This window comes from Ralstonia sp. TCR112 (assembly GCF_007997035.1).
GTDB classification, from domain to species: domain Bacteria; phylum Pseudomonadota; class Gammaproteobacteria; order Burkholderiales; family Burkholderiaceae; genus Ralstonia; species Ralstonia edaphi.
This window is the reverse complement of sequence record NZ_VOSS01000017.1, coordinates 1-45488: the sequence shown is the minus strand read 5'-3', so window position 1 is coordinate 45488 and position 45488 is coordinate 1. Positions and strand designations below refer to the sequence as shown.

35 protein-coding genes and 3 pseudogenes are annotated in these 45488 nt (G+C 65.5%); 15 read left to right on the top strand and 23 right to left on the bottom strand.

The annotated features are described in order from the left end of the window. Window positions 1-28 precede the first annotated feature (28 nt). Window positions 29-853: a pyrroline-5-carboxylate reductase gene (gene proC, locus FUT88_RS06395; RefSeq protein WP_147214285.1), complete on the bottom strand. Its 825-nt coding sequence runs from the start codon at window positions 851-853 to the stop codon at window positions 29-31. A gap of 30 nt (window positions 854-883) precedes the next feature. After that, a complete protein-coding gene (locus FUT88_RS06390; RefSeq protein ID WP_147214284.1) occupies window positions 884-1600 on the bottom strand; it encodes a YggS family pyridoxal phosphate-dependent enzyme in 717 nt (238 codons plus the stop codon). Window positions 1601-1722: 122 nt separating this feature from the next. Between FUT88_RS06390 and FUT88_RS06385 the strand changes: the two genes are divergently transcribed. The 9 genes and pseudogenes from FUT88_RS06385 to FUT88_RS06345 all read left to right on the top strand — a co-directional run bounded on the left by FUT88_RS06385 (window position 1723) and on the right by FUT88_RS06345 (window position 11192). After that, entirely contained in the window at window positions 1723-2766 is a 1044-nt protein-coding gene (locus FUT88_RS06385) for a type IV pilus twitching motility protein PilT (RefSeq protein ID WP_004631600.1), read from the top strand. A gap of 66 nt (window positions 2767-2832) precedes the next feature. Then, window positions 2833-3972, top strand: coding sequence for a PilT/PilU family type 4a pilus ATPase (locus FUT88_RS06380; RefSeq protein ID WP_012762832.1), 1140 nt, complete (start codon window positions 2833-2835; stop codon window positions 3970-3972). A gap of 196 nt (window positions 3973-4168) precedes the next feature. Further along, a complete protein-coding gene (locus tag FUT88_RS06375; protein ID WP_147214283.1) occupies window positions 4169-4606 on the top strand; it encodes a type IV pilin protein in 438 nt (145 codons plus the stop codon). A gap of 8 nt (window positions 4607-4614) precedes the next feature. Beyond that, on the top strand, window positions 4615-5088 hold the full coding sequence (locus FUT88_RS06370) for a GspH/FimT family pseudopilin (protein WP_147214282.1): 474 nt from the start codon (window positions 4615-4617) through the stop codon (window positions 5086-5088). Further along, window positions 5085-5687, top strand: coding sequence for a type IV pilus modification protein PilV (gene pilV / locus FUT88_RS06365; protein WP_147214281.1), 603 nt, complete (start codon window positions 5085-5087; stop codon window positions 5685-5687). Before FUT88_RS06370 ends, pilV begins: the two co-directional genes overlap by 4 nt. Then, on the top strand, window positions 5684-6727 hold the full coding sequence (locus FUT88_RS06360) for a PilW family protein (RefSeq protein ID WP_147214280.1): 1044 nt from the start codon (window positions 5684-5686) through the stop codon (window positions 6725-6727). Before pilV ends, FUT88_RS06360 begins: the two co-directional genes overlap by 4 nt. A gap of 2 nt (window positions 6728-6729) precedes the next feature. After that, window positions 6730-7299, top strand: a complete 570-nt coding sequence (locus FUT88_RS06355) for a PilX N-terminal domain-containing pilus assembly protein (protein WP_102066764.1) — start codon at window positions 6730-6732, stop codon at window positions 7297-7299. A gap of 28 nt (window positions 7300-7327) precedes the next feature. Then, window positions 7328-10602 (top strand): annotated as a pseudogene (locus FUT88_RS06350) (pilus assembly protein). Between the two features lie 92 nt (window positions 10603-10694). Beyond that, window positions 10695-11192 carry a glutathione peroxidase gene (locus FUT88_RS06345; protein WP_147214279.1) on the top strand — a complete coding sequence of 166 codons (498 nt, stop codon included), beginning with the start codon at window positions 10695-10697 and terminating at the stop codon, window positions 11190-11192. 24 nt (window positions 11193-11216) lie between these two features. Here the strand turns inward: FUT88_RS06345 and FUT88_RS06340 are convergent, their stop codons facing one another. The 11 genes from FUT88_RS06340 to FUT88_RS06290 form a co-directional block, all read right to left on the bottom strand. Further along, window positions 11217-11915: a helix-turn-helix transcriptional regulator gene (locus FUT88_RS06340; RefSeq protein ID WP_027680592.1), complete on the bottom strand. Its 699-nt coding sequence runs from the start codon at window positions 11913-11915 to the stop codon at window positions 11217-11219. Between the two features lie 43 nt (window positions 11916-11958). Next, complete coding sequence (locus FUT88_RS06335; protein ID WP_147214278.1) at window positions 11959-12438, bottom strand: cupin domain-containing protein; 480 nt, start codon at window positions 12436-12438, stop codon at window positions 11959-11961. 62 nt (window positions 12439-12500) lie between these two features. Beyond that, on the bottom strand, window positions 12501-12896 hold the full coding sequence (locus FUT88_RS06330) for a VOC family protein (RefSeq protein WP_147214277.1): 396 nt from the start codon (window positions 12894-12896) through the stop codon (window positions 12501-12503). A gap of 169 nt (window positions 12897-13065) precedes the next feature. After that, on the bottom strand, window positions 13066-13797 hold the full coding sequence (locus FUT88_RS06325; RefSeq protein WP_147214276.1) for an LrgB family protein: 732 nt from the start codon (window positions 13795-13797) through the stop codon (window positions 13066-13068). Next, window positions 13794-14171, bottom strand: a complete 378-nt coding sequence (locus tag FUT88_RS06320; RefSeq protein ID WP_147214275.1) for a CidA/LrgA family protein — start codon at window positions 14169-14171, stop codon at window positions 13794-13796. The genes FUT88_RS06325 and FUT88_RS06320 overlap by 4 nt, the downstream gene beginning before the upstream one ends. Window positions 14172-14222: 51 nt before the next feature. After that, window positions 14223-15467, bottom strand: coding sequence for a glycolate oxidase subunit GlcF (gene glcF, locus FUT88_RS06315; RefSeq protein WP_147214274.1), 1245 nt, complete (start codon window positions 15465-15467; stop codon window positions 14223-14225). Between the two features lie 26 nt (window positions 15468-15493). Then, window positions 15494-16627, bottom strand: coding sequence for a glycolate oxidase subunit GlcE (gene glcE / locus FUT88_RS06310; RefSeq protein WP_147214273.1), 1134 nt, complete (start codon window positions 16625-16627; stop codon window positions 15494-15496). A gap of 22 nt (window positions 16628-16649) precedes the next feature. Then, the gene (locus FUT88_RS06305) at window positions 16650-17588 is read right to left on the bottom strand and encodes an ion transporter (RefSeq protein ID WP_147214272.1); all 939 of its coding nucleotides are present in this window, start codon (window positions 17586-17588) and stop codon (window positions 16650-16652) included. A gap of 11 nt (window positions 17589-17599) precedes the next feature. After that, the gene (locus tag FUT88_RS06300) at window positions 17600-19093 is read right to left on the bottom strand and encodes an FAD-linked oxidase C-terminal domain-containing protein (protein ID WP_147214271.1); all 1494 of its coding nucleotides are present in this window, start codon (window positions 19091-19093) and stop codon (window positions 17600-17602) included. A gap of 494 nt (window positions 19094-19587) precedes the next feature. Then, window positions 19588-20478, bottom strand: coding sequence for a LysR substrate-binding domain-containing protein (locus FUT88_RS06295; protein WP_147214270.1), 891 nt, complete (start codon window positions 20476-20478; stop codon window positions 19588-19590). Further along, complete coding sequence (locus FUT88_RS06290) at window positions 20478-21896, bottom strand: FAD-binding oxidoreductase (protein WP_147214269.1); 1419 nt, start codon at window positions 21894-21896, stop codon at window positions 20478-20480. Before FUT88_RS06290 ends, FUT88_RS06295 begins: the two co-directional genes overlap by 1 nt. 118 nt (window positions 21897-22014) lie before the next feature. Between FUT88_RS06290 and FUT88_RS06285 the strand changes: the two genes are divergently transcribed. Beyond that, a complete protein-coding gene (locus FUT88_RS06285; RefSeq protein ID WP_147214268.1) occupies window positions 22015-22572 on the top strand; it encodes a cob(I)yrinic acid a,c-diamide adenosyltransferase in 558 nt (185 codons plus the stop codon). 78 nt (window positions 22573-22650) lie between these two features. Here the strand turns inward: FUT88_RS06285 and FUT88_RS06280 are convergent, their stop codons facing one another. The 5 genes from FUT88_RS06280 to FUT88_RS06260 form a co-directional block, all read right to left on the bottom strand. Beyond that, window positions 22651-23553: a mechanosensitive ion channel family protein gene (locus FUT88_RS06280; RefSeq protein ID WP_147214267.1), complete on the bottom strand. Its 903-nt coding sequence runs from the start codon at window positions 23551-23553 to the stop codon at window positions 22651-22653. 170 nt (window positions 23554-23723) lie between these two features. Next, window positions 23724-24803: a 3-deoxy-7-phosphoheptulonate synthase AroG gene (gene aroG, locus FUT88_RS06275; RefSeq protein ID WP_004631640.1), complete on the bottom strand. Its 1080-nt coding sequence runs from the start codon at window positions 24801-24803 to the stop codon at window positions 23724-23726. Window positions 24804-25192: 389 nt separating this feature from the next. After that, the gene (gene tldD, locus FUT88_RS06270; RefSeq protein ID WP_147214266.1) at window positions 25193-26656 is read right to left on the bottom strand and encodes a metalloprotease TldD; all 1464 of its coding nucleotides are present in this window, start codon (window positions 26654-26656) and stop codon (window positions 25193-25195) included. Between the two features lie 30 nt (window positions 26657-26686). Then, window positions 26687-27556: a carbon-nitrogen hydrolase family protein gene (locus tag FUT88_RS06265; RefSeq protein ID WP_147214265.1), complete on the bottom strand. Its 870-nt coding sequence runs from the start codon at window positions 27554-27556 to the stop codon at window positions 26687-26689. A 5-nt stretch (window positions 27557-27561) separates the two neighbouring features. Beyond that, the gene (locus FUT88_RS06260; protein WP_147214264.1) at window positions 27562-31842 is read right to left on the bottom strand and encodes a YhdP family protein; all 4281 of its coding nucleotides are present in this window, start codon (window positions 31840-31842) and stop codon (window positions 27562-27564) included. Window positions 31843-32017: 175 nt separating this feature from the next. Here FUT88_RS06260 and glnE point away from each other — a divergent pair, with 175 nt between their 5' ends. Together glnE and rrtA are read left to right on the top strand one after the other, a co-directional pair. After that, on the top strand, window positions 32018-34861 hold the full coding sequence (glnE, locus tag FUT88_RS06255; RefSeq protein WP_147214263.1) for a bifunctional [glutamate--ammonia ligase]-adenylyl-L-tyrosine phosphorylase/[glutamate--ammonia-ligase] adenylyltransferase: 2844 nt from the start codon (window positions 32018-32020) through the stop codon (window positions 34859-34861). Continuing rightward, window positions 34858-35478: a rhombosortase gene (gene rrtA / locus FUT88_RS06250; RefSeq protein WP_147214262.1), complete on the top strand. Its 621-nt coding sequence runs from the start codon at window positions 34858-34860 to the stop codon at window positions 35476-35478. Before glnE ends, rrtA begins: the two co-directional genes overlap by 4 nt. A gap of 91 nt (window positions 35479-35569) precedes the next feature. Here the strand turns inward: rrtA and FUT88_RS06245 are convergent, their stop codons facing one another. From FUT88_RS06245 to FUT88_RS06225, 5 genes and pseudogenes are all read right to left on the bottom strand, one after another. Beyond that, window positions 35570-37543: a S8 family serine peptidase gene (locus FUT88_RS06245; RefSeq protein WP_147214261.1), complete on the bottom strand. Its 1974-nt coding sequence runs from the start codon at window positions 37541-37543 to the stop codon at window positions 35570-35572. A 191-nt stretch (window positions 37544-37734) separates the two neighbouring features. Next, on the bottom strand, window positions 37735-39378 hold the full coding sequence (gene mprA / locus FUT88_RS06240; protein WP_147214260.1) for an MprA protease, GlyGly-CTERM protein-sorting domain-containing form: 1644 nt from the start codon (window positions 39376-39378) through the stop codon (window positions 37735-37737). A 264-nt stretch (window positions 39379-39642) separates the two neighbouring features. After that, entirely contained in the window at window positions 39643-40101 is a 459-nt protein-coding gene (locus FUT88_RS06235; RefSeq protein ID WP_147214259.1) for a hypothetical protein, read from the bottom strand. A gap of 107 nt (window positions 40102-40208) precedes the next feature. After that, window positions 40209-41900, bottom strand: a pseudogene (gene recN / locus FUT88_RS06230) (DNA repair protein RecN); the annotation flags it as partial. Window positions 41901-42045: 145 nt separating this feature from the next. After that, window positions 42046-42984 (bottom strand): NAD kinase, encoded by a 939-nt coding sequence (locus FUT88_RS06225; protein ID WP_147214258.1) that lies wholly within the window; start codon window positions 42982-42984, stop codon window positions 42046-42048. Window positions 42985-43095: 111 nt separating this feature from the next. Here FUT88_RS06225 and hrcA point away from each other — a divergent pair, with 111 nt between their 5' ends. From hrcA to FUT88_RS26575, 3 genes and pseudogenes are all read left to right on the top strand, one after another. Beyond that, the gene (gene hrcA, locus FUT88_RS06220; RefSeq protein WP_147214257.1) at window positions 43096-44154 is read left to right on the top strand and encodes a heat-inducible transcriptional repressor HrcA; all 1059 of its coding nucleotides are present in this window, start codon (window positions 43096-43098) and stop codon (window positions 44152-44154) included. Window positions 44155-44279: 125 nt separating this feature from the next. Next, on the top strand, window positions 44280-45344 hold the full coding sequence (gene tauA, locus FUT88_RS06215) for a taurine ABC transporter substrate-binding protein (protein WP_147214256.1): 1065 nt from the start codon (window positions 44280-44282) through the stop codon (window positions 45342-45344). Continuing rightward, a pseudogene (locus tag FUT88_RS26575) lies at window positions 45341-45488 on the top strand (nitrate ABC transporter ATP-binding protein); the annotation flags it as partial. The gene tauA and the pseudogene FUT88_RS26575, both read left to right, overlap by 4 nt.

Here is a 45488-nt window from a genome sequence, read left to right as displayed (position 1 = left end):
GATGAAACAAGGGATGCACCGACAACCCTCAATCCCTCCCAAACTCCTCCCCCATCTCCTTCCCCCGAGCCGCCGCAGCATGCATCGCCCGCACAAAAGCAGCCTTGATATCGGCCCCTTCCATTGAAGTCAGCGCTGCATAGGTCGTCCCGCCCTTGGACGTCACACGCTCGCGCAGCACCTCAACCGGCTCGGTCGATTGGCCCGCCAGCGTGGCCGCGCCAATAAACGTCTCGACCGCCAACGTGCGCCCATCCTCCGCCGAAAGACCCAGCTCCTGCGCCGCCTGCTGCATCGCTTCGATGAAATAGAACACGTAGGCAGGGCCGCTGCCCGAGATGGCGGTCACCGCATCAATCTGCGCTTCGGCGGGCACCCAAACGCTCTTGCCGACGGCATTGGCGATGGCGCTGGCGGTCGCTCGGTCGGCGTCGGACAAGCCAGCGTTGGCGGCCAGGCCGGTCATACCCAGACCGGAGAGCGCAGGCGTATTCGGCATCGCCCGAACCACACGCGCGTGGCCATTCAGCCAGCGCGACAGATCCTGGATCCGGATGCCCGCCGCCACCGACAGCACCAGGCTGTCGCGCAGATGCGGTGCCAGTTGCGCACAGACCTCGCGCATCTGCTGCGGCTTGACCGCCAGGACGATCACGTCGCGGTCGGCCAGTTCTGCGCCCGGAGCAGCGGCTGTGCGGGCGCCCCAGGTCTGCTCGGCGCGGCTGCGGGCGGGTTCGGTCGGGTCTACCACCACGATGTTGCCGCCGTGCGCGCCCTTGGCGATCAGGCCGCCGATGAGGGCCGCCGCCATGTTGCCGCCGCCGATGAAGCCGAGTTTCAGAGTGTCGAGCATGAGAGTGGTGGTGTGAAAGAAAACAGGAATTCAGGCGTTGGCGTAATGCCGCGCGCCGAAGATGGCGCTGCCGACGCGCACAATCGTGGCGCCTTCGGCAATCGCATCTTCCAGGTCGGCGGACATGCCCATCGACAAGGTATCAAGCGGGATGCCGGCCTCGCGCAGTTGAGCGGCCAGGGCACGCAGATCAGCAAACGGCTTGCGCTGCGCCACGGGGTCATCGCTCGGTTCGGGCACGGCCATCAGGCCGCGCAGCTGCAGGCGGGGCAGGGACGAGACGGCTTGTGCCACGGCAAGCACGTCATCGAAATCGGGCAACAGGCCATGTTTGCTGGCCTGGCGGCTGATGTTGACCTCGAGACAGACCTGCAGCGGCGGCAAGGTGTCCGGACGCTGGGCCGACAGGCGCTCGGCGATCTTCAGGCGATCGACGCTGTGCACCCAGTCGAATTGTTCGGCCACGGCGCGCGTCTTGTTGCTCTGCAGGGGGCCGATGAAGTGCCAATGGATGGGATCGGGGCCCGTGCGCAGGTCGGCCAGCGCGTCGATCTTGGCGATGCCTTCCTGCACGTAGTTTTCGCCGAAGAGGCGTTGCCCGGCGGCATGCGCGGCGCGCACCGCATCGGCGTCGAACGTCTTGGAAACTGCCAGCAATGTGACACCCGCAGCATCGCGCGAAGCCAGTGTGCAGGCCGTTGTGATCCGTTGACGCACGGCTTGCAAGTTGGCGGCGATTACAGACATAATCCGGCGACGTTTGTTACAAATAAACAAGGTTCCGGCACGTCAAAACAACGGCTCGGAGCGCGTCTGGAGGCGCCTTTGCGACGCCCGGGCGACATAAAAAAGTCGGGGGTCATTATAAGATGGACATCGCGCAGCTTTTGGCGTTTTCCGCCAAGAACAAGGCGTCGGACTTGCACCTGTCGGCCGGACTGCCGCCGATGATCCGGATCCACGGCGACATGCGCCGGATCAACGTGCCTCCGCTCACGCATCAGGACGTGCACTCCATGGTGTACGACATCATGAGCGACGGGCAGCGCAAGGTCTACGAAGAAAACCTGGAAGTCGACTTCTCGTTTGAGATCCCCGGCCTCTCGCGTTTCCGGGTCAACGCGTTCAACCAGAACCGCGGCGCTTCGGCGGTGTTCCGGACGATTCCTTCGAAGGTGCTCTCGCTGGATGACCTCAAGGCGCCGGCCGTGTTTGCCGACCTGGCGATGAAACCGCGCGGCCTGGTGCTCGTCACGGGCCCGACCGGCTCGGGCAAGTCGACCACCCTGGCCGCGATGGTCAACCACCGCAACGAAAACGACATGGGCCACATCCTCACGGTGGAGGACCCGATCGAATTCGTGCACGAATCGAAGAAGAGCCTGATCAACCAGCGTGAACTCGGGCCCCATACCCATTCGTTCGCCAATGCGCTGAAATCTGCGCTGCGTGAAGATCCCGACGTGGTGCTCGTCGGCGAATTGCGTGACCTTGAAACCATTCGCCTGGCGCTGACCGCTGCAGAAACCGGCCACTTGGTGTTCGGCACGCTGCACACCAGCTCCGCAGCCAAGACCATCGACCGGGTCGTCGACGTGTTTCCGTCCGACGAAAAGGAGATGGTCCGGACCATGCTTTCCGAATCGCTGGAGGCGGTGATCTCGCAGACGCTGCTCAAGACGCGCGACGGTTCGGGCCGGATTGCGGCGCACGAAATCATGATTGCCACGCCGGCCATCCGTCACTTGATCCGCGAGAACAAGATCTCGCAGATGTACTCGATGATGCAGACCAGCAGCGGCATGGGCATGCAGACGCTCGACCAGTGCCTGTCGGAGCTGATCAAGCGCTCGGCGATCAACTACGCAGACGCGCGCGCCATCGCCAAGAACCCCGACGCGTTCGTCAGCTGATGCGCCAACTGATGCGCTGACCGATACGTCAGCGCGCTTTCCAATTCTTTCCAGGAGGGGCACGCCATGCTGGACCGCGAAGCCGCCACCAAATACATCCACGAACTCTTGCAGTTGATGGTGAACAGCCGTGGCTCGGACTTGTTCATCACGGCAGAATTTCCGCCCGCGATCAAGGTGGACGGCAAGGTCACGCCGATTTCGCAGCAGCCGCTGAATGCCCAGCAGGCCCTCGGTCTGGTCAAGTCGATCATGAACGAGAAGCAGCTGCGCGAGTACGAAGACAGCTCGGAATGCAACTTCGCCATCACGGCGCCGGGTGCCGGGCGTTTCCGCGTGTCGGCGTTCATGCAGCAGGGCCGTGCCGGCATGGTGCTGCGGACCATCAATACGAAGATCCCGACGCTGGGCGAGCTGGACCTGCCGCCGATCCTCAACGAGATCGTGATGAGCAAGCGCGGCCTGGTGATCGTCGTGGGCGCCACGGGCTCGGGCAAGTCGACCTCGCTGGCGGCGATGGTGGGCTATCGCAATGCGAATTCGTACGGTCACATCATCACCATTGAAGACCCGGTGGAATACGTGCATGCGCACCAGAACTGCGTGGTGACGCAGCGCGAGGTGGGCGTCGATACCGAGTCGTGGCACGTGGCGCTGAAGAACACCCTGCGCCAGGCGCCGGACGTGATCCTGATCGGCGAAATCCGGGATCGCGACACGATGGAATACGCGATCCAGTACGCGGAAACGGGCCACCTGTGCCTCGCCACGCTGCACGCCAACAGCTCGAACCAGGCCATCGACCGGATCATCAACTTCTTCCCGGAAGAGAAGCGTCAGCAACTGCTGATCGACCTGTCGCTGAACCTGCGCGCAATGATCGCGCAGCGCCTGCTGCCGCGTCAGGGCAAGAAGGGGCGCGTGCCGGCCGTCGAAATCATGCTGGCGACCCCGCTGGTGCAAGACCTCATCTTCAAGGGCGAGGTGCACGAACTGAAGGAGGTCATGAAGAAATCCCGCGAGCAGGGGATGATCTCGTTCGACCAGGCGCTGTTCGAGTTGTACGAACAAAACAAGATCACGTACGAAGATGCGCTGCGCAACGCGGACTCGCTCAACGATCTGCGCCTGCAGATCAAGCTGCACAGCAAGCGCGGCGGGCAAACCGATCTGTCTGCCGGCACTGAGCATCTGAACGTCGTTTGATGTGGCTTCGGAGCTACATCATTTGAGGTAATTTGCGGCGCATAACGTTTGCGCCGCCCCGAAGTCCACCCGGTCCTCATGATCTTTCCTTAATATTTGCTGAGAATTGCCGTTTAAGCGGTGAGCGGGGCTGCCAGTCATCGGCGGGCACGCATCAAAACGATAAAAGCAACAGCAAATCCGGGTGGGTGAAAACGTGGCAAGCAAGCCGAGGTGTCAGCGCGCGCGGGCGGCGCGGGGTTTTACGCTGATTGAGCTCATGATCACAGTGGCCATTGTCGGCATCCTGGCGATCATTGCGTATCCCAGCTACGTCCAGTACATCGTCCGCTCCAATCGGGCAGCGGCGGAATCCTTCATGCAGGAAGTGGCGGCCGCGCAGGAGCGCTTCCTGCTCGACAACCGTGCCTATGCGCCGAATCTGGCCGCGTTGCAATACGCCAGCAACGTGCCGGCCAACGTTTCGCCAAACTACACCTTCACGTTGAGCGCCAGCAGCGTGCCGCCGTCTTACCAACTGGCGGCGACTCCACAAGGCTCGCAGCAGGTGAACGACAGCGCGTGCGGCACGCTGACGCTGACGAACACTGGCGCCAAGACGGCGTCCACGGGCGCCTCGAACTGCTGGAAGTGAGGCGAGCCATGAATATCCTGCGCAAGCCCACCCAAGGTTTCACGCTGACCGAGCTGATGGTCACGCTGGCCGTGCTCGCCATCCTCGTCACGATTGCGGTGCCGTCGTTCTCGGGCATGATCGCGACCCAGGCCACACGCAATGCATCGTTCGACCTGTCGTCCGCCGTGTCGTTGGCGCGTGCGGAGGCGGTCAAGCAGAACGCCATCGCGACCGTTTCGACCACGAGCACCTGGGCGAGCGGCTGGACGCTGACGGTGGGCACACCTGCCACGGTGATCCGCACGTTCGGGCCGTACAGCGGCGTCACCATTGCGGCGAGCAGCGGCAACACGCTGTCGTTCGGCAACGATGGACGGCCCACTGCAGGTGGCGTCACGTTCCAGGTATCGCCGACGAGCGCGTCGCAATCGGTCTCGCCCAGCTGCGTGCAGGTGGGCGGCAGCGGCCGTGTCGCCGTGGTCTCGGGGACGTGCTCATGAGCGCCATCGCACGTTTGTCACATCGCCGGCTCGGCAAGCGCACACAGCGTGGCACGACGCTCATCGAGATTCTGATTTCGGTCGTGATTTTGCTCGTCGCGCTGCTGGGCGCGGCCGGAATGATGGTCCGCTCGAACCAGTCCGAGATGGAGTCTTACCAGCGCGTGCAGGCCCTGACGCTGTTGCAGGACATGGCCGCGCGGCTCAATGCCAATCGCCAGGTGGCGTCCTGCTACGCGGTGGCCGGTGCCATCACCACGGTAGGCACGGGCGGTGTCTCGGCGCCCAGTTGCACGACCGGCACGGCCGCACAGCAAGCCACCGTCACAACCGATCTCGCGGCTTGGAACAATGCGCTGCTTGGCAATACGGAGACTGCCGCCAGCGGCACCGTTGCCCTGGGCGCCATGATCGGTGCGCGCGGCTGTATCGAAGCCATCGACACGGTCAACCAGATCTATCGCGTAACCGTCGCATGGCAAGGCCTGGTGCAGACCGTGGCGCCGGCGTTGCCCTGTGGCAGCGGCAGCGGCAATTACGGTAACGACGCCTATCGGCGCGCCATCAGCGTGCAGGTGCGCATGGGGGTGCTGTCATGACGATGCCTCGCACACATCGCACGCGGCGTCTGCAGCGCGGGATGTCGCTGATCGAACTGATGGTCGGCATGGCGCTGGGGTTGCTGCTGCTGACCGCGCTGGCGAGCTTGTATGCATCGACGTCGCAATCGCGCGTGCAGCTGGGCAACAGCGCCACGCAGATCGAGAACGGCCGTTATGCGCTCGACATCATCAGCCAGGAAGTCGGACTGGGCGGCTTTCTCGGTGATCTGAATCTGCTGGGCACCTCTGCCATCGCCACGCCCGATGTCTGCGCCGCCGCCACGAATGCGCTCGGCTTCAGCAACAGCCCGGCGACCGTGCCGGTGGCCATCTACGGTTACGTGCCCGGTGCAAATGCGGCGCCATGCCTGCCGAACCTGTCGCCCAACTCCGAGATCCTGGTGGTGCGGCGCGTGTCCAGCACCGTCACCTCGGCGAGTGCCGTCGCGGCAGGGCAGGCCTATCTGCAGGACTCGTTCTGCAGCACTGACACGTCGCCCTTTGTGTTCAGCGCCACCGCAACGGACTTCACCCTCAAGGACAAGACCTGCACCAATTTCGCCGACCTTCGCCAGGTCAGCGTGCGAGCGTTCTACCTCGCCACGTGCGACCGCTGCGGCACGGGCGGCGACAGCATTCCCACGCTCAAGATGGTCGAGTTTTCGAGCGGTGCAATGCAACCGCCCAACTCGATCGCCCAGGGCATCGACGACGTGCATTTCGTCTATGGCGTCGATATGGACGGCAACGGTTCGCCCGATTGCTACGTCGCCAATCCAGGCATCGATAACAGCGCCGCGTGTACCACCGTGAGCGGCTACAACTGGCTCGCATCCGCCGCGACCAACTGGAGCAACGTGACCGCCGTGCGCATCAACGTGCTTGCGCGCACGCTGGGCGTGTCACCCGGCTGGATCGATACGCGGTCTTACGACATGGGCCGCAGCACGCTCACCGCCCCTTTCAACGATGGCTACAAACGGCACGTCTACGCAGAGCTCGCGCGCGTCGCCAATGTGGCCGGCCCTCGGGAGTAGCCATGCGGCGCTTTTCGGTTCGCCAATCGGCACGTCAGTCGGGCGTGACGCTTGTCGTCACGCTGATCTTCCTGGCGATCTTCATGGGCATCGTCGTGATGATGATGAATTCGGGCGTGATCAACACCAAGATCGCTGCCAACCAGCAGTACGGGCTGGAGGCGCGCAGTGCTGCGCAGCAGGGCATCGAACAGGTCATCAGCGCGGATTTCACCTCCAACCCGGTCGCCACCAGCGTGCCGGTGGACGTCAACGGCGATGGCAAGGCCGACTACACCGCGCAGGTTGCCGCGCCTGCCTGCGTGGCCACCAAGCCGATTGCCAACACGCAGCTGACCACCGATACGACCAGCCCCAACTTTGCTGCTGACTCGTCCTGCTTCAGCGGCGTGAACAACAACTCCGACACCGGCATCCTGACCGCTGCCGGCACGCCGGGCGGCATGTCGAACTGCAGTGCGACGCAGTGGGATGTCGCTGCCACCGTCAACGATGCCAATGGCACGGCCGTGAACACCACGCTGCATCAGGGCGTGGCCGTTCGCGTGCTGACCGGCGCCGCGTGTCCGTAAGCCAACGCGCAAGCAAGGAACAACTCATATGCGCTCATTTGCTCAACGATTTGCGTTTGCCGCGACGGCCACCGCCGCGCTCGCGCTGGCGTGTGTCCAGCCTGCCGGGGCCGAGGATATTGATCTGTACACCGGGCTGCAACCGCAGGCAGGCAAGCCCAACGTGCTGATCATCATGGACAACGCGTCCACATGGAATGCATCCGCAACGTTCACCTGCGATACGACCGGCGTCGTATCCAACAACAATGCGAACACCGACGTAGGCGCCGAGCAGTGCGCGCTCTATGACGCGGTGAATGCGTTCAAGAATTCACCGTCGCTACTGGGCAACCTGAACCTTGGCCTGATGATGTTCGGCAACGGCAACAACGTCGGCGCGCAGTTCCAGTTTCCGTCGACGCCGCCGGCGCAGTTGCCGTTGATGGATGGCAGCGGCATCGACAGTTTCCTCAAGTACGTGTTGACCATCGACCGCCAGGCGAACAACTCGAACAACTCGCAGGTCGGCGGCGGCATGGAGGAGGCATGGGCCTACTTCAACAGCGGGACGGGTCCGTCGGGCACGAGCTATTCATCGGTCCGCCCGATCAACAACCCATGTCAGCGGAATTACGTCATCTACATCGGCAACGCCGTCAATAACGGCAAGCCGCAGGACACCGGGAAGAACATCCAGAGCGATCTGGCGACCGCCCTCGGCCTGCCGGCCAATACGACACCGCCGCAGATTGTCATACCGTCGCCCTACAACAAATACCAGGACAACTGGGGCGACGAATGGGCGCAGTTCATGTACCGGTATGACCTGCAGACGAAGACCATCCCGAAGGACCATCCGCCGCAGAACATCATCACCTATACGATTTCCGTCACGGACGGGAATAACCCCGACTACGTCGCGTTCGACCAGAGCATGGCCACGAACGGCGGGGGCAAGGCGTATGTTGCACAGCTCGGCCAACCGGACCAGCTGAAGAACATCCTGCTGCAGATCTTCAACGAAATTCAGGCTGTGAACAGCGTGTTCGCCTCGGTGAGCTTGCCGGCCGCCGTGAACGCGCAGGGACAGTTCCTGAACCAGGTCTATGTCGGCATGTTCCGCCCGGACGCGACCGCCGCGCCGCGCTGGATGGGCAACCTGAAGCAGTACCAGGTCGGCTATGACACCAACGGCACGCTGCAGTTGCTGGATTCAGTCGGCAATCCGGCGCTGAGCAGCGCGGGCACCGGCTTCATTTCGCCCAATGCCATCAGCTTCTGGACGGCCGATCCTCCGCTCGCCTTTGGCACCAGCGGCTACGGATCCAACCTGACAAACTGGCCCAAGAATGGGTTCTGGATCAACAGCCCTTCTGGCGTTGGAGGCGCGAGTGACTCCCCTGACGGCGAGGTCGTCGAGAAGGGCGGTGCCGGCGAAATGCTGCGGGCGCAGTTCCTGACGGATCAGAGCACGCGCGTGCTGTATACGTGCAACGGCATCGGCACGTGCCCGACCAGCGGTGCCATGCCGACGTTCGACACCAACAACACCTGGCTGACGGGAGGCACCGGCAAGGGCCTGGACGCGATCAACTCGTACAACAGCGTCAACGGCGCCCCGGCGATCACCTCGGCCGAGCAGAACTACTTCATTAACTGGGTGCGCGGCCGCGACGTCTACGCGATGGACGGAAGCACCAAGGCGCCGACGGTTGGGCAGGAAGCCGAGACGGGTCCTGGGTCGCCGGTGACGATTCGCCCCTCGATCCACGGCGACGTGCTGCATTCGCGCCCAGTGGTGATCAACTACGGGACCTCGACCGCGCCGAATGTCGTCGTCTATTACGGCACCAATGACGGCGTGTTCCATGCCGTCAACGGCAACCAGGCAACCGGCATCAAGACCTCGTCAACAAACATCGTGCGTCCTGGCGGTGAGCTGTGGGGCTTCATCCCACCGGAGTTCATCGGCAAGTTGAGCCGGCTCTATGCCAACACGCCGGAGGTGGCTCTCTCCACCACGCCGGGCGGTATCACGCCCAAGCCCACACCGCGCGACGACTTCTTCGACGGCAGCACGACGGTCATGCAGGACCAGCGTGTCGCGGGCAGCCCCCGAACCGTCATTTACCTGACGCGCGTCGGGGCGGCAGCCTCATCTATGCGCTGGACGTGACCGACCCTGTCAACCCGCGCTATCTCTGGTCGCGCAGCAACACCGATATTCCCGAGCTTGGCCAGACCTGGTCGAAGCCCCGCCTGATGCGCGTGGCCGGCTATACCAACCCAGTGCTCATCATGGGTGCCGGCTACGATGCGGCCTCCGAAGACAGCGACCCTGCGCCCGGCACCGACACCATGGGCCGTGGCATTGTCGTGCTCGACGCGTATAGCGGCGTGCCGGTGTGGAGCGCCTTGGCCAACTGCAGTGGCGTTGCTGGCGTGTGTGTAAAGAACACGAGCCTTACGCGCTCGATCGCCTCCGACGTCACCGCGGTGGACCGCACGGGCAGCGGCTACATCCAGATGGCGTACGTCGGCGATGTGGGCGGCAACATCTGGCGCGTGGACTTCCAGAGCGCCGCCGGCAACACCCCCGCATATTGGGCGTTGACGCAATTCGCGGCGCTCGGCGGCGCAGCCAACACCAACAACGCGCGCAAGTTCTTCTATGCGCCGGATGTGGTGCCGACGGCCGGCTTCAATGCTGTCATGGCGGGCACCGGCGACCGCGAGCATCCGCTGTACTCGGCCTCGAATACGCCCGGTACCGCCTACAACGTGGTGAACCGGTTCTACATGCTGAAGGATCCGAACCTGGGTCCTGTGCCTGCGGGCTGGACGCCGCTGACCGAGGCCAACCTCGTCGACGCGACGTCCGTGGCGTACAACGGCACGGGCTCCGGCTTCTTCATCACGTTGCCGAATCCGGGGGAGAAGGTTGTGAATGCGCCGCTGACCGTGGCGGGCTACACGACGTTCGGCACCAACACGCCGGCGGTGCCCAAGGCGGGCATGTGCTATCCGAACCTCGGGGTCGCACGCACCTATTCCCTCAGTTTCCTTACCGGTGCAGGGCAGAATACCGATCGATCCGTCATGCTCGATGGCGGGGGCTTCCCGCCGTCGTCCGTATATGGCGTGGTGCTCGTGAACAATGGCAATGGCGGTACGACGCCGGTGCCGGTGTGCTTCGGTTGCGGCAATCAAACCGGCCCTGGCGGTGGCGGATCGTCGTTGGCGCCGATCAAGGTCACCCCCACCGGCCTCGGCAAACGCAAGCGCACATTCTGGTTCTCCGAAACCGACAAGAAGCCCTAACTTCTGCCCCAACGGCCCCCCCAGCGCGGGCCGTTAAAATTCCGGCCAGATGCCGGAACATTCCCGTTCCCGCAACCATCCGGAGAGTAGCCATGACTGACGTTTATGCATTCGAGGCCGATTCGCTGACCGGCCAGCGCGTGCCGCTGTCGCAGTACAAGGGCAAGGTCCTGCTGATCGTGAACACGGCCAGCAAGTGCGGATTCACGCCGCAATACGCGGGGCTGGAGGCGGTATACAAGCGGCTGCACGACAAGGGGCTGGAAGTGCTCGGCTTTCCGTGCAACCAGTTCGGCAAGCAGGAACCGGGCGGCGAAGACGAAATCGGCGCGTTCTGCGAAAAGAACTACGGCGTCTCCTTCCCGATGTTCGGCAAGATCGACGTGAACGGCTCCAATGCGCATCCGCTCTACAAGTGGCTGACCTCGGAAAAGCCCGGCGTGCTCGGCATCGGAGCCATCAAATGGAACTTCACCAAGTTCCTGCTGCGCCGCGACGGCACGGTGTACAAGCGCTACGCGCCGATGACCAAGCCGGAAGAGATTGCCGGCGATATCGAGCGGCTGCTGGCGGAGCCGGATCCCGCCTGACGTTGCGTTCGTCGGTTACGGTCGTTAATCCGACGAGCCTCGCACCTTGCGCATGAAGTCCGCCAGCGAGCGCTCGGCGGATTCGGCAAAGTGGCGCTCCAGAATGTCCACTTTGACGCAGCGGTCGAGGCGGAAAGTGCGGTAGTCCTGACGGTGCTCGCACCAGGCGGCCACCAGCCAGACTTGTCCCCAGAAGAACAGGCCGAGCGGCTGGATGCAGCGTTCGGTCAACTGGCCCTGCGCGTCGCGGTAAGACAGCCGCGCAACAGCGTGGCGGCCCAGGGCGGCATGCAGCGTATCGAACACCTGCTTGACCTCGCTGCCCATGCCGTAGCCGGGCGCGAAGATGCGTGTGGTCTCGGCCTCGGCGCGGCGTTCGGCGGGCAGGGCGCCCATCAGCTTTTCCAGCGCCGCTTCCACGGAGTCGGCCATGGTGCCGCCGCTCCACGCCTTGATCATCCGCGCGCCGGCCACCAGCGCTTCCACTTCATCGGCGGTGAACATGAGCGGCGCCAGGTCGTAGCCGGCACGCATGCGGTAGCCGATGCCGGCTTCTCCTTCGATCGGCACGCCCGAGACAGACAGATCGCGGATATCGCGATACACCGTGCGCTCCGACACGCCGAGGCGGTCGGCCAGCATCGCCGCCGTGGTCAAACGGCGGCCTCGCAGGATCTGGGCAATCTGGAACAGGCGGTCGGCGCGGCGGGTCATGCGCGGCATTGTAGTGGGCTTCTTGCCGCGCGCAATCCGCACAATCTTTCCCCTACGCGCCGAAGGGCGTCAGTTCACGTTGCGGGTGGATATCCACCACGTCGACCTGCTCGCCACGGCGCAGCATGCGCTTGCCCAGTCGCGGGAAATCGGCAATCTCGATGTTGAGATGTTCGCCGCCGCACAGGTAGACGAGATCTTCCTTGCCGCAGTTGCGCAGGTGGTGCGCGACGCCTGTGGGGAAGGCCATGAAATCGCCGCTGCGCACGGTGAAGATGTTGTCGTCGATCTCGGCCTGCGCTTCGCCGGAAAGGATGTAGATCCATTCCTCTTCGCGCTGGTGCGCGTGATAGACGAACGACTCCTTGCCCGGCGGCACGCGCGCGAAGTTCACGCCGGTGCGCTTGAGCCCGAGCAGCCGGCCCATCATCGTGCCGTGAATTTCCGAGAGGCTGTTCCAGGGGTGCGAAAACGACTGCGTGCGTGAGGCGATATCCGCGGCACGCATGAGATACGGGGATTGGCTCGGCATGATGTTCTTCTTCTCTGTCTCGTAGTGAAGGCCGGCGCCCGCGCACCGGCCTCGTGGGGGCGTTACTGCTGTAGCAGATAGGCCTGCGTCCTGGCGTCCGGCTCGTGCAGGCCGACGCGGTTGCCTTCGGTGTCGACGATGTGGGCGATGCGGCCCATGTGGTCGGGCAGCGTCATGGGGCCGAAGACACATTGGCCGCCGCTGCCGTTCACGCGTTCGAGCACGGCATCCAGGTTGGGCGCGTTCAGGTAGACCACACTGCCCTTGTCGGACGGCGCAAAGCCCTCGCCCTTGACCAGCGCGCCGTGGATGGTCGTCTCACCCGCCGGAAACACGCCCATGGTCATGTCGCCCATGTCTTCCTGCTTGAGCTGCGTGTCGAAGACGTTCTCGTAAAACTTCACCGCGCGCGGGAAATCGTTGGCGGGGATTTCAAACCAGTTGATGACGCTTGCCATGGTGTTCGCTCCGGTAGGTGGCTCAGGCGGTTGGGAGTGCCGTTGCCGGTTGAGGTGGAGCGATTCTGGCGGGGGGCTCCTGACAGCGTTCTGTCAGGAGCATTCAGGAGGATGGCCGAGCGTGTTGCAGGTTGCCCAGGCAGTGAATGCCGGGCGGAGGGAAAGCAGTTCAGTGTGGAATCCAGCCCGCCAGCAGCGGCACCAGCACCGCTGTCAGCACGCCGTTCAGGCCCATGCCCAGCGCCGAGAACGCGCCGGCTTCCGGATTGACCTGAAACGCGCGCGCGGTGCCAATGCCGTGCGCCGCAATGCCGGTGGCAAAGCCACGCACGCTGTACTCGCGCACGCGCAGCAGATTCAGCAGCCGCGTCGTGGTGGTGGCCCCGACAATGCCGGTAATGAGCACCAGCACCGCCGTGATGGTCGGCGCGCCGCCGATCTTCTCCGAGATGCCCATGGCGATCGGAATCGTCACCGATTTCGGCGCCATCGAGCGCAGCGTTTCCGGCGATGCGCCCAACAGCCAGGCGATGCCCACGGCTGACACCACCGCCACGACCGACCCCGCAAGCAGCCCGGCCATGAGTGGCAACGCGTGGCGGCGCAGCTTCGCCCATTGCTGAAACAGCGGTACCGCCAGCGCCACCGTGGCCGGCCCCAGCAGGAAGTGCACGAACTGCGCGCCGTCAAAGTAGGTCTTGTACGGCGTGCCCGTGAGCGTCAGCAGCGTGCCGAGGATGACGACCGCAATCAGCAGCGGATTGACCATCGGGTTGAAGCGGCTGCGCTCATGCAGGCGCACGCCGATCAGGTAGGCGATGAGCGTGGCGGTCAGGCCCAGCAACGGGCTGGCGGCCAGGTAGACCCAGAGTTGATGCAGGTTCGGAGCCATCGCGTTCATGGGGCCAGCTCCTCGTGGGCTTCGCCGTGGTCACCCATGCAGCGCATCAGCGCGCGGGTGACAAGTGCACCGGCGGCAATCGACAGCCACGTCGATACGACAGTCGCCACCACGATCGGCAGCCATTCCTGCCCGATGCGGTTCAGTTGCGTCATGACACCCACGCCGGCCGGCACGAACAGAATGGTCAGGTGCCGCAGCAATTCGCTGACGGTGCCCTGCATGACTTCGAGCACGCGGCCCTTGTCCACCAGCAGGTAGATGACCAGCAGCACCATGCCGATCACCGGGCCGGGCACCGGCAGGTGCATCGAATACGTCAACAGCTCTCCCACTGACTGGAACGTCAACAGGATCGCGAAGGTTTGCAGCATGGGGCCTCCGGAACAAACGAAGCGGCCAGTATAGAACCGGGCGCGCTCGTTTCAGACGAGCATGCGGTCGACCAGCTCGATCCAGTGTTCGACCGGCGTGTCGGTGCCGCTTTGCAGATGCGTGACGCAGCCGATGTTGGCGGTGACGATGCGCTCGGGCTGCGTTGCCTGCAGCTTGGCGAGCTTGTCGTCGCGCAGCCGATAGGCGAGTTCCGGTTGCAGCACCGAATACGTCCCCGCCGAGCCGCAGCACAGATGGCTGTCGGCGCAGAGCTTGACGTCCACACCCAGCGAGCCGAGCAGTGTTTCCACCGCGCCGCGGATCTGCTGACCGTGTTGCAGCGTGCAGGGCGGGTGCCACGCCACGCGCGGGCGTTGCGCTTCGGGTTTGGCCTTCTGCAGAAGCTGCTGCGAAAACGCAGGCAGCACCTCGCACAGATCGCGCGTCATGGCGGACACGCGCGCCGCACGCTCGGCATAGGCCGGGTCATCGCGCAGCAGGTGGCCGTATTCCTTGACCATCGCGCCACAGCCGGACGCCGTCATGACGATAGCCTCGGCGCCGGCCTCGATATGCGGCCACCATGCGTCGATGTTGGCGCGCATGTTGCCGAGGCCGCCGGCATGGTCGTTCATGTGATAGCGGATGGCCCCGCAGCAGCCCGCGCGGTCTGCGCTGATGAGTTGCACGCCCAGCTTGTCGAAGACACGCGCCGTGGCCGCGTTGATGTTGGGCGACATGGCGGGTTGCACGCAGCCTTCGAGCAGCAGCATCTTGCGTGCGTGCGCGTTGCTTGGCCGCACGCCGGCGTGGGGTTGCTTCGCCGGAACCTTGTTGCGCAGCACCGGCGGCAACATCGGCCGCACCGCCTGCCCGAGCCTGAGCGCGGAGCCGAACAGCGCCGGCCGCGTCAGGCCCTCTCGCAGCGCCCAGCGTATGGCGCGTTCGCCAAGGGGGCGCGATTCTCCTTTCGCGTCGAGCTGGTCATCGACGATCTTGCGGCCGATCTCGACCAGGCGCCCGTAGGTCACGCCGGACGGGCAGGTCGATTCGCAGTTGCGGCAGGTCAGGCAGCGGTCCAGGTGCAGGCGCGTGGCCTCGCCGGCGGGCTGGCCCTCCAGCACCTGCTTCATCAGGTAGATGCGTCCGCGCGGGCCGTCCAGCTCGTCGCCGAGCAGTTGGTAGGTCGGACAGGTGGCCGTGCAGAAACCGCAGTGCACGCACTTCTGCACGATGCTTTGGGCTTCTTCGCCCTGTGGGGTGTTGCGCAGGAACGCCGCGAGCGTGATTTGCATGATGGGCTTGCGTGAGAAGTCGGCAGTCAGAACGCTGAATACAGGCGGCCCGGGTTGAAGATGCCGTGCGGATCGAAGCTGTCTTTCAGGCGTTTGTGCACCGCCATCAATGGCGCGGCTACGGGCGTGAAGACGTCGCTGCCGCGGTCGCCGTTGCGGAACAGCGTGGCGTGGCCGCCGGCCTTGCGTGCGGCATCGCGGATGACGTCGGCGGAGGTGTTGGCGGTGTCGATCCACCAGCGCTGGCCGCCGCCCCATTCGACGAGTTGCTCATCGGCCGACGCTGCCCCAAGTGCCAGCGGCGGCGTGGCCGGCGGCAGGGCGATGCGCCACAGCGGGAGGCTGCCTTGCACGGCGCGCGCGAAAAACGCATGCGATTGCTCGCGCAGGTCGCGCCAGAACGCCGCCGCTTCTGCGTCGTCAACACGCTCGCCGCCAAGCTTGGCGATGGCCGCACGCACGGCTGCATCGGCACCGCTCAGGCGCACCCACAGCGCACCGTCGATCCACGCAGACGCCGCAATCGGCAGCGGCTGGCCGCCCCAGCGGTTGAGGGTATCGATGGCCTCGCCTTGCGCCATGGCAAAGCGCAGCGTCGCATCGCAGAACGGCATCGGCAGCACCTTCAGCGACACCTGCACGATCAGGCCCAGCGTGCCGAGCGCGCCCGCCATCAGCCGCGAGACGTCGTAGCCCGCCACGTTCTTCATGACCTGGCCGCCAAAGTTGAGCATGTCGCCGCGGCCATCCATGACGACGGCGCCGAGCACGAAGTCGCGCAATGCGCCCACCGATTGCCGGCGCGGCCCGGACAGGCCCGATGCAAACGCACCGCCCACGGTTGCCTGTTGGCCATTCGCAGCAAAGTGCGGCGGCTCGAACGCCAGCATCTGCTTGTGCTCGGCGAGTGCGGCTTCGATCTCGACGAGCGGCGTACCGCTGCGTGCGGTGACGACGAGTTCAGCACAGTCGTAGTCGACGATGCCGGACCATTCGCGTGTGTCCAGCACGGCGCCGTTGGGCTGCGGCGCGCGGCCGTAGAAATCTTTCGTGCCGCCGCCGCGCAAGGTCAGCGGCGTGTGGCTGTCGGCCGCGTGCGCGATGGCGTCGCGAAAACGTGCGAGCGTGGGCGAAAGGGCGGTGTCTGGCGTGCTTGGCATGGCGAACCTTCGGGTGCGCAGCTCACTGGCTGGGCGCGGTCTCGGTGGGGTGAAGCGGAAGCCGGGTGCCGCAGCGCTTGCAGAATGCGGCGTCGATGTCGTGACGGTCGAACGTGCAGCCTGTGCAGGCGCGCGTCGATGGCGGGGTTGAATTCGGCGTGGGAGAGGACCCGTCGCGCATGGTGTTCACCAGTTCCGCGCCGATGATGCCGGTGGGGAACGCGATGATGCTGTAGCCGAGCAGGATGGTCATCGACGTGATGAACTGGCCCAGCGGCGTGCGGGGCACCAAGTCACCGAAGCCCGTGGTGGTGAGCGTAACGACCGCCCAGTACATGCTGACCGGAATGCTGGTGAAGCCATGCTGCGGCCCCTCCACCACGTACATCACCGTGCCCAGGATGATGGTGATGATGAAGACGGTGCCCAGGAACACGAAGATCTTGTGCCGCGCGTTCAGCAGTGCGCGCAGCAGAATCTGCGCTTCTTCAAAGTACACCGTGATCTTCAGGATCCGGAAAATCCGCAGCAGGCGCAGCAGCCGCACATCGAGCAGGTAGGCCAGCTCGGGCACAAAGATCGCCAGCCACGTCGGCAGGATCGAGATGAAATCGATGACGCCGTAAAAGCTCAGCACGTAGCGCCAGGGCCTGCGCACCACGAGGATGCGCATGACGTATTCCGCCGTAAACAGCAGCGTGAAGAGCCACTCGAGCACTGTGAAGAGCGTGCCCGCGCGGCCGCTTACGCTGGGCAGGCTGTCGAGCATCACCACCAGCACGCTGGCGAGGATGGCCCCCAGCAGGGTCAGGTCGAACAGCCTGCCGGCGCGCGTCTCGGCTTCAAAGATGATGGTGTACCAACGCGCGCGCCAGCCGCTCTCGGGTTTGCCGAGATATTCGCCAAGGCGCGCGTTGTGGGCGTGCCAGCGGTTCCGGGCGGTACGGGGCGGATTCTTCATGGCTGCGGGCTTCAGAAGCGCGGGAGATCCGGATGCGGCAGCAGGCCGTTGCGCACGTGGAGCTTGCCGTATTCGGCGCAGCGCGCGAGCGTGGGGATGGCCTTGTCGGGGTTCAGCAACCGTGCCGGGTCAAAGGCCGCCTTCACGCGCAGAAAGGCGTCACGTTCTTCGGCCGAGAACTGCACGCACATCGAACTGAGCTTTTCCACGCCCACGCCGTGTTCGCCCGTCACGGTGCCGCCCAACTCCACGCAGGTCTCGAGGATGTCGGAGCCGAACAGTTCGGCGCGGTGCCATTCGTCCTGGTCTTCGCCGTTGAAGAGGATGAGCGGGTGCATGTTGCCGTCGCCGGCGTGGAACACGTTGATGCAGCGCAGGGCGTACTTCTGCTCCATTTGCTGGATGCGTCGCAGCAGCGTGCCGATGTGCTTGCGGGGGATGGTGCCGTCCATGCAATAGTAGTCCGGCGAGATGCGGCCCGCTGCGGGGAACGCGTTCTTGCGTCCGCTCCAGAACTTCAGGCGCTCGGCTTCGCTTTGCGAGACCTGGATCCGCGTGGCACCCGAGGCGCGCAGCACTTCGCTCATGCGCGCGATTTCTTCGGCCACTTCTTCGGGCGTGCCGTCGGATTCGCACAGCAGGATGGCGGCGGCATCCAGGTCGTAGCCCGCGCAGACGAATTCCTCCACGGCCGCGGTGGCGGGCTTGTCCATCATCTCCAGCCCGGCCGGGATGATGCCCGCGGCAATCACATCGGCCACGGCGTTGCCGCCCGATTCCACATCGTCGAAGCTGGCCATGATCACCTGCGCCAGTTGCGGCTTGGGGATCAGGCGCACGGTCACTTCGGTCACCACGGCCAGCATGCCTTCAGAGCCGATCACTGTGGCCAGCAGGTCGAGGCCGGGTGCGTCGGGCGCTTCGCTGCCGAATTCGACGACCTCGCCATCCATCATCACGGCACGCACGCGCAGCACGTTGTGCACGGTCAGGCCGTATTTCAGGCAGTGCACGCCGCCGGAGTTTTCATTCACGTTGCCGCCGATGGTGCAGGCAATCTGCGACGACGGATCAGGCGCGTAGTACAGCCCGTGCGGGTTGGCGGCTTCCGAAATGGCGAGATTGCGTACGCCCGGCTGGACCACCGCCGTGCGCGTGTAGGGGTCGACCTTGATGATGCGCTTGAACTTGGCCAGCGACAGCACCAGCCCGCCCGGTGTCGGCATCGCGCCGCCCGACAGGCTCGTTCCCGCGCCGCGCGGCACCACGGGCACGCCCATGCGGTGGCACACGCGCAGGATTTCGACGACCTGCGCCTCGGTATCCGGCAGCACCACGGCCAGCGGCACCTGCCGGTAGGCGGCGAGGCCATCGCATTCATACGGGGTGGTGTCTTCGCGCTCCCAGAGCAGCGCGTCGTCGGACACGATCTGGGACAGCGCGGCGGTCAACTCGGCCTGCAGGGCAGATTGATCGCGGGCGGTGGCGGGCAGCGACGCGTTCATGGGGGTGTCTCTCATCGTTGTGCCCGGCAGCGGTGGCCGGGGGTGGGAGGCACTATAGCCCGGCCGCCGCGCCATGCGGCGTGTTAAGGACTTTTGCTGCGATGAATTTGGCTCGCCGAGGCGGCCAATGCGGTTCATCGCGTTGCGGCAAGGTTTTACCGCTCATTCGTGGAGGTCAGACCTTCATGATCGAGCCTCCGACCGTCGACGATGGACCTCCGATCACCGAGCTTCACACTAAAAATTTCGAATCTGAGGTTCGAATACCTCATGCGTGAGGCAAATAGAGTCAACGTTGATGAAAAAAGCAGCAACGATGAGGTTCAGAACGCCAACTTCGAGGCCCGGAGGCTCGACCCATGACGCTTTTTGCTCCGACGTTGCTGCTTTTTTCATCAACGCTGGGGTTCCGAACGTCAACGTCGATACTAAAAGTTTCGAATCCGGTGGTTTGAGGTCCAGTTACGAGGCTTGGCGGCCCACGGCTGACCGGTTTACCAATCCAGCCCAAGCAACCAGTCCACAAACTGCCGCGCCTCGGGCTTCATCGGCGCCTGCTCGCGCTGGACGATGTAGTAAGCATGTGGCGATGCCGATTCGATGTCCAGCAGCCGGACGATCTGACCTGAAGCGAGCCAGTTGCGTGCCATGGCTTGCCGAACCAGCGCCACGCCCTGGTTGGAGGCCACCGCTTCCAGCATCAGGCCGATGTCGTTGAACAGCGAACCGGTCGCGGGCTCCACTGCGTCCAGCCCGGCCGCCTCAAACCACGGGCGCCACGGCTCCAGCGGGCTGCGCAGCAGCGTGAGGTTCAGCAACTGCGATGCTTCGGTGATCGTGTTGCCGCTGATCTGCTCGAAGTAGCCACGCCCGCACGCCGGAAAGACCGGCTCGTTGAGCAGCAGCGTGGTCTTCAGGTCCGGATAGCGGCCGGTGCCGTAGCGGATCTCGACATCGGTGTCCTCGGCTTTCACGTCGAGGAACGGGATGGACAGATGCAGTTCCAGATCGATGTGCGGGTACAGCGCGTTGAACTCCGGCAGGCGCGGCACGAGGTGCTGGCGCCCGAACGTGGGCGGAATCGCCACGCGCAGCCGTGCGCGCTGCTTGCTGAACTCGGGCCGCGCCAGTTCGTGCAGCGTGTCGAGCGCGACTTGCACGCTGCGCAGATAGCGCGTGCCGGCTGCCGTCAGCCGCAGCGCCGTGCCGGTGCGCACGAAGAGGTCTTCGCCCCACAGCTCTTCGAGGTTCTTGATGCGGTGCGATACCGCGCTGGGCGTGACGGACAACTCTTCGGCCGCGCGGGCGAAGCTCGCATGGCGCGCCCCCGCCTCAAAGGCAATCAGCAGGTGCAGCGGAGGAACGCGCTTGAAGACGGAGGCCATTACAGGTGGAAGATCTTGCCGGGGTTGAGGATGTGCTTTGGGTCCAGCGCCTGCTTGACGCTGCGCATCAGGTCGATTGCATCGTTGCCGTGTTCGGCGATGAGGAAGTCCATCTTGTGCAGGCCCACGCCATGTTCGCCCGTGCAGGTGCCGTCCATGGCAATCGCCCGCGCGACGATGCGCTGGTTGATGCGCTCGGCTTCTTCCAGTTCTTCCGGCTTGTTCGGGTCGATCAGCAGCGCGACGTGGAAGTTGCCGTCGCCCACGTGGCCGACGATGGGGGCGGGCAGTTGCAGCGCGCTGGCCAGCAGGTCCTTTTCCGTTTCCACCACGCACTCGGCCAGGCGCGAGATGGGCACGCACACGTCGGTGGTGACGGCGCGACAGCCCGGCTTGAGCTGCAGGAAGGCGAAGTAGGCGTTGTGGCGGGCGTTCCACAGGCGGCTGCGGTCTTCGGGGCGGGTTGCCCATTCGAAGCCCTGGCCTTTATGTTCAGCAGCGATCTGCTGGACGGTCTCGGCCTGCTCCTGCACGCCGTGTTCCGAGCCGTGAAACTCGAAGAACAGCGTCGGCATCTCGGGCAGCGTGAGCTTGTCGTATTGGTTGATCGCGCGGATGGCCAGCGCGTCGACAAACTCCACGCGCGCAATCGGCACGCCCATCTGGATGGTGTCGATCACGGCGGACACCGCGTGGCCCATGCTCGGGAAGGCGCACACCGCGGCCGACACGGCTTCCGGCTGCGGATACAGCTTCAGCGTGATCTCGGTGATGATGCCCAGCGTGCCTTCGCTGCCGATGAAGAGGCGCGTGAGGTCATACCCCGCCGACGATTTGCGCGCACGGTTGGCCGTCTTGATGATGCGGCCGTCGGCGGTGACGACCGTCAGGTTCAGCACGTTCTCCCGCATCGTGCCGTAGCGCACGGCGTTGGTGCCGGACGCGCGCGTCGCGCACATGCCGCCGATGGACGCATCCGCGCCGGGGTCGATCGGGAAGAACAGACCGGTATCGCGGATCTCGATATTGAGCTGCTTGCGCGTGACGCCCGGCTCCACCGTCACCGTCAGGTCTTCCGGGTGCACCGACAGCACGTGGTTCATCTGCGAGAGATCGAGGCTCACGCCGCCGGCCACGGCCAGCAGATGGCCTTCGAGCGACGAGCCGGCGCCATACGGGATCAGCGGAATCTCGTGCTCGAAGCAGAGCTTGGCCACGGCGGCGACTTCCTCGGTGGTCTGCGCGAAGACGACGGCGTCGGGCAGCATCGGGTCGTAGGCCGATTCATCGCGGCCGTGGTGGGCGCGCACGGCTTCGGTGGTGGAGACGCGGTCGCCGAAGCGCGCGCGCAGCGCGTCGAGCATGGCCGGCGGAATCGGCTTGCGGATGATCTGGGAGGGCAGGGCTGGATGGTTCATGGCGTCTCGCGTGGGGCAGCGGTCTGAAGCCGGCTCGGGCTGTCATTCTAACGCCGGGGTCTTGCCGCCCTTGCGATAATGGCGCCACCAATATTGACGCGATACAGGGAGACGCACCGTGGGCAATCGCCTATCCAAAATCGCCACCCGCACCGGCGACGACGGCACCACCGGCCTCGGCGACGGCAGCCGCACGGCCAAGGACAGCCTGCGCATCGCTGCCATCGGCGACGTTGACGAGTTGAACTCGCACATCGGCGTGCTGCTGACGGAAACGCTGCCCGAGGGCGTGCGCGCGGCGCTCACCGCCATCCAGCACGATTTGTTCGATCTGGGTGGCGAACTCTGCATTCCCGGCTACACGATGGTGACGACCGCGCACGTGCTGCGGCTCGACCAATGGCTGGCCGATTACAACGCCGATCTTCCGCGGCTGGCCGAATTCATCCTGCCGGGCGGCAGCCGCGCCGCGGCACAGGCGCATGTGTGCCGCACCGTCGCGCGCCGTGCCGAGCGCAGCATCGTCGCACTCGGCCGTGCGGAGACCCTTGGCGAAGCGCCGCGCCAATACGTCAACCGCCTGTCGGACCTGCTGTTCGTGCTGGCGCGCGTGCTGAATCGCGCAGACGGCGGCACGGACGTCCTCTGGAAGCGCGACGAGCACAAGCCGGCGTAATCGCCGTCCGTATCAAACAAAACGGCCCGGCGAGGTGACGTTACCTCGCCGGGCCGTTTGCTTTTGCAGCGCGCTGGATCAGTTCACGATCGTTGGCGTTGTCGTGCTTTGCGCCACGGCGGCCAGCCCCGCCAATTGCCCCGGCGTGGTGATCGTCAGCGCCTGCGATGGCGTCGGGGCAGGGAAGCCGGCTTCGGCCAGCGCTTCCTTGATGGTGCGGTTGGTGTCGAAATAGACCTGCCAGTAGTTGTCGTTGTGCGTGTACGGGCGCACGGCCAGCACAGGCCCGACCAGGTTGAACTCGAGAATCTCAACATCGACCGCCGGATCGGTCAGCACGTTGGGAATGGCGGCGACCTTTTCCTTGAGCAGCGCGATGGCGGCGCGGTGATCGGCGCTGCCGGCCAGTTGCGCCTTCAGCTCGACGCGGCGGTAAGGGTTGGAGGTGTAGTTCTGGATCGTGTCGGCGAAGATCTTGCCGTTGCCGACAATCGTGACCACGTTGTCCGGCGTGTTGATGGTCGTGGCAAACAGGCCGATCTCCTTGATCGTGCCCGTCACGCCACCGGCCGTCACGAAGTCGCCCACCTTGAACGGCCGCAGCACGATCAGGAACGCGCCCGCCGCAAAGTTGGACAGCAGGCCCGACCACGCCATGCCGATCGCCACACCGGCTGCGGCAATCAGCGCCGCGAACGTCGTCGTCTGGATGCCGAAATAGCCGAGGATGCCGATCACCAGCAGCACATTCAGCGTGACGGTGATGATGGAGCCGACATACCGCAGCACGGTCGGATCGACCTTCTGTCGGCTCAGCGAGCCTTCCACCGTGCGCACCGCCAGGTTGATCAGCCAGCGGCCGACCACCCAGAAGACGATGGCGGCGAGGATCTTCATGCCGACGTCGGTGGCGTACTGCGCCACGATTGCCTGGTACTTGCTTGCGGTGTTGACGGCGGTGTCCGCCAGGTTGTCTGCCATGGATGCCTCCGGGAGAGCAGGGGGGGAACCCACCTACGATATGTCAAAGGCAACGCACTTGTGTGACTTTGATACGTTTCGCTCACATTTGTTATAGATCTGCGCGTTGATGCGCGCGCAAAGAAAAAGGACGCCCGCAGGCGTCCGTCCCAAATCACGCTGATGGCGTCTTAGTTGCCGCTGCCCGGCACGAGACGGCGCTTGCGCACGGCGTCGGCCAGCGTTTCCAGCACCTTCACCGAATCGTCCCAGCCGATGCAGGCGTCGGTCACGCTTTGGCCGTAGGCCAGGTCGGACACGGGCGTGCCTTGCACGTGATCTTGGCGGCCGGCGTTGATGTGCGATTCCACCATCACCCCGACGATGCGGTTGTCACCGGCAGCCATCTGGCGGGCGATGTCTTCGCACACCGGAATCTGGTTCTCGTGCTTCTTGCTGCTGTTGGCGTGCGAGGCGTCGATCATCAGGCGCGCGGCCAGGCCCGACTTGGAGATGGCGTCGCAGGCTTCCTGCACGCTGGCCGCATCGTAGTTGGGCGCCTTGCCGCCGCGCAGGATGATGTGGCAATCCTCGTTGCCGGCCGTCGACACGATGGCCGAGTGGCCGCCCTTGGTGACCGACAGGAAGTGGTGCGGCTGCGATGCGGCCTTGATGGCGTCCACGGCGATCTTCACGTTGCCGTCGGTGCCGTTCTTGAAGCCGACCGGGCACGACAGGCCGGAAGCCAGCTCGCGGTGCACCTGGCTTTCGGTGGTGCGCGCGCCGATGGCGCCCCAGCTCACCAGATCGGCGATGTACTGCGGGCTGATCACGTCGAGGTATTCGGTGCCGGCGGGCAGGCCCAGCTCGTTGATGTTCATCAGGAGCTCGCGCGCGGTGCGCAGGCCGTCGTTGATCTTGAAGCTGCCGTCCATGTGCGGGTCGTTGATCAGGCCCTTCCAGCCGACCGTGGTGCGCGGCTTCTCGAAGTACACGCGCATCACGATTTCCAGCTCGTTCTTGAAGCGCTCGCGCTGCTCGACCAGGCGGCGGGCGTAGTCCATCGCTGCCTTGGTGTCGTGAATGGAGCACGGGCCGATGATGACGATCAGGCGGTCATCCATGCCGTGCAGGATGCGGTGCATCGCGTTCCGGCTTTGGTAGATCAGGTCGGACACAGTGTCGCTGCACGGGAATTCGCGGATCAGATGCGACGGTGGCGTCAGCTCTTTCAGTTCGCGAATGCGCAAATCATCGGTGTTCTTCGGCATGGAATGCTCCGGGGATGTGTCTTGAGTTCTATTGGAAACGTCTACTGTGTTCGGATCATGTTTCGCGTCGGTGCCGGGGTGGGGCAGGTGACTGGGCGAAAAAAAAACCGCCAGGGTCGCTGGCGGTTTTCGGTATCTGCTGGGTGCTTTTATTTTTGCTGCAAGCGCCCCTCTCCTTCCGCCAGCGGTGCGAGATGCCAAAAGTAAAAGTAAAAAAACTTGGCGAAGGACATGAGAGGAAAAGCAGGCAATGCAGGAAAAATTGTGGCGCGCTGATGACTTGAACTACTGCGCCGCACCAATCGAACCGTCTTTATAAACCCTTTTTTTGAGGGCCGCAAGCGCGGATTTTCCGGGCCTGCGGCGTCAAAACGACGGTTTCGCGGCAATCAGGCGGTGCCGCCCACCGTCATATTCTCCATGCGCAGCGTCGGTTGGCCGACGCCCACCGGCACGCTCTGGCCTTCCTTGCCGCATACGCCGATACCGGAATCGAGGCGCATGTCGTTGCCGATCATGGTCACGTGCTTGAGCGATTCCGGGCCGCTGCCGACCAGCGTCGCGCCCTTGACCGGCGCGGTGATCTTGCCGTCTTCGATCAGGTAGGCCTCGCTGGCCGAGAACACGAACTTGCCGTTGGTGATGTCGACCTGGCCGCCGCCAAAGTTGACCGCATACAGGCCCTTCTTGACGCTGGCGATGATCTCTTGCGGATCCTTGTCGCCGCCGAGCATGTAGGTGTTGGTCATGCGCGGCATCGGCAGGGCGGCGTAGCTCTCGCGGCGGGCGTTGCCGGTCACGGGCATCTTCATCAGGCGCGCGTTGAGCGTGTCCTGCATGTAGCCGGTGAGGATGCCGTCTTCGATGAGCGTGTTGCACTGCGTGGGGTTGCCTTCGTCGTCGAGGTTCAGCGAGCCGCGGCGGTTGGCCAGCGTGCCGTCATCCACCACGGTGACGCCCTTGGCGGCCACACGCTCCCCCATGCGGCCGGAAAACGCCGACGAGCCCTTGCGGTTGAAGTCGCCTTCCAGCCCGTGGCCGATGGCCTCGTGCAGCAGCACGCCGGGCCAGCCCGGCCCGAGCACCACCGTCATCGTGCCGGCCGGTGCCGGCTTGGCTTCCAGGTTGACGAGCGCGGAAGAGACCGCCTCGTCCACGTATTCGCGCAGCAGTTCGTCGGTGAAGTAGCCGTAGGCATAGCGGCCGCCGCCGCCGGAGCTGCCCATTTCGCGGCGACCGTTCTGCTCGGCAATGACGGTGACGGAGATCCGCACCAGCGGGCGCACGTCCGCGGCGATCACGCCGTCGCTGCGCGCAACGAGCATCACGTCGTATTCGCCGGCCAGACCGGCCATCACCTGCACCACGCGCGGGTCTTTGGCGCGGGCGAGCTTTTCGATCCGCTCGAGCAGGGCAACCTTTTCGGAGGCCGTCATCGAATCGAGCGGGTCGTTCGGTGCATACAGCGAGTGGCTGCCCGGCGTGCTCGCCAGGTTGCTGGCGACCTTCACGCGACCGGCGCCGGCTTTGCCGATCGTGCGCGTGGCAGCGGCGGCCTGCATCAGCGCGGGCAGGCTGATGTCGTCGGAATACGCGAACGCCGTGCGGTCGCCCGACACGGCACGCACGCCCACGCCCTGGTCGATGCTGAAGCTGCCGGATTTGACGATGCCTTCCTCCAGGCTCCACGCCTCGTTGCGGGTGTACTGGAAGTAGAGGTCGGCGTAGTTCACGCGGTGCGTGAAGATGTCGGCCAGCGCGCGCTGCAGGTGCGCTTCATCAAGGCCGTACGGATCGAGCAGCACGCGGCGCGCGATGGACAGATTCTGGATGGCGATGTCGCCTGCGTTCATGATCGGTTCTCGTAGAAAAATTCGGTTGGCTTACATCACGCGGTGCTTGAGCGCGGGCAGGTCCCGGCGCACTTGTGCGATGCGTGCGGGGTCCATGTCGCCGATGGCAACGCCTTCGCCTTCGGGCACGGAGGCAATGATCTCGCCCCACGGATCGACCAGCATGGAGTGGCCCCACGTGCGGCGGCCGTTTTCATGGCGCCCGCCCTGCGCGGCGGCGAGCACATAACACTGGTTCTCGATGGCGCGGGCGCGCAGCAGGATTTCCCAGTGGGCGGCGCCCGTCACATAGGTGAAGGCCGCCGGCATCAGAATCAAGTTCAGGTTGCCCTGTGCCGCCAACGCCCGGTACAGCTCCGGAAAGCGCAGGTCGTAGCACACCGACATGCCCACGCGGCCGCACGGCGCATCGAAGGCGACCGGCGTGGCGCCGGGCTCGATGGTGCGGGCCTCGTCGTAGTGTTCTTCGCCTCGCACGAAATTGAACAGATGGATCTTGTCGTAGCGTGCGACCCGCAATCCGGCCGGGTTGAATGCGAGCGACGTATTGCGCACGCGCTGTTCGTCTTCGCACCACATCGGCAACGTGCCGCCGATGAGCCACAGCTTGTGGCGTCGCGCGGCATCGGCAAGGAAAGTCTGGATCGGGCCGTCTTCGTCGCTCTCGCGGATGGCAACCTTGTCGCTGTCCTTGCGGCCCATCATGCAGAAGTACTCGGGCAGCAGCGCGAGTTGCGCACCTTGGGCGGCCGCCTCGGCGAGCAGGGCGTCTGCCCGCGCCAGGTTGGCGTCCACGTCGATGGCCGTCACGGTCTGGATGGCGGCGACGCGAAAAGGTGCATCGAAAGGCGCATCCATACCGGATGCGACGGGGGCCGGAGCAACGGTGGTCGAAGTCATGGCGCCTATTTTGCCGAGGTTTGCGATTGGCTGCCCGAATTACCGTTGGAGGCCACTTTTTCGATCTTCGGATCGGCCCAGCTGCCGGTCACGTGGTATTGCGTGACGAAGGCCTTCGACAACTGGTCGCCCAGGACCAGTTGCGCGGCCAGCGTGCCCAGCCCGATGGCCGGGTTGATGAACGCCGCCGCCAGCGAGGCCGACGTGGCGTCCACCTTGGGCGTGACCTTGACGCGCAGGTCCTGCGTTTCATCGAGGATGTTGGCCGAGCCCTGCATGGCGACCTGGAACTGCGGGCCCTTCACGGCGAAATCTTCGGTGTGGGCGATGCCGCTGGCGATGGTGCCGGTGGCTGCCACGCTCTCAAACGGCGTGCCGCGCCCGGTGGCGCTGCGCAGGTCGGTCGCGAAATGCAGCAGCCCCTGCAGGCTCAGCACACCGGCCAGCTTGGCCAGGCCCGGATCGACGGGCAGGAACTGGCCGCGCTCCAGGTTCAGCGCCATGCGGCCATTGAGCGTCGGGTAGTCGATCGACATGGGCGAGCCGCGCCACACCACGCGGCCTTCCAGCTTGCCCTTGGCACCGTCGATCACCTTGGCGAAGCCCATCTTCTGCAGCAGGTCGCCGGTGTCGCGCAAGTCGAGGTTGAAGTCGAGCAGCGTCCGGCGCTCCGGATCATCGCCGCCGCCGCGCAGGCGTCGCGGGATGCGCCACGTGCCGTGCGCCGTCAGCGTGGCGGCGGGCTGCTCGATCTTCAGCGTTTCGAGTGTCCATACCGGCGCGCCTTCGGTGATCTGGCTGCGCGCCTTGATTTCCAGCTTGCCGAGCGCCTTGCCGCGCAGGTCGAATTTGTCGGCGACGAGGTCGACGGAGGGAATTTCCTGCGAGCTGCTGGCCAGCGATTCGGTGAGCGCCGTCTCTTCCTTCGCGTCTGGGATGCTCATGCGCGACAGGCGCATCGTCAGCTCGCCGAAGGGCACGGCTGCGCTTTCGGCGTGCCAGCGCGCACTGCCGGCAATTTCGCGCGAATCGATCGTCGATTGCCAGTTGGCGCCGTCGCGCGTGGCGTCGATGCGCACGGCGTTGAAGTCGCGGCCCAGGATGCGCAGCGTTTGCGCGCGGGCACTCAGGCGGCTGGGCAGGTAGGCACTGTGGCTGTCGGCAGCGTTGATGGCATTGGGCGCGTGTTCGGCAGCGATCTGGCTGGCGCTCTTCTCAGGAGCGGGCGTGGCAAAGACATGGCGCCAGGCGTCGATGTCCAGCTGATCCAGCGCCAGGTTGGCCTGCACGCCTTCCTGCGGTTGCGGCACCGGCTGCCGCACGCCGATGCCGCCGCGCAGCACCTCGACGCCGTTGCCCGTGTTGCGCTGTTCGTAGCGCGCGCTCACGACATTGCCGACCTGCAAAACGATTTCGTCGACGGCAGTGTTGGAGGCCAGCGGCTGCATCTCGAAACGCACCGGCAGCGGCTGCCCGGCCGCCTTGTTCAGCGGTGCCGGCAGACGCACCGTCATCGGCGTCAGATCCGACTGCACCTGGATGAGCGGGCGATGCTGCTTGACGCTGATGGTCGCGCTGTACGGCGCGCTCCCTTCCAGCGAGCGGGCGACGGCGGCCACCGGGCTGTTCTCGGGCGTCGTCTCACGCAAGCCTTGCGCCGACGCGGTGCCCGCCACCTGGATGCGGATCGTGCCGTCGGGCGCGGTGCCGCCCGTGGGGCGGATCTCGCCGCCGGCAAAGCGCGCGCGCAAGTTGTCGAAACCGATGCCCTTTTGCGTGAAGGTCAGCGCGCCATTGACATCGGTGAGCGGCGGCGCCTGCGGAACCAGCGTGACGTCATTGCGTAGGAACGTGACGCTGCCCTGGGCGCGCGTCGAGTGCATCTCGTGCAGCGGCAGATCCAGCTTCAGCGCCAGCGTGGCGTTGCCCTGGGCGCGCGCGTCCTTGGTGAAGTGGCCGATCCACTGGCCGATGGGGCTGGCCTCCACGTATTGCAGGAAGTTATGCGTGGCCCCGTCGCCCCGGCCCTCGATGGTGAGCAGCGGGTTGTGGTCGCCCATGTCGGGCAGGCTGCCATTCACGTCCTGCAGATTCACGCCCATCACCTTGGCGCGCGCCACCTTGAACGCGAGGGATGCCCGATCGAAGACCACCGTGCCGTCGATGTTGGTGAACGCCGGCCAGTCGCCCGGGTGCGTGGGCACGCGCCCCGGCGGGTTGTGCGCGGCTTCCGGAGGCGCCGCTTGGTATGTCACATCCTGGATCGGCACTTCCACGCGGAAGACGCCCTTGTGCGGCGGACGGAACGGAAAGTCGTGCAGATCGCCGGCCAGTGCGAAATCGACGTTATTGGCCGTGCCCGATTGCAGCGCACCGCCAAGGTAGTCGCGCAGATGCTGTCCGATCGAGAGCGGCAGATAACGGGGCACACGCGGAACGTTGGCGCGTTCCAGCGTGCCCTTCAAGTCGATGGTGCCGAGATGGCTGGTGTCTGGCGCGTGACGGTAGCTGCCCGTGATGCGCGCCGACAGGTCGTCGTTGGAGAACGCAAGGTTGTCGCTGGTGACAACCAGTTCCTGTTTGCGATACGTCCAGTTGAACGTGCCCTGCAGCCGGTCCAGCGGCACGCGGGCGTCGGCAAAGGTGCCGGGCAGCAGCAGGGCGGAGTCGTTGGACTCGATGCGCAGCGTGCCCTTGTCGTTGGAGAAGACGGCGTTGCCGGAGATGTTCTCAACGCCCGGCACGGCCGGCTCGGGATGCTGGCCTGGCGGCACCGCAGGCAGCGCGCCGGGGCCGAACGACACCTGGCGCATCGTGGCGCGGCCGGTGAAGTGCACGGGCGCGGGCGTATTGGGCCGCCAGCGGGAGACATCGCGCTGCCAGTTGATGTCCAGATCGTCGATGCGGCCGGACGGTTGCTTTGTGCGCAGGGGTTCCAGCACGCCGCTGGGCAGCGGCAGCGCGGTGGCGATGTTGCGCAGGTCGGCCAAATCCAGTGTCGTGGCCTTGACTTGCAGGCTGCGCAAGGCGTCGCGCGAGTCCAGCGCCCAGCCTACGGTGACATTGCGCAAGCCGCGCGGCGTGCCCGCCAGGTTGGCAGGCGCCGGGATGCCGGGGCCTGCCAGCTCGGGTACGGACGGCGGTTGGGCAGGCGGGTTCAACGGTTGCCAGAGCAGCGTGTCGACGCGCAAGGTGTGCTCGCCGCGCGCATTGCGCTGATGCGTGGCCAGGGCCTGGAGGCTGCGCAGTTGCAGCGGGTCGAGATCCTTGCGGACTTGCAGATCGAGCTGCTGCCCGGTCAGGCGTGCCTGGCTGCGCGTGAACACGCCGTCGGCAAACTCCACCGAGCCGTCGGACGTGAGCGTGCCGCTCTTGGCGGCGGCCAGTACGGGCACGTAGCGTTGAGCGGAGGCCAACTGCAGCGTGTCGACCTGCCAGGACGCCTGGCCGTGCCAGTGGTGCCAGTCGCCCGGGCGGGCGAGCAGGTCGTGACGGAAATCGGCATGCAGCTTGATCGGGCCGCTGAACAGCGTGGGGGAGGTGCCGCTGGCCTCCAACCGATGGCGGGTCGGGCCGCTGCGGAGTTGCACGCGCACGTTGCCCAGCGCCACCTCAGGCAGCTTTTGCTGTTCGTCGAGCCAGCGGACGGCGCCTTGCTGGAAATCGATGTCGCCCTGAGAGAGCAACTGGTCAAGGAAATTGCTGTCGCCGCCGGCGTCGGGGCTGAGCGGCATGCCGGCGACGAAGAGGGCGCCTCGCGTATCGCGCCGTACCAGCAGGTCGGCCTGGCTGGCGTGCAGCGCGGCAAACGTGATCTGCATGCGCAGCAACGAGCGCCAGGACAGCCGCGCCTGCACGTCCTGCACCGCGAAGGTGCGGCGGCCGGCGGGGTCGTGCGCGTCGATGCGCTGGGCGCGAAAAGCCGGGTGCCAACCTTCCCAGTAGGTTTCGAGCGAGCCGATGGCGACCGTGGCGTGCAGTGCGCTGGACGCCTCGCGCTCCATCCATTCGCGCGCGACGCTCGCACGCGGCCAAAGAATGAAGCGCACCGCCAGCATGCCGACGACAGCCAGCACGGCCAGCGCAGCCACCGTCTTCCAGAGCACGCGCCACAACTTGCGCCAGATCGGGGCCCGTAAAACAGCCCCGATGCCCGCGCCGATTCGGCTGACGCGTCGTACCAGCCACGCCCACGCCGTGGGCCGGCCCACCCCGCGTGTGGACAGGGTGCTGGCGTGTCCACCATCGGACTTCGGCGATTCTGGGGGCTGGGACGGGCGGGGCATGATGCGGATTATCCGATATTCAGGAGGCGGCGCCACATTTGGAGCCCGACGCCGCGCCTGCTGAGCGGCAAGCACGGGCTAGCACACCCAATGCCCGCGAAGCCGCTGACCGCTTGCCGGCTTTGCATGCATTTCAGCGAGAATGGATGCTTCCGCCAATGCCCGATGGGTTCGCATGACTGATTCCGCCTTGTCCGCCCAGCCATTTCTGCAAGTTCCGGCCCGCGCGCCGGACGCTCCCGCTGCTGCGCTGCCTTTTGCGCTCGCGTATTCACGCTACCTCCAGCGACAGGCGCAAGCGCGCGAAGGCTGGGCCGAGCGCGTGCAAGCCAGTGTCGACCGTCCGGTTGACGTGGCGTGGCTGTCGGCGCGTTTTACCGAGCTGTTCGACGCGAAGGCCGTGGAGGTCGAAGCCGCGCTCAAACGCGCCTTGCGCCTGTTGCGCAAGGAAGTCTTCGGCGCATTGGCGGAGCGCGATCTGTCCGGCGCCGCGACGCTCGACGAGGTAACCGGCACGATGACCGACCTGGCCGAGTTTGCCGTGCGTACGGCCATTTCCGTGATCGGCCGGGAGCTGAGCGCACTGCATGGCCAGCCGATCGGGCAATCCACCGGCGAGGTGCAGGAACTGGTGGTGGTCGGCATGGGCAAGCTGGGCGGGCGCGAGTTGAACGTCTCGTCCGACATCGACCTGATCTTTCTCTACGACGACGACGGCGACACACAGGGTGGCCCGCGCCCGCTCTCCAATCATGAATATTTCACCAAGCTTGGCCGGCGGCTGATCAATGCGCTGGCCGATGTGACGGAGGACGGCTACGTCTTCCGCGTCGACATGCGCCTGCGCCCAAACGGCGATGCGGGGCCGCTCGCCTGCAGCCTGGGCATGCTGGAGGAGTACTTCGTCGTGCAGGGCCGGGAATGGGAGCGCTATGCCTGGATCAAGGGCCGCGTCATCACGGACCCGACCAGCGAGCATGCCGCCCGCGTGATTCAACAGTTGGAGCGCGTAACGGGCCCGTTCGTGTTCCGGCGCTATCTCGATTACGGCGTGATCTCCGCCATTCGCGCGCTGCATGCGCAGATCCGCAACGAGGCGGCCAAGCGCAGCAATGGCGCCAACCAGCAGCGCGATGACGCGGGCCGCGTGCAGGCGCGCTCGCCCAACATCAAGCTCGGGCGCGGCGGCATTCGCGAGATCGAATTCGTCGCGCAGGTGTTTCAGCTCATTCGCGGCGGGCAGGATTTCGGGCTGCGCGTGCGGCCCACGCTGGAGGTGCTGCAGGCGGCGTCGGAGCGGGGCCTGATCGAGGCCGAGGCTGTGGCACGCCTGACCGAGGCCTATCGCTTCCTGCGCCAGCTGGAACATCGCCTGCAGTACATCGAAGATGCGCAGACGCACAACCTGCCGGGCTCGCCGGAAGACCAGTTGCGCGTGGCGCGCATGATGGGCTTTGACGACTATGGGGCGCTCGTCACCAAGCTGGAGGCGTATCAGGACGAAGTCGCCCAGCATTTCGAACAGACCTTCTCCGACAAGCAGGACAGCCAGCCGCCGTGCGCCGCCGTCTGGCACGCAGATCTGCTCGACGACGAGCACACGGAAACCGCTCGCGTACAGCTGGCTGAACTCGGCTATGCGAATCCCGAAAGTGTGCTGGAGCGCCTGCGTGCGACGCGCAATTCGCCGCGTTACCGGGCGTTGTCCGAAGTCAGCCGCCAGCGTTTCGACCTGTTGATCAACCGCGCGCTGGATCAGGCTTCGCGGCAGACCGATGCCGATGTCACCATCGCGCGGTTTCTCGATTTCTTTGATGCGATCAGCCGGCGGTCCTCGTACCTGTCGCTGCTGAGCGAATACCCGCAGGCCATGGAGCGCGTGGCCCACACGCTGCATGCATCGCGCTGGGCGGCGGACTACCTCACGCGCCACCCGCAACTGCTTGATGAACTGCTCGACGTGGAAGCGCTGTCAGCCGAGCCCGACTGGCCGGCGTTCAGGGCGCGCGTGCGGGAACGCCTGGAGGCCGCGTCCGACCATGTCGAGATGCAGATGGACATCCTGCGCCAGGAGCACCATGCGGAAACCTTCCGCGTGCTGCTGCAGGACCTGCAGGGCATGCTGAGCGTCGAGCACATCAGCGACCGGCTGTCCGATCTGGCCGATGCCGTGCTTGACCTCACGCTGGAAACGGTCTGGAAGCAGGTCGCCACGCGCCACCGGGAGGTGCCGCGCTTTGCCGTAGTGGCTTATGGGCGGCTGGGCGGCAAGGAGCTTGGTTATGCGTCGGACCTCGACATCATCTTCCTCTACGACGACGATGACGAGCGCGCGCCGGACGTGTACGCGTCATTCGCGCGCAAGCTCATTACCTGGCTGACCAGCCATACCGCCGCCGGCACGCTGTTCGACGTTGATACGCGTTTGCGGCCGAACGGTGCGGCGGGCTTGATGGTCACGCACTTCGAGGCTTTTCGCCGCTATCAGATGCGCGAGGGCGACAACGCGGCGTGGGTGTGGGAGCACCAGGCGCTCACGCGTGCGCGCTTCTGCGCGGGCGATGCCGAAATCGGCGAGCGCTTCGAGGCGCTGCGCACCGCCGTGTTGCGACAGCCGCGCGAGCCGGGTCCGCTGCGCGACGAAATCGTGGCGATGCGCGAGCGCGTGGCCGAAGGCCATGCGAACCCGACGGGGCTGTTTGATCTCAAGCACGATCGCGGTGGCATGGTCGACATCGAGTTCACCGTGCAGTTCCTGGTGCTTTTGCATAGCGCGGCGCACGCCGAACTGACCCGCAACAAGGGCAACATCGCACTGCTGCACATGGCCGGCGAACTGGGGTTGATTGACGCAATGGCAGCCGCGCAGGTCGCTGACGCCTACCGAGATTTCCGCGCGCGCCAGCACAAGTTGCGGCTCGACGGGCAATCCACCGCACGCGTACCGATTGAAACCTGCGCGCACGAGGCAGCCCAGGTGCGTGCGTTGTGGGAGCAGGTGTTCGGGCCTGCGCAATGACGGCGCATCGAGAGGCGTTGCGCACGTGGGGCGCGTGCGCCGGTGTGGCTGCGCTGTCAGCGGCGTTCTCGTTCGTGCCGTGGTTGTACGCGGTTGGGCTGTATCAACGCGACGCCGTGCGCGCAGGGCAGTGGTGGCGCATCGTGACCGCCATGTGGGTGCATCTGGACACATGGCATTGGCTGGGCGATGCAATGGCAGCGGCTGGGCTCATCCTGCTGCTGGCGCGCGTGTTGCGGCCGCAGGTCATTGTTGGAGCGCTGGTGGTGTGCGGGGTGCTCGTGCAGATCGCCCTGCTCAATCAGCCGGCGGTGCAGTGGTACGGCGGGCTGTCCGGCGCGCTGCATGGCCTGGCGGCGTGGGGCGGGCTGCGGCTGCTGAAGCCGTCCGCCGACGGCGCCGAGGATCGCTTCTCACGCTGGATTGGCGTGGCGCTCTGTGTGGGCGTGCTGGTGAAGGTGTGGCTCGAGCAATCGTGGCTGTCGCCGATCGCCTATGACCCGCGCTGGGGGTTTGGCGTGGTGCGCATTGCGCACGCCTTTGGCGCGGCGAGCGGGTTGCTGATTTGGGTGCTAGGGGAGTGGCGCGCGCCAGGGAGCAGGCAGGCGCGGCGCTGATCGGCAGAGAAGTCCCGTGCCGAGGAAAAAAAACGACACGCTGGCGAGGCCAGGTGTCGTTTTGCGTTGAAACGATCGCGAGATTGCTCGATCAGCCCTTGCGACGGCGGGAGGTCAGCACACCGCTGATGAAGAGCAGGCCTGCCAGTCCCAGAGGGAGAGCCCCGCCACCGCCACCGCTGCTGCCGCTATTCAGCGCAGTGCCGCTACCCGTTCCCGAGCCGGATGTTGCCGCTGCCGTAGCGGTCACGCTCGCCGTATCGGAAGCTGTCGCGCCGGAGCTGTTCGTCAACGTCACGCTAAAGCTGTATACACCCGCGACGCCCGGCGTAAACGTCGCCGTGCTGACGCCGTTGGCGTCGGGACCTGTCATCGTCAGCGTGACAGGGGTTCCGGCCGTCTGGGCCCAGACGGTGCTGCTCGTTGTTTTGTTGTAGCCGGCGCCGCCCACGGACGTCAGTGTGACGGCGGTGTTGGCGGCCACGGTTGATGCCGAGGCTGCCGCATGCATGGTCGGCGAACCTTGCGCTTGCGTGACAGCTGCACCGGCGTCCAGCATACCGGCGCCGCAAACGCCCGCGTGCGTTGCGCAGTACGTACCGGGCACGAAGGGTCGTGCCGATTGCCGGATGATCGCGGTGATGTTGTCCGGCGTGAGGGCGGGCTGAACCGACAGCATCAGCGCTGCAGTTGCAGCCACATGGGGCGTAGCCATCGATGTGCCGATGTCCTGCGCATAGGCGTCGCCCCCGGGAGACGCCGTCGGCGACGTTTTGCCGGTGTTGGACAGCGACACGATTTTGCTGGCGGAGCCCGGAATGACTGTGCCCGAACCGCCGCCCGGAGCGCTGATCACCGTTTGTGCACCGACATTGGCGTAGAACGCGTTGTCGCCTTCCAGCGTGTGGGCCGTCACGGCAATCGTGCCCGAGCAGTTGGCGGGCGCATTGACGGGGCCTGCTTCGTTGCCGGCGGCGGCGACAATCGTCGCGCCCAACGCGCGCGCCGCGGTAATGCTGTTCTGCTCCAGCGTCGAGCAGCTCCCTTGGCCGCCCAGGCTCATGTTGATGACCTTGACCGGCGTCGGGTTGTTGGCCACGCCCGGCACTGAACCGCCCGACAGCCACGTCACGGCATCCATGATGTCGGAGGTCGAACCGCCGCACTTGCCGAGCGCCCGCGCCATCTGCACACGCACGCGAGGGGCAATGCCCGCAATGCCAATGCCATTGTTGCGCTGCGCCCCGATCTGGCCTGCGACGAAGGTGCCATGCCAGCTGCTGTCGTTTGTCGAGCTGCCGCAGAACGTCGGGTACAGCGCAGCGTCGCCGCTGGTAACCCAATCGCCGGGGTCGGATGGATCGGTATTTGTGAGCGCGTTGTTGGCGCCGTTGTTGACGAACCCGGAGGTGACCGTATTACCGGTCTTCGGATCAGCGCTGCCGGTCATGGCACTGTTGCTGACGAAGTTGCGGCCCGTGCCAAAGTTCAGTCCGGCAAAGTCGGCGTGGTCTGCGCGGATGCCGGTATCGACAATGCCAACGCCAACGGTGTTGACGCCGGTCGTGGCGTCCCAAGCGGCCGTCACATTGGCGCCACCAGGCGCACTGGCAGTTGGCGCCAGCAGGCTCCACTGCTGGCCGAACAGCGGATCGGTCGCCAGTGCCATGGGTCGCATGATGCGGTCGGGCGACACATATTCGAACTCGCCGCTGGCTTCCATGCGTTGCGCGACGGTCTGGGCGTCTTCCAGCGTCATGACCTTGGGCAGTGTCAGTACGTGTGCCCCGCCCGACATCGGGCGCTTGTAGGCCATGGGCAATTGCGCTGCCGCCGACCAGCGTTGCACCGTTGCTACGTCGGCGCGTGTTGCCACGCCATCCGGTGCAACCGATTGCGTCTTCAACCCCGTGTTTTTTCCTTTGACGACCAGCTGCGTCACCCATTGCAGCTGCGTATTGAACGTTGTGGATTTTTCCACAGCCAGCGCCGGTGCAACGTGATACGACACCAGCCCAAGCGCTACCAGCGCCTGCACCACACCCCCGGAAACCATCATCTTCATCAGAGCAGTCCTGTCTTCTTGTATGGAATTGCAAAGCTTACGTTTGCATTGTCCAAAAGGATTGAGACAGCGTGGCGTAGATCGTATTAGGTATAAACCCTAGTATCTGGCACTCGAAGGGATGTGCGGGAGTGGCGCAAATAAAAACCGCCTCCACATGGGGGGCGGTCTTGCTCAGGCTAATGGCTGCGTCAATCCGGTAACGCACGCTTGCGTCGGCACGCCAATCCCAGCGCCAGCAGCAACGCCGCCCCAACCAGCGGCACGGCCCCGCCGCCTCCGCCACCACCGCTGCTGGTAGTCCCCCCGGTTGATCCGCCCGACCCCGTGCCGCTGCCCGCGCCGGCCGGCGCCGTGTTCTGTGCATAAGTGACGGCACCAGCGGTATCCAGCAGGCCCGCGCCGCAGATGCCTGTGTTCACCGCGCAAAACGTGCCGCCCGGGTGCGGCCGCGCGGTCTGCTTCAGGCCCGCCAATACCTGCGCATTCGACAACTGCGGTTGCACGCTCAGCATCAGCGCGACGGTGGCCGCTGTTTCCGGCGTCGAGAAGCTCGTACCAGCCACGGACTTGACCGTGGGGTTGCCGACAGTTTGCGTGCCATCGTTGGAGTCGGCCCGGATAACGGAGACGGGCTCCGCGCAAGTCGCCGGGGTCGTACTCGTGATGACCTTCGAGTTGCCGCAGCCGCCGCCTGGCGCTGACAGCGCCACCTGCGGCCCGACGTTCGCATAGCTTGCGTTCTCGCCGCTGTCGACGTGCGCGGTGACGGCGATGGCGCCTGTGCAATTGGCGGGCGCGTCCACGGTCTGTGCGGCTTCGTTGCCGGCGGCTGCCACCACGATGGCGCCGCGTGCGGCCAACTGGTTCACCGCGTCCTGTTCTGCCGCGGAGCACTGCGTGGTGCTGCCGAGGCTCACGTTCACCACACGTGCCGGGTTGGCGTTGGTGGGCACGCCAGACACGTTGATGCCGCCTGCCCACAACATGCCGTCCACCGTGTCGGACAGCAGCGCGCCGCATTTGCCTGACACGCGCACTGGCACGATCGGCGTGTTCCAGCCTACCCCGGCGATATAGAGCCCGTTGTTTGTCTGGGCGGCGAGCACGCTGCTGACCTCGGTGCCGTGCCAGCTGCTGTTGCCGACGTCGCTGCTGGTACAGCCTGGAATGTTCTGCCATTGCGTGCTGGTCACGCCGTCGCCAAGGTCATGCGCATCCGTCCCCCGGCCGAAGGAATTGCCCGCACGGGCCGGGTCCGAAATGAAGTTGTAGCCCGCCAGGATCTTGCCCGACAGATCGGGATGATCGGTATAGCCGGTATCCACTACCGCCACCACGATGCCCGTCGAGCCCTGCGTGATGCTCCACGCCGAAGCCGCGTTGATGCCGCCCGGCACCAGTGTCGGCGAAGCCAGGTTGTTTTGCGTGGCGAACAGCGGGTCGTTCGGAATGGTGTTGGGCCGCAGGATGCGATCAGGCACCACGTAGGCCACGCGGGCGTCCTTGGCGATCTTGTCGACGGTGGCCTGGATGCTGGCGGCATCCGTCAGGCCGGTGCGCAAGAGCTGCGCATTGGTGGCCAGCGTGCGCTTGACCTGCAGCGTGCTGCCCGCCGCCTGCGCTACCGACAGCAAGCGGTTGGTCGCCTCGCTGGCCGACAGTGTCTTGCGCGTACCGCTCGTGTCATCGCGCCATTTGATGATCAGGTCGCCGGTGTATTGCGGCTGCGGCGTGGCAGCGGTGGCGGCTTGGCTGCCCATCACCCAGGCAAGACAGGCAAGGCTGGCGCCTGCGCGGAGCCAAGACTTCAACCGGAAGAGGGAGGGGGTCATCAGCGCATGCTCCGTGGTGTCTCGTTGTTATCAGAAACGTCGTCACGATGTGATCGTTGACAGACCGTTACACAAAAACCAAAGGTAGCACGTGACTCGCCCGCTTGATGTGGCGGCGATGGCCGATCACGTTTGCGAGGAAAAAAAGGCCGGTCTGTGCGATGCGGCCACAGCAGGATACGGGCCTGCGGGGCGGGAATATGAGGGGGAAACCGGACGCCAGACGGCGCCCGATATTCACAGTGTGAAGGGCGTTGCGGCGGTTCAGCGCTGGATTTTCATGATGCGATCCGGGTCGGCCGAAGCGATGCCAGGCGTGCCGCGCAACGCTGTCACCGCGCCATCCAGCGTGGCCGATGCATCGCCCGAGGTGGCGCGCACCACCCAGAATCCACCTGACATCGGCCGTACTACCGCAAAAGCGAGCCGTGGCGTTGCGCGCGCGCCTGCAGCATCCAGCAGACCTTGCACGGTGGCAGGCGAGGTGGTCGGCGTGCTCAGGCCGATGATGACGTCGCCGAGATTGTGTGCAGCCGACACGGCGGCCGGCGGCTGGGTGTTGGTCGAGGTGGGGTCCATGGCGGGTGGCTTGCCAGGATCAATGGCCGGCACGGACTTGCACGCGGCCAGCAGGCACAGGCCGAGGGCCATCGCCAGCGCAGGCTTGCCGGACGACAGCAGGGATCGAGGGCGGGCAGCCAATGATTGGGCCATGCGAGCCATGAAGTTCTCCTTGGATTCGGTAGAGGGTGTCTGAGACTTGTGCAGCCGGAACCTCGGCGCCAACCGCGGCAGCAATGGTTCCGGTATAGGCGATCACTGTGCCGCGCGCGCGATTTCCGCGCAGAGGGTCCCTGCGCCGATTGCGCACGGCCCGCGGCGAGCATCTCGTCTGCATGGCGTCGCGTGGTATCGGTCAGCGACGCGCCGCCGAGCATGCGGGCGATCTCGTCCACGCGGCCGGTGGCGTCCAGCACCACGAGGTCGGACCGCGTGCTGCCCGCCACCGTCTGCTTGGCGACTTGAATGTGGTGGTTGGCGAGTGCGGCTACTTGCGGCAGGTGCGTGACGCACAGCACCTGGCGGCGCATGCCGAGTTCACGCAGGCGTCGGCCCACGACTTCCGCCACCGCACCGCCGATGCCGGAATCCACTTCGTCGAAGATCAGTGTGGGGGTTGGGCTGGCCTCGCTGGCGATCACCGAGATGGCCAGGCTGATCCGCGCCAGCTCGCCGCCCGAAGCGACCTTCGCCAGCGGCCGTGGTGACACGCCCGCGTGCCCGGCAACGAGGAATTCGACCTGCTCCAGCCCCGCCGCGCCGCCATGCTCCAACGCGTGCAGCGCGATGTCGAAGCGCCCGCCGGCCATCGACAGACCCTGCATGGCGTCGGTCACGGCATCGGCCAGCTCGCGTGCGGCCTTGGCGCGGTCGCGCGACAGCGATTGCGCGACCGCCATATAGGCGGCGTGGGTTTGCGCTTCCCGGGCCTGCAGCGCATCGAGGTCGGATGCCGCTTGCAGCGCTGCCAGTTGCGCCTGGCGTTCAGCCAGTTCAGCAGGCAGCGTTTCCGGGGCGACGCGGTATTTGCGCGCCATGGTGTGCAGCGCCTGCATGCGCGCATCGACTTCGGCCAGGCGGTCCGGGTCCAGCTCCGCGCGGTCGGCATAGCGCGCGAGCGTGTGCACGGCTTCCTGAATCTGCACCTCGGCCGGCTCAAGCGCAGCCAGCACATCGGCCAGCGCCGGGTCGATCTCGGCCAGTTCGCGCAGCGTATGGAGTGTTGCGCCCAGTTGCGTGAGCACCGCGCCTTCCGATTCGGACAGGCCCTCCAGCGCCGCGCGCGTGCCTTCGATCAGGCTGGCCGCGTGCGACAGGCGGTGATGCTCGGCCTGTATCTCTTCCCACTCGCCGGGTTGCGGGGCGAGCTTGTGCAATTCGTTGACCTGCCATTCGATGCGCTCGCGTTCGAGCTGGACTTCGCGCGACTGCTGCTCGGCAGCTTCGCGTGCGCGCACCGCGGCGTGCCATTCCCGGAAGTGCTCGGCGACTGTGCGTACGGCACCTTCCAGGCCGGCGTGGGCGTCGAGCAGGCTGCGCTGCGCGTCCGTCTTGAGCAGCAGTTGGTGCGCATGCTGACCATGGATGTCGACGAGTTGCTCGCCCACTTCGCGCAACTGCGCCAGCGTAACGGCGGCCCCGTTGATGAAGGCTTTGCTGCGGCCGGCGGCATCCACCGTGCGGCGCAGCAGTATCACGCCCTCGTCGTCGTGCAATTCATGCGCTTCGAGCCACGCGGCCACGTGCGGATGCACGTCGAACTCGGCGGTGATGTCGGCGCGCGGGGCGCCTTCGCGCACGACGGCCGCATCGGCGCGCTCGCCCAGCGTGAGGGCAAGCGCATCGATCAGGATGGATTTGCCCGCGCCGGTTTCGCCTGTGAATACGGTAAAGCCGTCGGCCAGATCGAGATCCAGCGCGTGAACGATGACGAAATCGCGGATGGTGAGGCTGCGCAGCATGGAAGCGGTGAGCGTGGAGTTTTAGAACCTGCTCATGATTCGTAGCGAGCGGCTCGAGGTTGAAGCGAGAAGCGCAGCCGTACATGCGTACGGCGAGGATCGCAGGGTCAAGATCGGGCCGCGCAGCAGGATCATGGGCAGGGTCTCAGAGCCGGTTGTCTTCGGTCGGGTACTCGTGCCAGTGCAGCTTCTTGCGCAGCGTGGCGTAGTAGTTGTAGCCGATCGGGTGCAGTAGCCGCACCGTGCGCTCGGAGCGGCGCACGACGATGCGGTCGCCGGGCAGCAGGGACGTGAGCGACTGCATGTCGAAGTTGACGCTGGCATCGCGCCCGCTGGTGACCTGGATGACCACCTCGGCGTCGTGCGGAATGACAATCGGCCGGTTCGACAGCGAGTGCGGTGCGATGGGCACGAGCACCAGACCCGAGAGCGCCGGATGCAGAATCGGCCCGCCGGCGGACAGCGCATACGCCGTCGAGCCGGTCGGCGTGGAAACGATCAAGCCGTCCGAACGCTGGTTGTACATGAAGAAGCCGTCGACCGACACGGCCAGTTCCACCATCCCCGAGGTGCCCGAGCGGTTGACCACCACGTCGTTGAAGGCCAGGGCGGAGAAGATGATTTCGTCGTCGCGCACGACCTGGGCCTGCAGCAGCGTGCGGGTTTCGGCCTCGTAGCGGCCCGCCAACATGTCGGGCAGCACGGTGTGCACGTCGTCGAACGGGATGTCGGTCATGAAACCGAGCCGCCCGTGGTTGACGCCGATCACGGGGACGCTGGCGCCCGCCAGGTGGCGCCCGATGCCGAGCAGCGTGCCGTCGCCGCCGAGCACGACGGCCACATCGGCATGGCGCGCCATTTCTTCGGGGGGCAGGGCGGGGTAGTCCTGGACGCCGATGTTGAGCGCCGTTTCGCGCTCGAACACAATGTCATGCCCGCGCCCGGCGATGCAGGATGCCAGCTCCATGAGCGGGCCGGCAATGTTGGCGGCCGAATACCGGCCGACCAGCGCAACGGTCTTGAAAGGCGAAACGGACGAGGCGGCGGGAGCTTGCGGGGCCACGGCGGACGGGGGAATCGACATGCGCGCATTACACCATATCGATATGACCGTCGCCACGTCCGCGCGTGTTTCGTGGAGAAACGTCGACATCACCCGTAGCCGGGCGCCGATTTTGCGTAAAATTGAAGAATCATGGACAAACGCGCCACCATCCTCCTCAAGACTCTGATCGAACGGTATATCGCCGAGGGCCAGCCCGTGGGCTCGCGCACCTTGTCGAAGTATTCGGGGCTCGATCTGTCGCCGGCCACCATCCGCAATGTGATGTCCGACCTGGAGGAGATGGGCTTCATCGCCAGCCCGCACACCTCGGCTGGCCGCGTGCCGACGCCGCGCGGCTACCGCCTCTTTGTCGATACGATGCTGACGGCCAGTCCGCTGGATGTGCTGAGCACGCAAGACCGCATGGCGCAGCAGATGGTGGGCGCGATTGCCGAGCAGGTCCGCACGCAGTTGGCCTCGCATGGGTCGGAATCGTCGCAGCGGGTGATTGCTGCGGCGGCGCAAACCTTGTCCAACCTCTCTCAGTTTGCCGGCATCGTGATGACGCCGCGCCGCACGCATGCGTTCCGGCAGATCGAATTCCTGCGGCTGTCGGAGTCGCGCATCCTGCTGATCGTCGTCACCCCGGAAGGCGACGTGCAGAATCGCATCATCCATACCGATACGCCTTACACCCCGTCGCAACTGGTGGAAGCGGCCAACTACATCAACGCGCACTACGGCGGCCAGACCTTCGACGCGGTGCGCGAAAGCCTGCGGGGTGAACTGTCTGCGCTGCAGGCCGACATGACGGCGCTGATGCAGGCGGCCGTGGAGGCGGGCAGCAGCGCCGTCTCGGAAGAAGATCCGGTCGTCATCTCGGGCGAGCGCAAGCTGCTGGATGTGGAAGACCTGTCTTCGTCCATGGACAAGCTGCGCCGGCTCTTTGCCGTGTTCGAGCAGAAGACCGGCCTGCTGCAACTGCTCGACGTATCGAGCCGCGCCGAGGGCGTGCAGATCTTCATCGGCGGCGAAAGCAGCCTTGTGCCGCACGAAGACATGGCGGTCATCACCGCGCCGTACGAGGTGGACGGCAAGATCGTCGGCACGCTCGGCGTGATCGGGCCGATGCGCATGGCGTATGAGCGCGTGATTCCGATCGTGGATATCACGGCCAAGCTGCTGTCCAGCACGCTCAGCCAATATTGATCTCCCGGTTGTTCTGTCTGCGAGCTGCATAAGCTCAGCCGATTTTCTTCGACGACAGCCCACGCTGCCGTCTCTCACAATCGACTCCGGCGCATGTGCGCGATTCTTTTCTGCCGGAGTCTTTCATGGCTGGTTCTTCCTTCTCCCGTTTGCTGGCTGCAGCGATGTCTGCGGCCATTTCGTTCGCCTTGTTTGGCGCTGCTCTTGCACGCGCGGCCGACCGCGAGGTTGTCATCGCTTATCAGGACATGGTGCTGCCCTGGCGCTACGCCCAGGCGACGGGCGAGGTCGAGCGTGCCACCGGCTATAAGGTGACGTACCGCCAACTCGCCAGCGGCGCCGACGTGGTGCGCGCCATCGCGTCGGGTTCCGTGCAGATCGGCGAAGCGGGCTCCAGCCCGATTGCGGCCGGCGTGTCGCAGGGCGTGGACCTGTCGCTGTTCTGGATTCTCGACAACATCAATGATGCGGAAGCGCTGGTTGCCCGCAACGGCAGCGGCGTGTCGCGCGTGGCTGATCTGAAGGGCAAGACCTTGGGCGTGCCGTATGTGTCGACTTCGCATTTCCATGCGCTGGTGGCGCTGCAGCAAGCCGGGCTCGAGCCGCGCGACGTGAAGGTCGTCAACCTGCGGCCGCAGGAGTTGTCGGCCGCGTGGGACCGGGGCGATGTCGATGCCGCCTTCATCTGGGATCCGGTGCTCGCCAAGGTGAAGAAGAACGGCACCGTGCTGACCACCTCCGGCAAGATCGCCGCCGCCACCGGCAAGTCGACCTTTGATGGCTTCGTGGCGGACCGCAAGTTTGCGCGCGACCATGCCGAGTTCATCGCCAAGTTTGTCGAAGTGCTGGCCAAGGCCGATGCGGCCTATCGCGACAACAAGGCCGCGTGGACGGCGACCTCGCCGCAGGTGGCAGCCGTGGCCAAGACGTCGGGCGCGACGGCGGCGGATGTGCCGGCAAGTCTTGCGCTGTATGCCTTCCCGGATGCGGCGGAGCAGGCTTCCAAGCGCTGGCTGGGCGGCGGCGCGCAGTCGGGCGCAGCGCAATCGCTGCTGGCCACGGCGCAGTTTCTGAAGACGCAGGGCACGATCCAGACGGTGCTGCCGGATTACGGTGCCACCATCGACTCGCGCTTTGTCCAGCGTGCGGCCAACGCGGGCAACAAGGCCGTCGCCACCGCAGCGCGATGAGCCGCATCGATGTGCGCGGCCTGGGCGTCGACTACATCGACGCGCACGGCCGCACCACCCGCGCCCTGGCCGGAGTGGATTTGTCGATCAACGCCGGCGAGTTCGTCGTGGCCCTGGGTGCCTCCGGCTGCGGCAAGACCACGC

Excerpts from the sequence above, each read along its gene's own strand:
- hrcA (WP_147214257.1), top strand. The coding sequence starts at position 43,096 with ATGGACAAACGCGCCACCATCCTCCTCAAGACTCTGATCGAACGGTAT.
- tldD (WP_147214266.1), bottom strand. The coding sequence starts at position 26,656 with ATGAACGCAGGCGACATCGCCATCCAGAATCTGTCCATCGCGCGCCGC.
- aroG (WP_004631640.1), bottom strand. The coding sequence starts at position 24,803 with ATGCCGAAGAACACCGATGATTTGCGCATTCGCGAACTGAAAGAGCTG.
- proC (WP_147214285.1), bottom strand. The coding sequence starts at position 853 with ATGCTCGACACTCTGAAACTCGGCTTCATCGGCGGCGGCAACATGGCG.
- FUT88_RS06225 (WP_147214258.1), bottom strand. The coding sequence starts at position 42,984 with ATGTCGATTCCCCCGTCCGCCGTGGCCCCGCAAGCTCCCGCCGCCTCG.
- FUT88_RS06370 (WP_147214282.1), top strand. The coding sequence starts at position 4,615 with ATGAATATCCTGCGCAAGCCCACCCAAGGTTTCACGCTGACCGAGCTG.
- pilV (WP_147214281.1), top strand. The coding sequence starts at position 5,085 with ATGAGCGCCATCGCACGTTTGTCACATCGCCGGCTCGGCAAGCGCACA.
- FUT88_RS06380 (WP_012762832.1), top strand. The coding sequence starts at position 2,833 with ATGCTGGACCGCGAAGCCGCCACCAAATACATCCACGAACTCTTGCAG.
- FUT88_RS06245 (WP_147214261.1), bottom strand. The coding sequence starts at position 37,543 with ATGAAGATGATGGTTTCCGGGGGTGTGGTGCAGGCGCTGGTAGCGCTT.
- FUT88_RS06390 (WP_147214284.1), bottom strand. The coding sequence starts at position 1,600 with ATGTCTGTAATCGCCGCCAACTTGCAAGCCGTGCGTCAACGGATCACA.
- FUT88_RS06330 (WP_147214277.1), bottom strand. The coding sequence starts at position 12,896 with ATGGCAAGCGTCATCAACTGGTTTGAAATCCCCGCCAACGATTTCCCG.
- FUT88_RS06385 (WP_004631600.1), top strand. The coding sequence starts at position 1,723 with ATGGACATCGCGCAGCTTTTGGCGTTTTCCGCCAAGAACAAGGCGTCG.
- FUT88_RS06345 (WP_147214279.1), top strand. The coding sequence starts at position 10,695 with ATGACTGACGTTTATGCATTCGAGGCCGATTCGCTGACCGGCCAGCGC.
- FUT88_RS06340 (WP_027680592.1), bottom strand. The coding sequence starts at position 11,915 with ATGCCGCGCATGACCCGCCGCGCCGACCGCCTGTTCCAGATTGCCCAG.
- FUT88_RS06235 (WP_147214259.1), bottom strand. The coding sequence starts at position 40,101 with ATGGCTCGCATGGCCCAATCATTGGCTGCCCGCCCTCGATCCCTGCTG.
- glcE (WP_147214273.1), bottom strand. The coding sequence starts at position 16,627 with ATGCCAAGCACGCCAGACACCGCCCTTTCGCCCACGCTCGCACGTTTT.
- FUT88_RS06335 (WP_147214278.1), bottom strand. The coding sequence starts at position 12,438 with ATGCCGAGCCAATCCCCGTATCTCATGCGTGCCGCGGATATCGCCTCA.
- FUT88_RS06290 (WP_147214269.1), bottom strand. The coding sequence starts at position 21,896 with ATGAACCATCCAGCCCTGCCCTCCCAGATCATCCGCAAGCCGATTCCG.
- FUT88_RS06260 (WP_147214264.1), bottom strand. The coding sequence starts at position 31,842 with ATGCCCCGCCCGTCCCAGCCCCCAGAATCGCCGAAGTCCGATGGTGGA.
- FUT88_RS06320 (WP_147214275.1), bottom strand. The coding sequence starts at position 14,171 with ATGCTGCAAACCTTCGCGATCCTGTTGACGTTCCAGTCAGTGGGAGAG.
- tauA (WP_147214256.1), top strand. The coding sequence starts at position 44,280 with ATGGCTGGTTCTTCCTTCTCCCGTTTGCTGGCTGCAGCGATGTCTGCG.
- rrtA (WP_147214262.1), top strand. The coding sequence starts at position 34,858 with ATGACGGCGCATCGAGAGGCGTTGCGCACGTGGGGCGCGTGCGCCGGT.
- FUT88_RS06305 (WP_147214272.1), bottom strand. The coding sequence starts at position 17,588 with ATGAAGAATCCGCCCCGTACCGCCCGGAACCGCTGGCACGCCCACAAC.
- FUT88_RS06295 (WP_147214270.1), bottom strand. The coding sequence starts at position 20,478 with ATGGCCTCCGTCTTCAAGCGCGTTCCTCCGCTGCACCTGCTGATTGCC.
- FUT88_RS06300 (WP_147214271.1), bottom strand. The coding sequence starts at position 19,093 with ATGAACGCGTCGCTGCCCGCCACCGCCCGCGATCAATCTGCCCTGCAG.
- glnE (WP_147214263.1), top strand. The coding sequence starts at position 32,018 with ATGACTGATTCCGCCTTGTCCGCCCAGCCATTTCTGCAAGTTCCGGCC.
- mprA (WP_147214260.1), bottom strand. The coding sequence starts at position 39,378 with ATGACCCCCTCCCTCTTCCGGTTGAAGTCTTGGCTCCGCGCAGGCGCC.
- FUT88_RS06355 (WP_102066764.1), top strand. The coding sequence starts at position 6,730 with ATGCGGCGCTTTTCGGTTCGCCAATCGGCACGTCAGTCGGGCGTGACG.
- FUT88_RS06325 (WP_147214276.1), bottom strand. The coding sequence starts at position 13,797 with ATGAACGCGATGGCTCCGAACCTGCATCAACTCTGGGTCTACCTGGCC.
- FUT88_RS06280 (WP_147214267.1), bottom strand. The coding sequence starts at position 23,553 with ATGGCAGACAACCTGGCGGACACCGCCGTCAACACCGCAAGCAAGTAC.
- FUT88_RS06265 (WP_147214265.1), bottom strand. The coding sequence starts at position 27,556 with ATGACTTCGACCACCGTTGCTCCGGCCCCCGTCGCATCCGGTATGGAT.
- glcF (WP_147214274.1), bottom strand. The coding sequence starts at position 15,467 with ATGCAAATCACGCTCGCGGCGTTCCTGCGCAACACCCCACAGGGCGAA.
- FUT88_RS06360 (WP_147214280.1), top strand. The coding sequence starts at position 5,684 with ATGACGATGCCTCGCACACATCGCACGCGGCGTCTGCAGCGCGGGATG.